The sequence below is a fragment of the Microbacterium sp. LMC-P-041 genome (assembly GCF_030209555.1).
In the GTDB taxonomy this organism is placed as follows: Bacteria; Actinomycetota; Actinomycetes; order Actinomycetales; family Microbacteriaceae; genus Microbacterium.
On record NZ_JARVRV010000008.1, the window covers coordinates 228,022 to 284,155 of the forward strand.

Consider the following 56,134-nt stretch of genomic DNA (forward strand, 5'->3'; position numbering starts at 1 on the left):
CGCAGCAGAGACGCGTGCTCGGGATGCGCCTGGAACCAGTCGGCGACATACCAGCACACGGCGTCGACCTTGCGATCTCCGCGCTCCTCGATCTCGGCGACTGCTCCCTCCACGACGACGCCCGCGTAGCCGTGGCCGCGGAAAGTCGGGATGGTGAAGGCTCGCGTCAGGGCGATCGTGTTCCCGTCGTCGCGATAGTCGAGCACGCTGACGAGCTGCCCGTCGCGCGTCAGCGTGTACCGCGAGGCGTCCTTCTCATCAGTGAGGATGAAGCCGGCAGCGAGGGTCGAAGTGGTCACCTTCTCCACGTTACGCCTCGCTCCCCGGCCGGCGGCCGTTTTGACACGCGCGGACTTCTTCCGACATAATCCCCCCATGACTACCAACGCAAGCCCTTTGTCCGCCCAGGAGGCGAACAGGACTGCCGGGATGATGATGCCCGGTCGCGTTGGCATGTGTTGCCGAATGTGTCGCTGAACGAACAGCCACTCCGTCTGACCTGACTTCTCGCGATCTGCGAGGACTGGTCTCCGAGCACCCACCCCGTGCTCGCTTCCCGGCTCGCCCGGTCATTCATGCAACGCATCAGAGCCTTCTTCCGGCTCACGTCCTGAGGACTACATCATCATGTCGAACATCGCACTTCTCGAGCGTCCCGCCGCCGCCACCGCCGTCCGCACCGTCTCGTCGGAGCCCGCCGCACCGCTCGATGCAGATCTTCCCGCCGTCCGCTCGCCGCGAGGATTCGCCCTCTACGTCGGTCTCGACGAGATCAAGGCGGCCGAAGCCGGCGTCAGCCTCCCGCTCCTGGTCGACGCTCTGCGCCGCACCCTCGCCGAGCTCGCACCGGGTGCCGAGACGCACGCCACCGTCGCCCTGGCCCCGCACGGCTCCGGCGGCCGCGACCTCGACGTCGTCCGTCTCGCACTGCACGAGCCGGGTGCGATCGCACGCACCAAGGCCGCTGCCGAAGAGGAGGCGACCGACGAAGAAGGCGGCGTCGTGGTCGACATCTCGCGCAAGCGCGTGCTGATCGACGGCGAGTCCGCGGCGTTCACCTACAAGGAGTTCGAGCTGCTGCAGTACCTCGTGCTCCGTGAAGGACGGACGATCGAGCGCAGCGAGCTGGTCTCCGCGCTCTGGCAGGCGCAGGACGACGAGACTCCCGGCGAGCGCACGATCGACGTGCACGTGCGGCGTCTGCGCGCGAAGCTCGGCCGCTACGAGGACATCGTCCGCACCGTGCGCGGCATCGGCTACCGCTTCGACCGACACGCCGACGTCGTCATCCGCTACGGCCACGGAACGCCCTCGCCCGACCGCTTCTGATCCGAGTGTCAGCCCCGCCACGTATGGTGGGCGCATGACCCTGACCGCGGATGCCGGAGCCGCCGATGCGGCCTCCCGCGGCGCGCCGCGCGAGACCGTGTATCGGCCGGCCGCACCCGTCGATCTCCGCGCGACGGTGGGCATGCTGCGACGGGGGCCCGGCGACCCGACCATGGTGTTCGACGGCCCGGTGATCTGGCGCACGCTGCGAACGCCGCTCGGTCCTGCCGCACTCGCGCTGCGCGCCCGCGGCGACGAGATCATCGCCACGGCGTGGGGCGAGGGAGCGGAGCACGCGCTCGACAGCGTCCCGGAGCTGTGCGGCGCGAACGACGACCCCACCGGCTTCGATCCCTCCCATCATCCGCTGATCGCCGACGTCGCACGCCGGTCGGTCGGCATCCGCCTGGCTCGCACGGGCGTCGTGTTCGACGCTCTCGCGTGCGCGATCATCGAGCAGAAGGTGACCGGCCTCGAGGCGTTCCGCGCATGGAGACAGCTCGTCACGAAGTTCGGCGAGCGCGCACCCGGTCCCACCCCGAGGCCGATGTACACCGCCCCCACCGCCGCGCAGTGGCGCCGCATCCCGTCGTGGGACTGGCACCGGGTCGCGGTGCAGCCGCCGCAGTCGAAGACCGTCGTGCGCGCCGCCGAGCGCGCTGAGAGCGTCTCGCGCGCACTTCTGGCCGCCCCCACCGGCGAGGAGCGCGATCGCGTGCTGACGAGCTTGCCGGGCGTCGGCATCTGGACCTCGGCCGAGACCCGCATCAGAGCCCTCGGCGATCCTGACGCCGTGAGCGTCGGGGACTACCACCTGGCCCATCAGGTCGGCTATGCCCTCACGGGCCACCGCACGGATGACGACGGGATGCTCGAGCTGCTCGCCCCGTGGGCCGGCCACCGGCAGCGAGTGATCCGCCTCATCTTCGCGAGCAGGGTGAGCGAACCCCGTCGTGGGCCGCGGCTCTCCCCCGAAGATCATCGGAGTCGCTGACCCTGCCGCACGGCGCGGATCGCCCCTAGGCTGAGGCCATGTCCCGCAACGCACTCCGCTTCTCCGTCACGGCAGGGCTGCTCATCGTCGGTGTCGTGATCGGCCTGATCTTCCAGAACGTCTGGCTCGGCATCCTACTCGCCGCGATCGTCTGGCTCGGCTGGTTCATCGGCTACGAGTCCCGGCGCGGCCACAACACCGGCGTCAACGACGAGGACCACGGCGTCGAGCTCTGAGCGTCAGTAGTAGACCGCCAACGGACCGGACGGCCCCTCGACCACCCGCACGGGCGTATCGAACACCCGGGTGAGCACGTCGCCGGTCATGATCTCGGCGGGCGCCCCGAACTCGATGACGGCTCCGTCCTTCATGGCGCAGATGTGGTCGGCGTAGTGCCCCGCGAAGTTGATGTCATGCAGCACGATGACGATCGTGCGCCCCAGCTCCTCTGACGCCCGGCGCAGGTGCTTCATCATCTGCACGGCGTGCTTCATGTCGAGGTTGTTGAGTGGCTCGTCGAGCAGAACGAACTCGGTGTCCTGCGCCAGGACCATGGCGACGTAGGCTCGCTGTCGCTGGCCGCCGGAGAGCTCGTCCAGGTATCGACCTTCGAGGTCCCCGAGATCGAGGAAGTCGATCGCTCTGCTAATGAGCTCCTCGTCGGCGCGCGTCAGCCGGCCCTTCGAATGCGGGAAGCGCCCGAAGCCCACCAGCTGGCGCACGGTGAGACGGGTGACGAAGTGGTTCTCCTGCCGCAGCACCGAGACGATCTTGGCGAGATCCTTCGACTTCGTGGTCGCCACGTCGTATCCGGCGATCTCGATCGCTCCGGCGTCCATGCCGCCGAGCCGGCCGATCATCGTCAGCAGAGTCGACTTTCCCGCGCCGTTCGGACCGATCAGTGCCGTGATGCCGCCGGAGGGGATCCGGAGGTCCACAGGGCCGATCGCGACCTGGTCGCTGTAGTCGCGGCGGACGCCGTCGAGTGTGATCACAGCCTGCCCTTTCTGAGGATGACGACGAGGAACACGGTTCCTCCGACGAGTTCGATGAGGATCGACACCATGCCCTGCGCGTAGAAGACGTTCTTCATGACGAAGTACGCCCCGGCGAGGATCGTGAAGGCGGTGAGCACCGCCACCGGGAAGATGAGCCGGTGGTCGTATGTATCGGCGAACTGGTACGCGAGGGTCGCGACGAGGAAGCCGAGGAACGTCATCGGGCCCACCAGCGCGGTGGAGGTCGCCATCAGCACGGCGACGAGAAAGAGCACGGCATAGAGCTCGCGCTTGTGGTCGAGTCCGAGCGAGCGCGACACGTCGGGTCCGAGCGCGAGGAGATTCAGCCGCCGTGCCCGCAGCCACAGCAGCGCGGACGCGGCGACGCACAGCGGGATCGCGAGCGGCAGGTAGGACGCGTCCGCGTTGGAGACGTTGCCGAACAGGCGAGCCGCCAGCACGTCGAACTCGCTCGGTGTGAGCAGCCGCTGCATGAAGGTCGATATCGCCCCGAGTCCGCCGCCGATGATGATCCCGATCAGGAGCATGATCTGGAGGTTTCCATAGCGCCCCGACAGCAGCCATCCGTAGAGCGCCATCGCGAGCCCCACCATGATGACGACCTGCAGGCCGAACTGCCAGACGCCCTGGATCGCGACGAGCCCTGCGACGCCGAACAGGTAGACCGTAGTCGTCTGCACCACCCGATAGAGCGATTCGAACCCCATGATCGACGGCGTGATGATGCGGTTGTTCGTGACCGTCTGAAAGCTCACGGTCGCAATCGCCTGCGCCACCGCGACCACTGCCATCACGGTCACATTCGTCACGCGGAGCTTCGCGATGCGCCAGAACCCCGGCGATCCGATCGGCATGGGGTTGTCCCAGGCGAGCAGGGCGAAGGCGAAGGCCGCGGAGAGGACGATGAGGACGCCCAGCACCAGGGCGTAGCGACGGCGCGCATGCGCGGACGTGAAGGATCCGGAGGTGCGGGCATCGACCGCGAGTGCGCTAGCCACGACGACGCTGCCTCAGCAGGAGGAGGATGAAGACGATCGCGCCGACGATCCCGAGGATCAGCGAGACCGGGACCTCGAACGGCATGATGATCGTGCGGCCGATGATGTCGCAGACCGTGACGATCGCGATGCCCAGCAGACACACCCACGGCAGGTTGCTGCGCAGGTCGTCTCCTCGGACCATCGAGACGATGTTGGGCACGATCAGTCCGAGGAACGGGAGGTTGCCGACGACGACCGTGACGACTCCGGTGGTGACGGCGATCAGCACGGTCCCGAGCAGGATCACGCGGTTGTAGTCCACGCCGACGTTGGTGGCGATCTCCTCCCCCAGTCCGGCGATCGTGAGGCGGTCCGCCACGATGAAGACGACGACCCCGACGACCGCCACGATCCAGAGCATCTCGTACTGCCCGCGGAGCACCGAGGTGAAGCTGCCGGCGAACCAGACGCCGATCGCCTGGAGCGAGTCGGTGACGAGCGCGAAGTACGTCGACACCGATCCGACGACGGCGCCGAGCATGATCCCGACGATCGGGACGATGAGCGACGACCGGAGGGAGACGCGGCGCAGGAATGCGAAGAAGACCATCGTGCCGATGAAGGCGGCGATGATGGCGCCCGTCATCCTCAACGGGATCGACGGGTTCGGCACCAGCACCATGACGGTCAGCAGACCGAGCCCTGCCCACTCGGTCGTGCCGGTGGTCGTGGGTTCGACGAAGCGGTTCTGGGTGAGGAGCTGCATCACGAGCCCGGCCATCGCCATGGCGGCTCCCGCGAGGACGAGAGCGATCGTGCGCGGCACGCGGGTGATCTGGAACATCTCCGCGCCGTCCGCGGCCCCCGCGATGTCGTATACGCCCGTGAAGAGCGACACGACGAGGAGTGCGACGACGACGAGGATGCCGACGAGCAGCTTCACGTCGAAGAGCCGCCCGACGGAACGGGGCGACTCGATGGATGCGGTGCGGGTGTGGGTGCGGGTCATCATGCGACGCCGGACGGCGGCATCCGCTCGGAGCGGATGCCGCCGGTCGGCCCTACTTCTGCGCGGCCTCGAGCGCGTCGGCGAGGTCCTCGAGGAACGTGGTGTACGTCTGGATGCCCTCGTTCAGGTAGGTGTCCGTGGGCATGTAGACGATCTGCTCGTCGGCAACGGCGGTGACGCCGGCGAGCGCCTCGGAGCTCTCGAGGATCTCGGACGCCTGCACGTAGTCGGGGGTCTCGGCGGCGAAGACCGCATCGCGGTCGAGCACGAGAAGCCAGTCGGGGTTGGAGGAGGCGATCGCCTCGACGGAGATGTCGTCGCCCTGGTGGTCGTCGGAGGCGTCATCGACCTCGAGCGCCGGCGTCAGACCGAGGATGTCGTAGATCGGTCCGAGCGAGCGCCCGACGGTCGGCGCGAGGTACCCGATCTCGCCGCCGGAGGTGTTCACCGCCATGACGGTGTCGGCGTCGTCGTATGCGGCCTTGGCCCGCTCGACGGCCGCGTCGAAATCGTCGACGAGCGCCTGCGCCTCGTCCTGCTTGCCGAAGATCTCGCCGAGGACGGTGGTCTGACGCTTGAGCTCCTCGTCGAAGGGCTCGCCCTCGCGCGGCTCGAGGTCGATGATCGTGGCGTCCGGCACGAGCTCCGCGATCGCCTCGTTGTGCTGGGTGAATCGCTGGCCGCTGATGATGAGGTCGGGTTCGACGGCGACGATCGCCTCGAGGTCGGGCTCGCTGTGCAGGCCGATGTCGACGATCGACTCGTCGTCGAGGTACGACACGGTGTCCGGCATGAGCGCGACAGCGCCGGCCGAGAGCTCGACTCCCCAGTCGGAGAGGGTCTGGAACGTGCGGTTGTCCAGTGCGACGACGGATGCAGGGGGCGTGGCGATCTCGTGCGATCCGCTGTTGTCCTCGACGGTGACCGAGTCCGCTGCGGCTGCGGTCCCCTGCGGCTCGGCGTCGGAGCCGGAGGCGCAGCCGGCGAGGGTGAGGAGGCCGACGAGACCGACGCTCGTAGCGGTGAGGATTCTGGGCATGGACATGGAGAGACTCCTGTTCTGCGGTGATGAGTGCGCGGAAACGGCGCGGGAACGGCGGACTTAGGATGCCCTAACTCCACCTCCAAGATAGGTTAGCCTTACTTTATGAGCGATATGAAATCCCGCTTCTCCATCGAGCGCCGCGGCCTCGATCTGCGCTTCCGCACCGTCACGCTGACCGCCCGGGAATGGCTGGCCCCTGGCTACGTGCGTGTCCGGCTCAGTGGCAGTGACCTCGAGGGCTTCGACTCTCCCGGCTCCGACGACCACATGCGCCTCTTCTTCCCGTCCGGTCCCGTGGAGTCCCTCGAGCAGATGCGGGAGGCGCCGAGTCGCGAGTACACACCTCTCGCCTGGGGCGACGACTGGCTCGACGTCGAGTTCGCGGTGCACGGCGACGCAGGGGTCGGCGCCCCGTGGGCCGCGACCGCTCCGCTGGGTGCATCGATCGGAGTCGGTGGCCCCCGCGGTTCGGCCGTGCTCAGCGGCAGCCCCGGATCCTGGCTTCTCGTCGGAGACGAGACCGCCATCCCGGCGATCCGACGCTTCGCCTCGTCGATACCCGCCGGGGTGCCCGCCCGCATCGTGATCGAGACGGCCTCCGTCGGCCGGGAGATCGAGATCGACACCCCGGTCGACGTGGAATGGCTGCACCGTGGCGACGCCGCCGAAGGCTCCGCCCTCATCGCATTCCTCGACCGCCTGACCGCCGACGATTCGGTCGGCGACGACCCGTTCGTGTTCATCGCCGCCGAGCAGTCGGTCGTGAAGCCCGGGCGCGCGCTGCTCAGCCGGTGGGGCGTCGACTCCGCGAACGCGGTGGTCAAGGGCTATTGGAAGCGGGGCGAAGCGGAGTACCACGCTCCGCACTAGTGCGATCCGGGCGCCGACTGGAAGACTGGACGCATGGCTCTTCTGGATCACCTGGGCATCACCGTCAACGAGCTGGAGCGCGGTCGCGCGCAGTTCCATCCCGTGCTGACGGCCCTCGGCTATCAGAGCGGCGGCGAGGACGACCACTCGATCTCGTGGCACAACGGCGACGAGACCGAGATCATCCTGTACGCCTGGGATGAGGAATCCGGGCCCCATCGTCACGGCCGCGTGGGATGGCAGCACATCGCTTTCTCGGTGTCGACGCGAGACGAGGTCGACCGCCTTCACGCCGTCGCGCGCGATGCGGGATGGTCGGCCGTGCGCGAGCCCAAGGAATATCCGCGATACACGGAGCGCTACTACGCCTCGTTCGTGGAGGATGCCGACGGCATCCGGATCGAGTTCATGCACAACCCGCCGCGCGAGTCCCAGTGACGCGCGCGCTCTGCGGCGGGTGAGCCCGGCTCTCCTGCACACCGAGGCCGGAACACGAGTTCCTCCCACTGTTCGGGATGGCGGTATACAGCGACGCCTGTTCCGATTCCTCGTCTGGAACGATGCGAGGATGACACGGTGCACCTCATGAACGACGCTCAGATCTGGACCATGATCGGGTGCTTCACCGCGCTCATGTTCGGCATGCTCACGGTCGTCTCGACGTTGTTCATCCGCGTGGTGCGCACCGAGATCGGCGGGCTGCGCGGGGAGATCGGCGGGCTGCGCGGGGAGATGAACGCACAGATCGGCGGGCTGCGCGGGGAGATGAACGCACAGATCGCCGGACTCCGGGGCGAGATGAACGCCCGCTTCGATGCCGTGAACACGCGGATCGACGGACTCGACCGCGACATGCAGGCCGTCGTCAAGCGCTCATTCGGCCTCGACCGCGACTGACGACTGACACCGGCAGCCGGCCGCCCGCACCTCAGACCACGGGTGCGGCGACGGCCTCGGCATCCGTGCGGTCGGTGAAGGCCTCTTTCGGAACGAAGACGAGGATCGCGGCGGCGATCAGCGCGGTCACACCGCAGACCACCCACACGGTGATGTACCCGGCGAATGATCCCGCAGTGCCTTCGACCGCCCCGCTCACGCCGTTGAGGAGCGCGATCCCGAAGATGCACGAGGCGATCGCTCCGCCCACGGTCTTGACCGAGTTCGTGAGGCCTGTCGCGACGCCCGTCTGGGTCGCCGGAGCCGCCGATGCCGCAGCCGCGGGAAGGGCGGCCACGAGAGCACCCGAGCCGAGTCCGACGATGACCATGTTGGTCACCACCTGCACGTACGAATCGTGGAACGGGAGGAACAGCAGGAAGCCGATGCCCACGAGCAGTGATGCGCCCATCAGGGTGATCCGCGGAGTCAGCAGACGAGCGATGAGCGGGAATAGCAGGGCTCCCGCGATCATCGCGATCAGGTAGAGCCCGATGATCAGGGACGTCGCGAAACCCGTGGTTCCGAGCCCGTAGCCGTAGACACCGGGGTCGGTGCGGGCGAACGTCGACAGCGGCGCCTGTGCACCCAGCACGCTCACCCCGAACAGGCCGGCGGTGAGGAAGACCGGGCCGAGTGCCGGCGAGCGGAACATGCGCACGTCGATGAGCGGGTCGTCGCAGCGCAGTTCCCAGAGCACGAACGGGATGACGAGCAGAAGGCCGAGGACGACGACGGCCCAGGACCAGGGGTTGACGAGTCCGCCCTCGAGACGGAGCAGGCTGAGACCCCCGGTGAAGCAGATCAGGGCGAGCGAGATCAGCACGACGCCGACAGTGTCGAAGACACCGCCGGTCGGATCGGGAGACTCCTTCACCCCGAACAGGATCACGAAGAAGCACACGACGATGAGCACGGCGGGGATGAGCAGCACCACCGTCAGAGGCAGGACATCGATCAGGGCTCCGCCCACGAGCGCACCGATGATCGCGCCGCCTTCGAGCGCCGCGACGAGGAGTCCCGCGGCCTTCGCCGTGATCGACGAACGCCCCTCCATGCGACGGGAGCGCGACCAGATGAGCGCGATCTCGAGCGGCAGCCAGACGACGTAGAACCCCATCAGCGTCCAGCCGACCAGGAACACGGGGAACGAATCGGTGAAGGGCAGGACGAGCGCCGCCGCGGCGGTGAGCGCCGTCGAGATGAGCAGCATCCGCTTGTGGCCGACCATGTCGCCGAGCTTCGCGAAAGCGGGCACCACCAGAGCCGACAGCATGAGCTGCGTGCCCTCGAGCCAGTTGACATCGGCGTCGTGGATGCCGAGGTGCCGCGCGATGTCCGTGAGCATGGGCGTGTAGTAGCCCTGCAGCACGCCGCTGGTGAACTCGACGAAGGCGAGGAAGCCGACGATGGTGGCGAGGGTTCCCAGAGTTCGGGTGCGCGTCATCGCGGCTCCTCGATGAAAGGACTGGATCGGGCACCGAAGCGCCCGCGGAGGGGTGAGATCACCCTAGCCGCTCGAGGAGCGCCCGATGGAACCGCTCCCCCCGCTCGAGCGCGGCGATCTCGACGTTCTCATCGACGCCGTGGATCGACGCCCGCTGTGCGTTCGACATCTCGAGCGGCGCGAAGCGGTAGACGGCGGGGGCGAAACGGTGGAAGTGGCGGGAGTCCGTCGCCGCCATCATCACGTACGGCACCGCGGGGACTCCCGGGTGAGAGACGGCGAGAGCGTCGGCGAGCAGCGTGAACTGAGCGTTGTCGGTCGCGGACTCGGGCGACGGCTCGCTCGCCTCCTCGACGGATACGGTGATGAGCGGATCCCGGATGCGCCGACGCACCCGCAGCACCGTCTGCTGCGTCGTCTCACCCAGCGCGATGCGCAGGTTGACCGTCGCCGAGGCCTGCGACGGCAGGACGTTCGCGGCAGTGCCGCCCGACTGCATGGTCGGAGCCACCGTTGTGCGCACGAGTGCTGCAGGCTCGCCGCCGAGCGCGGCGAACAGCCGACCGGTGACCAGCGGGGCGGAGCCGAGCAGCCTGAGCAGATGCCCTGCCGGACCGGGAGTCTGAGCTCCGAGCTGCGACAGCATCCGTCCGATCGCTTTCGACGGACGCGGTCGGAACGTGCGGGGGCCGAGCCGATCGACGGCCCTCGCCACGCGCCGGACCGCTGTGAGAGCGGGCGGTGCCGAGGCGTGACCACCCTCACCACGCGCCGAGAGCGTGAGCGTCATGACGCCCTTCTCCCCCACGCCGATCATCGCCGCCCGTCCCGGAACGAAGGGCAGCGGCGCATCCACGACGGCGCCGCCCTCGTCCACCACGAGCCACGGGATGATGCCGCGATCGCGCAGGACGCGGGCGATCTCCTCGGCTGCTCGACCGAAGGTCTCCTCATTGCCCCCGAACGACAGGTAGACGTCCCGTGCGGGGGTGAACCCGTCGGCGAGCAGGTTCTCGACCGCCTCGAGCACGACGATCAGCGGACCCTTGTCATCGAGAGCACCACGACCGTAGACGACTCCGTCGGCGATGACGCCCTCGAACGGGGGATGCGTCCATGCGTCGCTCTCGTCGACGGGGACGACGTCATAATGCGCCATCAGCACGACCGGCCCCGCAGCGCCGGCGTCCCTGCCCGTCCAGTGGAAGAGCAGCCCGAAATCGGTGTGCCGTTCGAGTGCGAGATGCTCGTGGACGAGCGGGTAGAGCTGCGCGATCAGGGCGACGAACGACTCGAACGGCTCGGTTCCGCGCTCCTCGACCTCGGCCGACACGGTCGGCAGCTGGATCATCTGCGAAAGCCGTTCGGCGATTCCCGGTCGAGGTTCCGTCACGTCGGCCATCGTATCGCCGGGGCGATTCCCGCCGGCTCGCCGTACTCCGGTCGACGTCCGTCCTGCTCGGCGCCGGCGCCGCGAGACAATGGAGGGATGAGCCTGTTCGCCCTGGCACCCAAGCGCGGTCCGCGCTGGCATCTCGCCACCCAAGCGGCGCTGGGCATCGCGGTGCCGATAGCGGTCATGACCGTGCTCGGCGAGCCGTCGCTCGGCTACGTCGCGGCCTCGGGCGCATTCACGGTCCTCCTCGCCGGGACGGCACCGGTGATCGATCGGGCGAGGATCCTGCCGTTCGTGGCCGCGGGCCTCATCGTCAGCGCCGCTCTCGGAGTGGTTGTCTCCGCCAACGCCTGGCTCGTGAGCATCGGCGTCGTGGTGGTCGCGGTCGTCAGCGCTGCCCTGGCGTTCGGGTTCCGACTGGGCCCGCCCGGACCGCTCTTCTTCGTGCTGGTCTTCGGTCTGTCGGCGCACGTCGTGGCGAGCTCGCCCCTGGCACCGCTGACCTACCTCGGGGCACTCGCGGCCGGCTGCGTGTTCTCCTATCTGCTCGCGATGGCGCCGCTTCTGCGTCCTCGAGCGCGCTCGATCTCCGCTCGGCCGCTGAGCGAGCTGCTCCCGGGCCCCGCATTCACCCCCGATTCGCGCATGCTCGTGATCCGGGTCGCGATCGTCGCCGTCATCGGCGTCCTGCTGGGACTGGTGATCGACCCCACCCGGACGTACTGGATCGTGGGGTCGGCGGTGGCGGTGATCGGCGTGGCCGCCGCCCGTCGCGCCGCCGTCCAGCGCGGACTCCATCGCATGCTCGGAACCGTGGTCGGGGCCGGCGTGTACGCGCTGCTCGCGCTGCTGCATCCGTCGGGGCTGTGGCTCGCTCTGCTGCTGGGCGCGCTGCAGTTCACGATCGAGCTCGTCGTCGTCAGGCACTACGCTCTCGCGCTCGTCTTCATCACCCCTCTGGTGCTTCTGCTGACGGGCGCAGCGACGGGCGAGATCGGTTCGATGGACGTCGCCGGGGAGAGGATCGTCGACACCCTCGTCGGAGCTGCTCTGGGTGCGATCTCCGGCTTGCTGCATCCGCGCGCGACCACGTCTTCCGTGTGACTCTCTCGACGTCTGCCGTCGCACGCGCCATACTCGCAGCATGACCCGTGCGCCTGAGATCGCCGACTACCACCGCAGGCTCAGCTCGGAGGATCGGCTGATCTGCGACCTCCTCGCGGACGAGATCGACCGAGCACTCCCCGACGCCGCCGCCAAGGTCTGGCACGCGCACCCGGTCTGGTTCCTCGACGGCAATCCGATCGTCGGATACGACCGCTTGAAGGATGCCGTCCGACTGATGTTCTGGAGCGGCCAGTCGTTCGCAGAGCCCGGACTCGTCGCCTCAGGATCCTTCGAGGCCGCCGAGAAGAGATTCACCTCCGCCTCGGAGATCGACACCGACCGGCTCGCCGTCTGGCTGTCGGAGTCGCGGGTCGTGCAATGGGACTACGAGCACATCCGCACGAACCGGGGCCTCGTCAAGCGCACCTCGTTCTGATCGCGGCTCGGGAACACCGCGAGACGGTGCGCGGTTGCACCTCGAGAGCCGAGAGGAGAGCCATGGAACTGACGCTCGTGACCTCCGCGTTCTGCGGAGCGTGCTCGCGCACCCGCTCGGTCGTGGAGGACGCCGTGCGCTACCTTCCCGACGCGACCGTCACCGAGATCGACGTCGCGAGAGAACCGGATGCCGCGGAGGCGCTCGACATCCGCTTCACCCCGACCGTCATCATCCGCGATGATTCGGGCGAAGAAGTGTTCCGCGCCGAAGGTGTGCCGACGGTGCCTCAGGTGCTCACGGCGGCGGTGAAGGCCCTCCCCGCCTGAGCGCGACGTCGCTCTTGCGGATGTCCGACCCCCGGCGCAGAATGAGCCGCAGCGGGACCCACGGCGGCCCCGCCTGACAAGGCTGGGGGCAGTCATGGCCAATCTCAATCCCTATCTCTCGTTCCGCACCGAGGCGCGACAGGCGATGGAGTTCTATCAGGGCGTGCTCGGCGGTGATCTCGAGATCAACGTGTTCGGCGAGTTCCCCGACATGGTCCAGAACCCGGATCAGCACGATCTCGTGATGCATGCGCAGCTCACGACGCCGGACGGCCTGGTGCTCATGGCCTCAGACACCCCCGACGGCATCCCGTTCGAGCCGCCCCAGGGATTCTCGGTCTCACTCAGCGGCAACTCGCAGGAGAAGACGCAACAGGTCTGGGACGCCCTGTCCGACGGTGCGGCGATCACCATGCCGCTCGACACCCCGCCGTGGGGCGGCACGTTCGGAATGCTCGTCGATCGTTTCGGAGTGCCCTGGATGCTGCACGGCGACCCCGAGTGAGTCGCTCAGCGCAGGGCTTCGGCCTCGATGAACGCTCGGAGCTCGTGCTCGTCGTCGGCCATCTCGGTCCTGCGCTGCGGAGCGTCGAGCATCGCGCGCAGCTCTGAGGAGTACTCGAGCTCGACGCCGATCGCCTCGCGGATCGTCTCGGCGAACTTCTGCGGCTTCGCCGTCTCGAGCACCAGCATGGGCACGCCGGGCTCGACGTTCTCGCGAGCGACCTTGACACCGTCGGCGGTGTGCGGGTCGATGATGTCCCCCGTCGCCTCATAGACGGACCTGATCGTCGCGAGCCTGTCGTCGTGCGTCGAGGTGCCGCTGACGATGCCGAACTCCTCGACGAAACGCGCCAGATCGGAGGTGAAATCGAAGAAACCCTGGGTGTCGAGCTCCTGCCAGGCCTTCACGACGCGGCTCGCGTCACGACCCACGAGTTCGAAGATGAAGCGCTCGAGGTTCGACGCCTTCGAGATGTCCATCGACGGGCTCGAGGTGGCGAGCGTCTGCGCGGCGCTCCGCGGCCGGTAGACGCCGGTGCGGAAGAACTCGTCGAGCACGTTGTTCTCGTTGGCGGCGAGCACGAGGCGACGGATGGGCAGCCCCATCTCCTTCGCGAAGAACCCCGAGAGGATGTTGCCGAAGTTTCCGGACGGCACCGTGAACGACACCTCGGTCCATCCCCCGGCGTCCGTCGCACGCAGCCACGCCCAGAAGTAGTAGACGACCTGGGCGGTGATGCGGGCGAGGTTGATCGAGTTGACCGCACCGAGGTGCTGAGCGCGCTTGAAGTCGAGGTCGCCGGCGAGGGACTTGACGAGGTTCTGGCAATCGTCGAACACGCCGTCGACGACGATGTTGTGGATGTTGTCATCGTCGAGCGAGAACATCTGCGCGCGCTGGAACGCGCTCATGCGCCCCTTCGGGGACAGCATGAACACCGAGATGCGGTCCTTGCCGCGAAGAGCGTGCTCGGCAGCCGAGCCGGTGTCTCCCGAGGTCGCGCCGAGGATGTTCAGGACAGAGCCCTTGCGCTCGAGCGCGTACTCGACGACCTGCCCGAGGAACTGCATGGCCATGTCCTTGAAAGCGAGGGTCGGCCCCTCGGAGAGGCCCACCAGGGTGAGATCGTCGCCGATCGACCGCAGAGGCACGACCTCTTCAGGGAACGGCGCGTAGGCGGCCTCCGTCATGCGGGCGAGATCGGCCCGCGGGATGTCCGTGGCGAAGAGACCGAGCACCTCGGTGGCGAGCTGCGGATACGTCAGGGCACGCCAGCGCTCGAGCGTCTCTCCGTCGACCGTGGGCATCGTCTCGGGGACGGCCAGTCCTCCGTCGGGCGCGAGCCCCTCGAGCAGGGTCTCGCAGTACGGCAGCGGCTGCATGCCGCCTCGGGTGGAGATGTACTGCACGGGAGCTCCTCGGTTCGGGATCGGCACGGGGCTTCCATTGTCGCAGGTGGGCGCGGGGTGATTTCACGATCAGGATGCACGTCTCACGACATAGCGCGTTCATCGCGCGGAGGCAATGGTGTTCCGCTGTGAACTCGTATCTCTTAGCGTGGACCCCATCAATAGAACAGGAGCCCTCATGACTGCGAAGACCCATACCGCGCATGACCACAAGCCCGCGGACGGCCAGGCTCCCACGACAGCCTCGACGCCGGCCGAACCCCTCTACGAGCGTGTCGACCTCGATCGCTACGTCGTGCTGCACGACGGCCCCGTCGGATACGTCGAGCACGTGCATCCTGTCTTCGTCTGCTACGTCGGCCACCCTTACCCGCACGCCGGCGAGATCGCTCAGGTGCATGACTTCCACGACGCGGTGAGGACTGTCCTGCACCGCGCCGTCTCGAAGCGGCGCGCTCAGTGAGCCACGAGGTCTGGCCCGGTTCCCCCTACCCGCTCGGCGCGACCTTCGACGGCCAGGGCACGAACTTCGCCCTGTTCAGCGAGGGCGCCGAGAAGGTCGAACTGTGTCTGTTCGACGACGACGGCAGCGAGGAGCGCGTCCAGCTCGAAGAGGTCGACGCGTTCGTCTGGCACGGCTACCTGCCCTCCGTGCAACCAGGACAGCTCTACGGATACCGCGTGCACGGACCGTACGACCCCGCGCAGGGAAAGCGATTCAACCCGAACAAGCTCCTCCTCGACCCGTACGCGAAATCCGTGGCCGGCCGGGTCGACTGGGGGCAGCCCCTGTTCGGCTACGACTTCGGCGACCCCGATTCCCGCAACGATGAAGACTCCGCCGCGACGATGGTCAAGGGCGTCGTCGTGAACCCGTTCTTCGAGTGGGCGGGCGACCGACTGCCCAAGACCCCTTACGCACAGAGCGTGATCTACGAGGCGCACGTCAAGGGACTGACCCAGCTGCACCCGGACATCCCCGAGGAGCTGCGGGGCACGTATGCGGCCATCGGCCACCCGTCGGTCATCGAGCACCTGGTGCACCTCGGCGTCACCGCGATCGAGCTGATGCCGGTGCATCAGTTCGTCTACGACTCGACCCTCGAGGAGAAGGGCCTCACGAACTACTGGGGCTACAACACGCTCGCCTTCTTCGCGCCGCACAACGACTACTCCTCCAGCGGGCAGCACGGCCAGCAGGTGCAGGAGTTCAAGGCCATGGTGCGCGCACTGCACTCGGCGGGGATCGAGGTCATCCTCGACGTGGTCTACAACCACACCGCCGAGGGCAACCACATGGGGCCGATGCTGTCGATGCGGGGCATCGACAACGAGGCGTACTACCGCCTCGAAGAGGACCGTCGCTACTACACCGACTACACGGGCACGGGCAACAGCCTCAACGCCGGCAACCCGCACGCGCTGCAGCTGATCATGGACTCGCTGCGGTACTGGGTCACGGAGATGCATGTCGACGGCTTCCGCTTCGATCTCGCCTCGACTCTCGCGCGCGAGTTCTACGACGTCGACCGTCTCGCGGCCTTCTTCGAGCTGGTGCAGCAGGATCCGATCGTCTCGCAGGTGAAGCTCATCGCCGAGCCGTGGGATGTGGGCCCCGGCGGATACCAGGTCGGCAACTTCCCTCCGCAGTGGACGGAGTGGAACGGCAAGTACCGCGACACCGTGCGCGACTTCTGGCGCGGTGAGCCGCAGGCGCTCGGCGAGTTCGCATCGCGTCTCACCGGTTCCGCCGACCTGTACGAGCACTCCGGTCGGCGTCCCGTGGCGTCGATCAACTTCGTCACCGCTCACGACGGCTTCACGCTGCGCGACCTCGTGTCGTACAACGAGAAGCACAACGAGGCCAACGGCGAGGACAACAACGACGGCGAATCCCACAACCGCTCGAGCAACAACGGCGTCGAGGGGCCCACCGACGACGAGACGATCAACCGCGTCCGCGCCCGACAGCAGCGCAACTTCCTCGCAACACTGCTGCTGTCGCAGGGAGTGCCGATGATCGCGCACGGCGACGAGCTCGGTCGCACCCAGGACGGCAACAACAACGGTTACGCGCAGGACAACGAGCTCACCTGGGTCGATTGGGAGGCGGCGGATCGTCCTCTCGTCGAGTTCACGGCAGCGGTGGCGAGACTGCGCCGCATGCACCCGACGTTCCGCCGCAGCCGGTTCTTCGACGGCCGGCCGGTGCGGTCGGAGGACGGCGAACGAGTGCCGGATGTGGTCTGGCTGCGACCCGACGGCCGCCGGATGGAGCCCGAAGACTGGGATTCCGGATTCGGTCTCGCGATCGGCATGTTCTTGAACGGACAGGGCATCCGCGAGAAGGACCGCCGTGGACAGCCGGTGACGGATCAGAACTTCCTCGTCTACTTCCACAGCGGGACGGAGGCTATCAACGCCGTGCTCCCCGACGAGCGCCACGGGCGTGCGTGGGAGGTCGCCGTCGACACCGCCGGCGACCGTGCCGGAGGCGACGCGATCGACGCCGGCGCTCCGGTGACCCTCGAAGCCAACTCGATGCTGGTGCTGCGCGAAGTCGATCAGACCGAGGTGCCGACGGACGACTCCGTCGAGGCCTCGCTGCGCATCCAGACCGAGCGCGCCGAAGCTCCGTCACCCGCCCCGACCCCGGAGCTGCCTCGATGACCCACCGCCCGCTCTCGACCTATCGTCTGCAGATCCGAGCGGGTTTCACGCTCGACGACGCGGCATCGATCACGGAGTACCTCACCGAGCTGGGTGCCTCGTGGGCGTACCTCTCACCGCTGCTCGCGGCCGTGCCGGGGTCGGACCACGGCTACGACGTCGTCGATCATTCCCGGGTCGACGATGCCCGCGGTGGCCCCGAGGGGCTCGAGCGCTTCTCCGCCGCGGCCCGCTCAGCGGGGCTCGGGGTCCTCGTCGACATCGTCCCGAACCACGTCGGCGTGGCCGTCCCGCGCGCGAACCTCTGGTGGTGGGATCTGCTGCGACTCGGGCGCTCATCGCGCCATGCGCTGGCATTCGACGTCGACCCGCGACTGTCCGACGGACGGGTGCGACTGCCGATCCTCGGGTCGTCGCTCGCGGAGGTGCTGTCAGCCGATGAGATCGTCGTCGACACGACCCCGGCCGACGATGCCCCCGACGGAACGCTGTCGTACTTCGACCACGTGCTTCCCCTGGCACCGGGATCGGGAGAGCTCGCAGACGATCTGCCTGCCCTCCTCGACGCCCAGCACTACGAGCTGCGGTTCTGGGAGGACCAGAACACCGACCTCGACTACCGTCGGTTCTTCGCCGTGTCCGAGCTCGCCGGCATCCGCGTCGAGATCCCGGATGTCTTCGAGGAGTCGCACCGCGAGATCGCCCGGTGGATCACCGACGGTCTGGCCGACGGACTCCGCGTCGACCATCCCGACGGGCTGACGGATCCCGGCGAGTACCTCGAGCGACTCGCCGACATCACCGGCGGCGCGTACACGGTCGTCGAGAAGATCCTCGAACCGGGTGAGCAGCTGCCGTCCTGGTGGCGCACCGACGGCACGACCGGCTACGACGCGATGGGCGAGATCGACCGCGTGCTGATCGACGGCGACGGAGTCGCAGCCCTCGACCTCCTCGACTCGCGGCTGCGGGACGAGACCGGTCTGCCGGCCGCGAAGTCCTGGGCCGACCTGATCCACTCCACGAAGCGGATGATCGCCGACGACCTCCTGCAGTCCGAGGTGCGACGCCTCGTCAGGGCTCTGCCGTTCGGCGTGGTCGGCGCCGAGGACGCGCTCGCCGAGATCGTGGCGAGCTTCCCGGTCTACCGGTCCTACCTCCCGGCGGGACGCGAGCATCTGCAGCACGCGATCGACGACGCCGCACGGCGCCGCCCCGACCTCGCGGGATCGATCGCCGAGCTGACGCCCCTGCTGCTCGACACCTCGCTCGAGGTCTCGCAGCGCTTTCCGCAGGTGACGGGAGCGGTGATGGCCAAGGGCGTGGAGGACACCGCGTTCTACCGCCACACCCGCCTCGGCACCCTCACCGAGGTCGGCGGCGATCCCTCGATCGCCTCCGTCTCGGTCGACGAGTTCCATGACGCCCAGCAGGCGCGGCTCGCGTCGTGGCCGCACTCGCTCACCGCTCTGTCGACCCATGACACCAAGCGATCCGAGGACGTCCGCGCGCGTCTGTCGGTGCTCTCCGAGATTCCGGACCGCTGGGCGCAGGTGCTGACCGAGCTCCGTGCCGTCGCCTCGACAGGACACGGGCCACTCGATTCCCTTCTCTGGCAGGCCGCGGTCGGAGCATGGCCGATCTCGTCGGAGCGCCTGCTCGCCTACGGGCTGAAGGCCGCGCGCGAGGCTGCGGAATCGACCGGATGGCAGCATCCGGATCTCGAGTTCGAGAAGGGCGTCGAAGCGATCGCCGAGGCGGCGAACGGGCGGGCTCGACCGATCCTCGAGGGATTCGTCGGCGAGATCGTCGACTCCGGTCGGGTCAACTCGCTGTCCGCGAAGCTCCTGCAGCTCGCAGCTCCCGGTGCGCCCGACGTCTACCAGGGCACCGAACTGTGGGACCACTCGCTCGTCGACCCCGACAACCGGCGGCCGGTCGATTTCGCAGCGCGTTCGGCGATGCTGGGTCGACTCGATGCCGGCGTCTCTCGCGGCATCCTTCCTCCCATCGACGACTCGGGCCTCGCGAAGATGCTCGTCACGTCGCGCACGTTGCGTCTGCGCCGGGACAACCCCGAGCTCTTCTACCGGTATCGCCCGGGCGGTGTCGCCGGTGAGGCGTCGGATCATGTGGTCGCGATGGACCGGGGCGGTGTGCTGGCGGTGGCGTCGCGTCTGCCCGTCGGACTCGAGCGCCGCGGCGGATGGGGCGACACCGTGCTGCTGCGCCGCGAACTGCCGGCGACGGACGCGATCACCGGTCGCCGCTTCGGCCGCGGTCCGATCCGGCTGGCCGACCTGCTCGACACGTATCCGGTCGCGCTGCTGGTGGACGAGCGATGATCTCGGTCTGGGCTCCGCGCGCCGACAGCGTGCGGCTGCGTCGTCTGACACCCGCGTGCACCACGATCTCGGAGCACGACCTCACGTCGGCTGATGACGGTTCGGGATGGTGGAGCACCGATGTGGCGATGTCCGAGGGCGAGCGCTATGGCTTCCTCCTCGGCGACAGCACCGACCTGCGCCCTGATCCGCGGTCGCTGCGGCAGCCGCGGGGCGTGCACGGGCCCTCGGCTCTCTTCGATCCGGCCCGCTTCGAGTGGACCGACGGGGACTGGCGCGGTGCGCCGCTCGACGGTGGCGTGATCTACGAGCTGCACGTCGGGACATTCACACCGGACGGCACGCTCGACGCGCTCATCGGGCATCTCGATCACCTCGTCGAACTCGGCATCACGCATGTCGAGCTGCTCCCGGTCAACGCGTTCAGCGGCGACTGGAACTGGGGTTACGACGGCGTGCTCTGGTACGCCGTGCATGAGGGGTACGGCGGACCCGCCGCATACCAGCGGTTCGTCGACGCCGCCCACTCACGCGGCATCGCGGTGATCCAGGACGTCGTCTACAACCACCTCGGACCCAGCGGCAACTACCTGCCCGAGTTCGGTCCGTATCTGCGCGAGGGCCGGCACACGGCGTGGGGCGACTCGGTGAACCTCGACGAGCCGGCCGTGCGCGAGTACATCATCGAGAACGCGCTGATGTGGCTCCGTGACTTCCACGTCGACGGGCTGCGGCTCGACGCCGTGCACGCACTGCACGACGAGAGCACCCCGCACCTCCTGCACGAGCTGTCCGAGCGCGTAGATGCGCTCGCTCGCGAGGTCGATCGCCCGCTGAGCCTGATCGCCGAGTCGGATCTGAACGACCCGGTCATGCTCCTCTCCCACGAGGAGGGAGGGAACGGCCTCACCGCGCAGTGGTCAGACGACTGGCATCACGCGGTGCACGTCGCGCTCACCGGCGAGACCGACGGGTACTACGCCGACTTCGCCGCGCCGGACGCGCTGGCGAAGGTCACTCAGACCGGGTTCTTCCACGACGGGACGTACTCGTCGTTCCGCGGGCGCACGCACGGCGCGCCGCTGCCGCCGAGCGTCCCTGCCTGGCGACTGGTCACATTCGCGCAGGACCACGACCAGATCGGCAACCGTGCAGCGGGAGATCGGCTGACCGCTTCGCTCTCCTCCGATCGACTCGCCGTCGCCGCGGTTCTCACTCTGACCGCACCGGGCACCCCCATGCTGTTCATGGGTGAGGAGTGGGCTGCGTCCACCCCGTGGCAGTTCTTCACCTCGCACAAAGAACCGGAGCTCGCGAAAGCCACCGCGGAGGGGCGGATCGCGGAGTTCGCGCGCATGGGGTGGGACCCGGCCGCCGTGCCCGACCCACAGGACCCGGCTACGTTCGAGCGATCGCGGCTGGACTGGAGCGAGCTCGCATCGGCATCGCACGCCCGCATCTTCGATCTGTATCGACGCCTGATCGCCCTGCGGCGCGAGGTGCCCGAGTTGACCGATCCCGAGATGTCGCACAACCACGTCATCGTGTCGAAGACGGAGGGCGCACCGGAGAACCGGGCCTACCGGATCGAACGAGGCGAGGTGTCGGTGCTCGTGAATCTCGCCGAGCAGGAGGTGGAGTTCGATCTCGCCCCCGACTCGCGGATACTGCTGGAGACGGCGCCCGTGCGGACGATCGCGCGGACCATCGTGCTCGCACCCGAGTCCGCGGCGATCGTCGCACCTGCGCGCTGATCGCCTTTCGGCCAGGTCAGAGAGACTTGGCGAAGCACAGGGACAGACCGCTGCCGATGTAGTGGCCGAACAGCGGGATCGGTCCGTAGCCCTCGCGTTCGTAGAAGCGCACGGCATCCGGCTGAGCGGTGCCCGTCTCGAGAACGAGGGACCGGATGCCGAGCAGGAGCGCTTCTCCCTCGAGTGCGCGGAGCAGCGCCACGGCTGCGCCCGTCCCGCGCGCGGAGGGAGCCGCGTACATCCGCTTGATCTCTGCGACGTCGGTTCCGAGCACGGCCGGATCGAGGGGTCGGAGACCGCCGCATACGATGGCGAGCCCGCTCTCCTCTCGTGCGATGAGGAAGACGGGCACGTCGTCCGCGGAGGGGATGACGCCCGGCTCATGGTCGTCGCTGCCGTACCGCGCATCGAGTTCGCTGCGCTGCGCGGCCCTGAGCCGCTCCGCATCCGGATGCGACCATGTCACCCGCTCGACCGTCACTCCCATGTCGCCCTCTCGATCCGATGTCGCCGCCCGATTCACGGTACCGAGCGAAGATGTCGGGGATGTTGCCGCGCGTCACCATAGATTCACGATTCTCTTAATTCACTCTTTTCTGTACAATTGCATCGTGACCCTCGCCGCCTCGCCCACCCATACCGCCGCCGTCGCCCGCCTGGGTCATGCCCTGTCGGACTCGACGCGCGCAGCCATCCTGCTGGCGCTTCGAGCGGCGCCGGCGTACCCGTCCGACATCGCGGACGAGCTCGGGGTCAGCCGACAGCTCCTGTCGAACCATCTCGCGTGCCTTCGAGGATGCGGGCTCGTCGAAAGCGTTCAGGACGGACGCCGCAGCCGCTACGCGCTCGCCGACCCGCATCTCGCGACCGCGCTCGACGAGCTCATGCGCATCACTCTGATCGTCGAACCGGACTGCTGCGACGGCGAAGGATGCAGCTGCTGATGTCGACGAGCACTCTCACCGCCGAACGACGCGCGACTCTGCACCGCCGCATCCGCCTCATCGTGGCGTTCACGATCGTCTACAACGTGATCGAGGCGGCCGTCGCGATCGCCGCAGGGTCAGTCGCATCGTCGGCCGCGCTGATCGGGTTCGGGCTCGACTCGAGCATCGAGGTGCTCTCGGCAGCGGCCGTGGCCTGGCAGTTCACGCGACGCGACCCCGAGCGCTGGGAGACGCCCACCCTCCGTGTCATCGCCGTCGCGTTCTTCGCTCTCGCGGCCTATGTCGTCATGTCGTCGGTGCTGTCGCTGCTCGGCGATGATCGGCCGGAGCACAGCACGGTCGGTCTCGTGCTGACCGCGGTCAGTGTGATCGTGATGCCGCTCGTCTCGTTCGCCGAGCGACGCGCCGGCCTCGAGGTAGGGTCGACCACGGCCGTCGCCGACTCGAAGCAGACGCTGATCTGCAGCTACCTCTCGGCCGCCGTGCTCATCGGACTCGGCGTCAACAGCCTGTTCGGGTGGTGGTGGGCGGATGCCGTCGCCGGCCTCGTCATCGCGGTCTTCGCGGTACGCGAGGGTCTCGAAGCCTGGAAGGGCGACGCCTGTGCCACTTCGATCGGCATGATCCTCGAGGACGAGCACCACGACCACGACCACGAGCACGTGCACGACGACCACCGTCACGACGACGCGCGTCACATGCACTGACGACCACGGAGTTCCAGAAAGAATTCCCGCCCGCGTCACTTTCCGTCGAGTTCGGGGTCTTGCATACGAGACCTGAAGTCGGCCTGGGGGGATACGAGCCGGTTTCGGGTCTGAGCCGCACTCTCCCCTTTGAGCGGCTCGCGGGTGGGGCAACTCCCACGGCCCCACCCGCCCTTCCGGGCTTCACGGGTCAGGCGTCCGCGCAGTCAGATCCAGCCGCGCTCCTCGGCCATCAGCACCGCCTGCTGGCGGGTGCCGACCGACAGCTTCGCGAGCACCGCCGAGATGTGGTTGCGCACCGTGCCGGGCGCGAGCGAGAGGGTCCTGGCGATCTGGGTCGTCGTCTCACCGCGGCGCCCGGCGCGGAGCACGTCCAGCTCCCGATCCGTGAGGGGCGACCGTTCGTCGCTCAGCGCGTCGGCCGCGATCTCAGGATCGACGTAGCGGGCACCCGCGGCGACCCTGCGGATGACATCGGCGACCTGATCCGCTCCTCGTGACTTCGGCAGGAAGCCCGCGACACCCGATGCGAGAGCCCGCCGAAGCACCCCCGGACGCGCGTGACGGGTGACCACCACGCAGCGCGTGACGATGGCTCGGTTCAATCGCTCCGCGACCTCCACACCGTCGAGACCGGGCATCTCGAGATCGAGCAGGCACACGTCGGGCGTCAGAGCGAGCGCAGCAGCGAGCGCCTGCTCACCGTCGGCGCACTCGGCGACCACCTCGATGTCTCCTTCCAGACGCAACAGGGCGGCGAGCGCCGAACGGATCATCCCCTCGTCGTCAGCGAGGAGCACACGGATCATCGGCTCTGCCCATCTGCGGTCGACACATCGGATCGCGGAACCGTCACCGAGACGATGAACTCGTCGGCATCCTCGCGGATCTCCAGGGTTCCTCCCGCCTCCGAGATCCGGCGTCGCATTCCGTCGAGGCCCGACCCGACGGGGTGTGCTGCCGCGCCGGTCACCACATCGTTCGCGACCTCGTAGCGCCACCCGTCGTCGACCCTGCGAAGGTCGAGCCGAGCCCGTCGCCCCGCCCCGTGCCTCAGGACGTTCGTGGTCGTCTCCCTGATGACGGGACCGAGAGCCGATGACGGCGCCTCATCGGCGTCGGGTGCGATGTCGGCCTCGACGGAGAGTCCGGCCGCGGCGAGAAGGTCTCGGGCATTCGCCACCTCGTCACCCAGCGGCACCGAGCGGAAGCGCGTCGCCAGATCTCGGGTCCCCTGCCTGGCTTCGTCGACGCTGACCCTCGCGGCCCGGAGCTGCTCGAGAGCGGCGTCGGGATCGATCCTCATCAGGCGCTCGGCCAGTTCGAGCTGCAACGCGATCACCTGCAGGTGGTGCCCCTGGAGGTCGTGCACGTCGGTCGCCACGCGCAGACGCTCCTGCGTCGCGGCGAGGCGGGCCTCCGACGCCCTCGCACGATCGACGGTGACCAGCACATCCCACCACCACAGCGAGCTCACCGACATCGCCGGGATGAGGATCGCGTACAGCGCAGGGATCCAGCCGGGGAGCGCGATCTCGGTCGCGCCCCGAGCTGCGTCGGCGACGGCGACGAGCACGAGCACCACGGTGGTCAGGACGACCATCCGCAGGCGCACCCCCTTGGGCCAGTTGAGCAGCAGCACCGACTGAGCGATGGGCATGAGCGCGAGCAGCCAGCTGTCGAGCACGAGGCCGCCCGCGATCCCGTAGCCGACCGCGATGAGCAGCGGAAGGGCGATGCGCGTCCACGCGATGCCCGGCTCGGCATCCAGCCGGTGGCGATAGTCCGCGAGCAGCACGATGGTGGAGCCCCACCAGATCAGGCCACCCACGCCGACGACGAACGCCGCCGTCGCATCGCCGGGCACGGCGAGCGCCTGCAGCGTCCAGACCAGCACCAGGAAGAGCTCGAGGAAGGCCACGGCCGACACCGTGTACCACCAGGTCGCGGTGATGCCTCGGGCGAGCTGGCGGGCTCCCGGGGGTGGGTCGTCGGCAGGATCGACAACCGGAGAAGTGCTGCGCATGCCCCCACGATACGGGCGTGACACATGTCATGGAGGCCGCGGGCGAACCACCCGGAAAGCAGTGACGGTTCGGCACTGCCGCAGCACGACGCCAGACGGTGGACTGGATGCATCGCGACGGAGACACCGTCGCTCAGACCGGCAGGAGCCACCCATGAATCTCATCGAGACCTTCCAGGGCTTCGTCGCCCAGGTGCCTGAACTCATTCAGCCGCTCATCGTCGCCCTCGCGGGCGCCATCCCCTTCATCGAGGGCGAGGGAGCCGTGTCGATCGGCATCATCGGCGGCATCAATCCGGTGATCGCGGCCGTCGCGGCGATCGTCGGCAACTTCCTCTGCGTGGCCGTGCTCGTCATCGCGAGCTCCGGTGCACGCACCGCGATCGTGAACCGGTCCCGCAGCCGGCAGGCCGTTGCGGCCGGTGGCGGAGCCGTCGAGGCGGCACCCGCAGACACGATCGACTCCGACCGCGGTGGCGCCCGCCGCGATAAGTTCCAGCGGGCGTTCGAGCGCTACGGCGTGCCGGGGGTCAGCCTGCTCGGTCCGCTGCTGCTGCCGACGCAGTTCACCGCGACGATGCTCGCCGCGGCGGGTGTCGGCAAGGTCCGCATCCTCATCTGGCAGGCTGTCGCGATCATCGGCTGGACGACGATCGTCGCGGTGATCGTCGGCAGCGCCGTCTACGCGATCCGCTGAGACAACGACGTCGAACGCACGGAAGCCCACTCGCCGAACGCGAGTGGGCTTCCGTGCGTGTCGGGGTCAGCGACGTCCGGCGCTCGAACGGCGCCTGGCGGCGATTCCGGTGGCCAGTCCGCCACCGACGATCAGTGCGACCGCCAACGACAGGAATGCCGCGCCCGATTCGCCTCCCGTCAGAGCGAGCTCGCCGGGAGCCGCGACCGGGGTCTGCGTCGGCGCCGGAGTCGGTGCCGGAGTTGCGACCGGCGTCGGGGTCGGGGTCGGAACCGGCGTGGCCGGGGTCGGCGTCGGAGTCGGCGTCGGCGTCACGACGGGCACCGGGTTGGCGATGTTGGTGAGGGTGAGCTCGATACCGGCCGTGGTTTCCGGCGTGACCTCGAAGGTGCCGTCTCCGACGTCGACGACGCCGTCGCCGGTGATCGTCCACTCACCCCAGGTCACACCCTGGATCTCAGGCAGATCGATCTCCTCGATCACGAAGGTCGAACCGAGCGGAGCACGTCCGCTGAGCACCGACTCCCCCACCGGAACCGTCATCGTGGTGGCTGCCGCATCCGAACCCTCGACCGAATAGCGCACGGTGTAGGTCGCATCCCGAGCGGCATCCGCCTGCGCGCCGGTGAGCTCCTTCGTGATGCCGAACGTCGTGTACGAGACACCACTGCCGTCGCCACCACCCGTTTCGACGACCGTGTGGGTCGCCGAGGTCGCGAACGTGTTGACGATCGCGTGGTTGCCGAAGACATCTCCCTCGGACACCGGCGCATCCGCCTGCGTGAAGTACACGAGCTCGTAAGCGAATCCGCCGGTCGGCAGATCGGTGACGGCGAACTCGAATGAGCGCCCGTCGTCGGCGAGATCGATCACGTAGGCCGACGAATCGACCGCGCTCCAGTCGCCGACCACTGCACCGTTCTCGACAGCGCGTCGCGCCAGATGGAACTCCCCGGTGTAGCGGTGCTCGGTCAGTCCGGCATCGAGGGTGTCGGTGATCGTGAAGGCGCCATCGTCGACATAGCCGCTCGGAATCCCGATGACCCATCTCAGCAGCCCGTCGGTCGCGGTCGCGCCGCCGAACTTGTAGGGCTCGTCCTCTTCCGCCGAATCTCCCGGTACGACTCCGCCGTCACCGGGAAGGTCGACGATCTCGATAGTGTCGCCCAGGTCGAACTCGACGGTCTCGCTGGTCGTCGACTGCGAAGCCCGCGCCTCCATCCAGAACGAGCCGCCGACCTCCTCGAGGTCGTCGACCGCTGCGGTCAGAGTGCACACCATGTCCGGCCCCTGGCCGGCAGCGACGACGCAGTTCGCCATGACCAGACCCGTCACGAGGTCTGTGATCGTGAACTCACCGGCCGACTGACGGCTGAACTCCGCGGGCAGGGTCATCCCGAAGGTCTCCCCTGCCTGCGCCCCGGTCGGGACGGCCCACTCGCCCGTGATCCGCACGGTCTGCCATTGCACCAGCGGGCCACCGCCGTTCTCGTTCTCGAGCGAGAGGCTGCCGATCGCCCCCGGATAGGTCACGGACGGAGCCGCCATTGCGGGCGCGGTGGAGCCGAGCAGCCCCGCGATCGCCAAGACCATCCCCACGATGATCGCCACGACGCCGCGCTGTCGCGGCCTCGCTCCCCCGGCTCTCCTGGCCTCATTCATCCTCTTCGTCCGTGCACGCACGACACCACGCTCCCCAGTCATCGTTCTCCCCATCCGATTCGCGTCGCTCCCAATGCGACACATCTAAGAGATCAGGAAAAGGCGGGGGGATTACGCGGCAACCGGTATACAACTCCGATATACCGGGATGCGGTGTTGGCTGCCGCGTACCGCGGACTGTCTCGACGCGTCCCGGCCGTCATCGATTCCGGTGTTCCCCGCCCGTGGCTCGCGGGCTCATGCGACCCGTCTGATGCGCCCAGATGGCGATCTCGACGCGATTGCGGACCCCGAGCTTGGTCATGAGGCTCGCCACGTGCGTCTTCACCGTGCTGAGGGTGATGAACAGCTCGCGCGCGATCTCGCCGTTGCTCAGACCCGCAGACACCTTCGCGAGCACCTGCTCCTCGCGCTCGGTCAGCGACTCGACCGGCGGCGGCGATGGTGCGGCGGCGGCCGATCCGGCGAAGGCCTCGAGCAGGCGCACCGTCACGTTGGGGGCGATCAGGGCATCACCGCTCGCTGCGGCGCGGATCGCCTGGGCGAGCAGCTCCGACCCGGCGTCCTTGAGCAGGAACCCTCTGGCGCCGGCCCGCAATCCCGCGAAGACGTACTCGTCGAGGTCGAAGGTCGTGATGAGGACGACCGCCATGGGATCGGGCACCCCTGGGCCGGCGAGCATCCGGGTCGCCTCGATGCCATCGAGGCCGGGCATCCGGATGTCGAACAGGCACACGTCCGGTCGCAGACTGCGGGCGAGGGCGACCGCTTCGGTGCCGTCGGCCGCCTGACCGACGACTTCGATGTCGGTTTGGGCGCCGAGGATCATGCTCAGTCCGGTGCGCACGAGTTCCTGATCGTCGGCGACGAGCACTCGGATCATCATGGCGCCCACCCGGCGCGGGGCAGCACCGCGTTGACGATCCATCCGCCGCCTGACGCCGGACCCGCCTCGCAGGCACCGCCGAGGAGGGCAGCACGCTCCCTCATGCCGATGATGCCGAAGCCGGGAGTCGGCGACGCGGCCACGTCTCCGTCGTTCGTCACTCTCAGGCGCACACCACCCGCGTCTGCCTCCACGCGGACGTCGACGCGGGTGACCTGTCGCGCGTGACGGAGGGCGTTGGTCACCGATTCCTGCGCGAGACGGAAGACGGCGGCAGCCACGGGTGGCGGGATGCTGTCGTCGTTGCGCGCGACCTCGACGACGACGACCGTTCCGCCCGGCCGCGTTCCGGCGAGCTGCGCGATGTCGTCCAGCTGCGCGCTCGGCGCAAGCTCGGCCGTCTCGCCCTGCCGCAGGACTCGCACCATCGACCTCAGCTCGCTCAGCGTCCTGGCCGCCTCCGCCTCGATCACGCCGAGCGCATCCTGCGCTGCGCGCGAGTCCCGCCCGGCCACCGCGATGCCCGCCTGGGCGCGGATCGCGATCGCCGAGACATGGTGGGCGACCGTGTCGTGCAGGTCGCGAGCCAGGTGCTCGCGCTCCAGCATCCGGATCCGGTCGAGGCTTCGTCGTCTCGATCCCGCCCGGTAGCGAAAGGCGATGCCGAACAGGGCGACCGTCAGCAGCAGCGCGAACCCCCCGACGAGTTCATCGAAGCCTTCCCCGCGGACGAATGTCAGCGCGAGGCTCGCCAGGAGGATGGCCGACCCGATCACGAGGTCGCGACCTGCCCCCCACCGGTACACGGCGTACACGTTCACCATCACGAAGAGACTCGAGTACAGCGCCGAGTCGGGCAGGAGCAGATCGACCGGCACCATCACGATGATGAGCATGAGAAGCGGCTTCGTGCGGCGCCACAGCACGGTCGGCAGCACGACGAGGAGGGCGATCACCGTGAACAGCGGCTGCGTCAGGTCGGTGCGGACGATGCCCTCGACCACGGCCAGGACGGCGACGAGGGCCAGGAGCACCCAATCCCGCCAGACTCGGGACGGCGGAGGGGGCACAGCGCTCGGCGCACTCCACACGGAACGCACGAGCCCGGTCACGCTGTCATGATACAAGCGCACCACGGCGCGACACCCCGCGCGTCCGCCGGCGAGAGCGGCGCCGGATGAGCAGCTCCGCCACGGCACTGTTGATCATGAACGCGGCGGCGACGAGCCATGCCTCACCGAAGGCGTCGACCTCACCGAGGGGGATCGTCCACAGCGCGAAGACGAGCGCCTGGGTTCCTCCCGACACGGCGGTGGCGTAGGCGCGGGTCATCCAGGCCCCGTGCGCCACGAAGTCGCGTCGTGTGATCGCGATCACGCCCCGCACGAGGAACAGGGTCATCGCCACGGCGAAGACGAGACGAACCATCGCGAGCGCGAGTTCATCCGGTGGACCACCGAAGAAGACCGCGAGCCAGGCCGCTGAGAGGGCCGCGACGAATCCTGCGGGAATCAGCACGCGGCCGGCCACGCGGTGCCAGACATGCCGCGTTCGCAGCGCGGGTGAGAACTGGAATGCCCCGAGAACGCAGTAGACGGTCATCGCCACGATGTGCGCGACGATCGCGACCGTCGACGCCAGGAGGAGAGCCCTCACGGGTTCCCCGCTCACCTCCTGAAGACGAAGCACTCCACCGATCACGGGAAGCACGCTGAGCAGCAGAAGGCCGGTGATCGCCGGCCACCCGCTCTTCGATCGCCGACGCCGCTCCTTCTGCTCGGGAGTCGATCCTGCGGCCTTCATCTGCTGCGACATGTCTCGATGCTCGTCTCATCGACCAGTCGGGGGCATCGGCCGTCAGCACGGACTCGGAACCGTACTTTCGGCCGAGCGGATCCGGGCTTCCTGGCCGATGACGAGCATCCCCGGGACGACAAGCATCGAGACATGACCAGTGACACGACCATGACCGCGGCCGTCTACCACCGCTTCGGCGCCCCTGAGGAGGTCCGCCTCGAACAGCGGGCGGTCCCCACGCCCCGGCCCAGCGATGTGCTCATCCGGGTGCACGCGAGCACCGTGAGCGTCGGCGATCATCGCGCCCGCGCTCGGGACATCCCGGCCGGCCTCGGGGTGCTCGCCGCAGTAGGACTCGGCGTGTTCCGTCCCAGTCGGCCGATCCTGGGCATGGATGCCGCGGGCGTCGTCGCGGCTGTCGGCTCGGGCGTCACCGCCTTCGCACCCGGCGACAGGGTGATCGCCTCGACCGGCGGAGCGTTCGGCGGTCATGCCGAGTACGTGCGCCTGTCTGCCGACGGCCCGATCACCAGAGCTCCCGACACGATGAGCTTCGAAGAGGCGGTGACGCTGGTGTTCGGCGGCATCACCGCGCAGTGCTTCTTCGCCCAGGTCGCGATCGGCCCCGGCACCTCCGTGCTCGTCAACGGAGCATCCGGCGCGGTCGGCACTGCCGCGATACAACTCGCGAAGCAGCTCGGAGCAGACGTCACCGCCGTCACGAGCGGCGGCAACGTCCCACTGGTCGCGTCCCTCGGCGCCGATCGGGTCATCGACTACACCCGCGAGGAGTTCGCGGCGGGGGGCGACACGTACGACGTGATCGTCGACTGCGTCGGCAATGCCCCTTTCAGCCGGGTGAAGACACTCATCAACCCCGGCGGTGCACTGCTGCTCGTCATCAGCGATCTGCGGTCGATGCTGACGAGCCGCGGGCACACTCGCCGGTCGGGAAAGCTCGTCACCTGGAACGTCGGCACGCCGGGCGCGGAGGACCTCGCCCACCTCGTGAGCCTCGCGGATTCCGGTCGCTTCCGGGCCGTCATCGACAGGACCTTCGAGCTGGCCGACATCGTCGAGGCGCACCGCCACGTCGACACCGGCCGCAAGCGGGGAAACGTGGTGCTGCGCATCCCCCAGCCCGGAGCGAACCACGCGCATGGGTGATGACCGGCAGCATCTCGCTCGACATCGCGGCTAACCGTCGCGGATGTCGAGGCATCGGCGAGCGCGGTCAGCCGTGCAGGCACGATCTGTCTGCAGTCTCAGCAACCGGGCGATGCACTGTCGGCCGCTCTGATGATCGCGCGACGAGCGGACGCGACGGTGGCGCTCGACGAAGCGCCCGAGCCGGAGGTTCGCGACGAACTGCTCGCCGGAGCGGACGTCGTGCGTGCCGACGCCACGGAAGCCGAAGGACTGACGGGGATCGCCGTGTCGAACCTGGACTCGGCTCACGAGGCGTGCCGGTGGCTGCTCGCTCGCGGACCCCGCATAGCGGCCGTGGAGGTGGCAGGCGAAGGCGACCTCGTCGTCTGGGAGGACGGCAGCGCCTACCGCGCACATGACGACGACGAGACCGTGGTGGACCGCACGGGAGGCGGCGACGGATTCTTCGTGGGACTCGTGCGGGGTATCGCGAACGGGTGGTCGATGGATCGCGTCGCGGATCTCGCTGCACGGGCTGCCGCGTCGACCGTGGCACGGCTGGGCGGTCGGCCGGAACTCGCGCACCTCGTGCGGTGATGCCGCGTGATCGGGAGTCAGAACGGCCAGATGAGCGGGACGTAGAGCACCGCGACGGCGACGTAGATCGCGACGAGTGGGAGACCGAGACGCCAGTAGTCACCGAATCGGTAGCCGGCGGGCTGCATGACCATGAGATTCACGGGTGTCGCGATCGGAGTCAGGAACGCAGCCGCTCCGACGACCGTGAGCGCCATCATGAACGGCTGCACGCTGACGCCCATGCTCGATGCGACCGACACCGCGATCGGCGCGATGACGAGCACGGTCGCCACGTTCGAGATGAACTGCCCGAGGATCACCGACGCGACGCAGATGGTGAGCAGAGCGAGATAGGGCGAGGTGTTGCCGACCAGCTGGAGAACCGCGTCGCCGACGAGATCGGCGGCGCCGGTGGAGACGAACGCCGATGACAGCGGGATCATCCCGGCGATGAGCGTGACAGTGGGCCACGAGATCGCCGAGAAGGTCTGCGTCACGGTGAGCACCCGCGTGACGATGAGGGCACCGGCCGCGAGAAGGCCAGCGATGACGGGCGGGACGACACCCGTGGCGAGGAGCACGACCATCGCCCCGAGGATCACCAGCGCGCGCCGCGCACCCCGGCCGAGCGGCACTGTCCGCTGCATCTGCTGGGGCGAGCTGACCGGAATCACATCGGGTGAGCTCGTATAGCGGTGCAGTGCCTCCCACGGCCCCTGGACGAGCACGGAGTCACCCGCCTGCAGCGTGACCGCGCCGATCGCCCTTCCGCCGACATCGCCCGGACGGCTGCCATGCCGGAGCGCGAGGATCACCAGGTCCTCCTGTCGCGTCGTCATCCCGGGCGAGACGACCCGGCCGATCAGGCTCGACCTCGGCCCGATGAGCACCTCTGCGACGCCCTCGCCGACCGTGAAGAGGCTGCCCGTATCGAGCGCGACGTCATACGTCTCGCGCCAGGCTCGTGCATCGTGACTCGGGTCGGCGGGCTCCTCGAGACGGTCCGGAACGCGCTCGGGCAGGAGCCTGTCTCCGAGCGCGAGCACGAGCACGACCGTCAGGACGACCATCGGGATGCCGACGATCGCGAACTCGAAATACCCGAACGCACGCCCACCGGCCTCCGCAGCCGCCTCGGACACGAGGATGTTGACCGGCGTTCCGGTGAGCGTCAGGAGCGACCCCGCTCCGGCGGCGAATGCGAGCGGGAGGAGCATGCGCGACGGCGCGATGCCTGCCCGTACCGCGACGAGCACCACGATCGGAAGGAGGGCAGCCACGGCACCGTTGATGCTGATCACCGCCGACAGCACGGCGGCCAGCAGACACACGATGAGCAGCAGGCGCGAACGGCTCTTGCCGGCGCGGCGCATGAGCTGCCGTCCCACCCACGACGTGACGCCCGTGGCATCCAGCGCCTCACTGACGATGAACAGAGCGACGATGAACAGGACGATGGGATCGCCGAACCCGGCGAAGGCGTCGCCGAGCGAGAGCACTCCCGTCGCCCACAGAGCGATGGGCACCGCCATCGCGACGATGACCATCGGGATGCGGTTCGACACGAACGCGATCACGGCCGCACCGAGTATGAGGAAGGTGATGATCTCGGGGTTCATCGTGTGTCTCCGGTGTCGGGGTGCGCATGAGAGCGAATGGGAAGGCTGTCGGCGGCGAGCGCGTCGTCCCCTGTTCAGGAGACATCACCATCTTCGCCTGCCCTCAGCCGGATCGCTGCGCAGGCCCTTCGAGATTTCCGTGACCAAACCGTTGCATTCGTTACCTCGCCGTTATAGAATGATCGCACGGTGAATGTTTGCTGTGGCATACACCGCATGTGATTGCAGGACACTCTTGGTGCAAGGGACAAGGGCCGGTCGGGAGCCTCTCCGACCGGCCCTTTACTGTTGCCAGTACGCTGTTCTCCATGACCGATCGCAAGCTCGCCCTCGAGGCCTGGGAGAGCCTGTTCCGTGCACAGCACGAGCTGTTCACGGAGATGAACACCGACTTCGATGACACCGATCTCGGGCAGGCGGAGTATGACGTACTGCTCACGGTGACCCGCTCCCCCGGCATGTCGGCCCGCCTGCGCGACGTCACGGCGAACATGCTGATCAGCCAGCCGAGCGTCTCGCGCCTCGTCGACCGCATGGTCGCCAGCGGACTCGTCTCGAAGTGCCCCGACCCCGACGACGGGCGCGGTGCGCTGATCAGGGCCACCGACGCGGGTGTGCGCCAGTTCCGCAGCGTCGCCACGGTGCATGGCCGGTCGATCGCCGAGCGGATGTCGCGCCTCGACGACGCCGAGCTGAAGACGCTCCGCGATCTGGCGGAGAAGCTCCGCGGTCGCTGACCCCGACGCACGCTCGCAGTCCGCGGTCGCTGACCGAACGAGCTCGGCGCATACGGAGGGTTTCCGCCGTACGGAGGATGTCGCGGCGCTGAGCCTCCTCCGTATCGCAGATCTCCTCCGCATCGCCGGGATCCGGCGGCATCCCGTCCCGACACCCTCCCCTCTTTTCTGGCAGGGTGGAGCGTGAACGCCCGCGCGGCCGCGCCGGCATCCACGACCGCCCCCTCGGGGGGAACCAGGGAGGTCATCCATGGAGATCGCCGGAATCGTCGGCATCCTGATCATCGTCGGGATCGGCATAGCCATCGCTATCGTCGTCCTGCTCATCCTGCTGCTGTTCGCACGCAGCTGGATCAAGGTGGCTCGCGCCGATGAGGCGCTCGTCATCTCGGGGCGCAAGCAGAAGGTGCAGCGGGCCGTCATCTCGGCCGACGGCACGACCAGAGACGAGATGTCGGAGTCGCCCGTCACGGTCATCGTGAACGGCAAGTCCCTCGTCAACCCGATCACCCAGCGCCACGAGATCATCTCGCTGCGCTCGCGTCAGGTGTCGCTCAACGCCGAGGCCCAGTCGCTCGACAGCGTCACCCTCAACGTCGACGGCGTCGCCATCGTGAAGATCGGCTCCGACCCCATCCTCGTGCGCCGCGCCGCCGAGCGTTTCGCCTCGCAGGACAAGGCGATCGAGCAGTTCACCACTGAGCAGCTCGAAGGTGCGCTCCGTGGAATCGTCGCGACGCTGTCTGTCGTCGAGCTCATGCGCGAGCGCAAGAAGTTCTCCGACCAGATCGCCGCCGACGTCTCGCAGGAGCTCGCCGAGCAGGGTCTGATCCTTGACTCGTTCCAGATCAAGGGCATCACCGACAAGGTCGGCTACATCCAGTCGCTCGGTGCTCCCGAGATCCAGGCGAAGCGTCAGTCTGCCGAGATCTCGCAGACCAACGCCGACCGCGCGATCAACCAGAAGAACATCGCCAACCAGGAAGCCAACCTGGTCGAGCAGACGGCTCTCGACACGAACACCGCCAACGCCAACGCCGGCATCGGTCGGGCTCGCGCCGAGGCCGAGCAGGCCGAGAACCTCGCCCGCGAGCAGGCTCAGCAGGCCGTGCTGCAGCAGCAGGCGGAGAACCGCCAGGCCCAGCTCGACGCCGACGTCAAGCGCGTCGCCGACGCACAGCGCTATGAGGCAGAGACCCGGGCACAGGCCGAGCTCTACACGCGTGAGCGTGCGGCGGAGGCGGGCGCGATCGAGCAGGTGAAGCAGGCCGAGGCCCGCACCCGCATCGCCGAGCAGCAGGCGCAGGCCGACAAGGCCAAGGCCGACGGTGAGGCCGCAGCCGCGATCGCCCGAGCCACCGGTGAGGCCGACGCACTGCGTGCGCAGGCCGAGGCCGAGTCCGAGGCCCGCCGACTGCGCGCGAACGCCGAAGCAGACGCCATCCGCGCCGAGGGTGAGGCGCGAGCCGCCGCCGTCGAGGCAGAGGCGAAGGCCATCGCCTCGAACCAGGACGCGTTCCTGTCGCAGCGGGTGCTCGACACCCTGCCGTCGATCATGGCCGAGTTCTCGAAGGGCTACGCCGCGATCGGCAGCGTCTCGATCATCGGCGGCTCCGGCGAGGACGGCGCGTCGAGCGTCGTCGGCGCCGACAGCGCGAAGGCACTCAAGTCGGTGTTCGACAGCGTCAGCGCGGCGACCGGCCTCGACCTCGCGTCGATCATCCAGGGCCAGGCCGTGGGTCGCGGGATCGGCGAAGGCGTGGCTGCGGCATCCGCACCGTCCACGCCGACCCGCCAGTCTGCGCCGACCACCCCGCCGCCGCCGGCACCTCCGGCTCCCGCAGCGGAGTAGTCAGCACACAGCGCACAGCGGATGCCGCGGCCGATTCGGTCGCGGCATCCGTCGTCTCCGCCACCCGTGCTCCATGACTCCGGAGACCAGGCAGACTGAGGGAATGACCGCCGCCGCCTTCGACCTCGCCGCCATCGGCGCCGGGCTCTCGTTCGCGGCCGCGCTGGACGAACTCGGGGCCGCGCTCGACGGGAGCGGATCAGTGGTCGTGAGCGCCCCGCCCGGCACGGGCAAGACCACTCTCGTGCCGCCGCTGCTGGCGTCACGGTCGTCCGGGCGCGTGATCGTCACCCAGCCTCGCCGCGTCGCGGCTCGCGCCGCAGCCCGCCGCCTCGCTCATCTCGACGGCTCGGCGCTCGGCACCCGCGTGGGCTTCACCGTGCGCGGCGAGCGGTCGGCAGGTGCGGCGACCCGCATCGAGTTCGTCACCGCCGGAGTGCTGCTGCGTCGCATGATCGACGACCCCGGCCTCGACGGTGTGGATGCCGTCATCCTCGATGAGGTGCACGAGCGCGCACTCGAGACCGACCTGCTGATCGGCCTGCTCTCGGAGGTCCGCGAGCTGCGCGACGACCTCGTGGTCGTCGCCATGTCGGCGACGCTGGATGCCGCGCGCATCGCCTCCGTCCTCGGCACCGACGACCTGCCCGCGCCGATCGTCGACCACGCTGTGCCGGCGTTCCCTCTCACCGAGCGCTGGGCTCCCAGCCCGACGCCGCGCCTCGATGAGCGCGGTGTGACCTGGGGCTTCCTCGACCACGTCGCACGCACGACGACAGCGGCCGCACTCGAGCTGGTCCGCGAGAACCCTCGGGCCGATGTGCTGGTGTTCGCCCCGGGCGCGCGGGAGGTGTCGGAGATCGCCCGCCGCATCCGCGATGCGAGCGCGGCGTTCGACGTGCGAGAGCTGCACGGTCAGATCCCCGCGGCGGAGCAGGATGCCGTGATCCGCGGGCGTCGACCGGATGAGCCTCCGCGCATCATCGTGACGACCTCGCTCGCGGAGTCGTCGCTCACCGTGCCCGGAGTGCGCCTCGTCGTCGACAGCTGTCTGTCGCGGCATCCGCAACGTGATGCCGCGCGCGGCATGACGGGTCTGGTCACGACTGCCGCGTCGCGCTCGTCATGCGTGCAGCGCGCCGGTCGCGCCACGCGCCAGGGCCCGGGCATCGTCATCCGCTGCGTCGACGAACGCACCTATGCGGCCGCCCCGGCCCGCCCGACACCCGAGATCGCGGTGACCGACCTCGCGGATGCCGCCCTGCTGCTCGCCTGCTGGGGTGCCCCGGGTGCAGAAGGCCTGCGCATGATCGACCCGCCGCCCCGAGACAACCTGGCCGATGCCGTCTCGGTGCTGCGCGGTCTCGGCGCGATCGACGACGAGGGCCGCGCCACGGCCGAGGGTCGAGCTCTCGCCCGGATCCCCGCCGACCCCCGGCTCGCCCGCGCTCTCCGTGACGGCGGCTCGGTCGTCGGCAGCCGTCTCGCCGCAGAGGTCGTCGCCGTGCTCGGCGGCGACCTGCGCATCGCCGAGGCCGACGTCGCACAGGCGCTCATCACCCTGCGCGGCGGACGGACACCGGACGCTCGCCGCTGGCGTGACGACGCGAACCGCCTCGAGCGCATGGTCGCTCCGGCGGGGGACGTGCGATCGAGTCTCGACGGCGTCGGACTCGTGATCGCACTGGCGTTCCCCGACCGGATCGCGCATCGCGTCGAACGCACCGCGGACGGAGCGGTCTTCCTCCTGGCATCCGGAACCCGTGCCGGAGTCACCGGCCCGCTCGCCGCAGTCGAGTGGCTCGCGGTCGCCGACGTCGCGCGGGCCACGGCGCGAGTGGCGGCCGGGTCAGGCGCGATCATCCGATCCGCGGCTGTGCTCACGGAAGCCCAGATGGAACGCGCTGCGAGCCACCTGCTGACCGACCGGGTCGAGGCGGAGTTCACGGGAGGCCGCGTGCAGGCGCGCCGTGAGCGCCGCGTCGGTGCGATCCTGCGTTCGTCCTCGCCCGTGCGCCCCTCTGCTCGAGAGGGGCGGGATGCCGTGCGCCGCGCGGTCCTGCGCGACGGGCTCGGCATGTTCGCCTGGTCGGATGCCGCGACCGCGTTCCGACGCCGATTGGCCCTGCTGCGGCGAGAGCTCGGCGGCCCGTGGCCCGACGTGTCGAATTCCGGGCTGCTCAGCACTCTCGATGACTGGCTCGCTCCCGAGCTCGACACCCTGGCGGGCGGCACCCCCGCAGCGCGAGTGGATCTGTCCTCGGCTCTGCGTCGACTGCTGCCCTGGCCCGAGGCGGCGCGCCTCGACGAGCTCGCACCCGAGCGCCTCGCGGTGCCGAGCGGATCCCGTATCCGCATCACCTACCCCGACCCGGACGACACCTCGGCACCCCCGGTCGTCGCTGTGAAGCTGCAGGAGTGCTTCGGCTGGGCCGAGACTCCTCGACTGGTCGACGGACGCGTGCCGGTGCTGTTCCACCTGCTGTCGCCCGCGGGGCGCCCTCTCGCGGTCACCGACGACCTCGCCTCGTTCTGGTCGGGCCCCTACGCCCAGGTTCGCGCCGAGATGCGAGGGCGCTACCCGAGGCATCCCTGGCCGGAGGACCCGTGGGCGGCCGTGCCCACGAAGCACACCAAGAACCGCGCCGCGCGCTGACCCTGCCTCACGCGGTGCGACGTCGCAGGGTCAGCGATGCGAGGACGAGCGCCCCGACTCCGAAGGCGACGACGACCAGCAGGGGTCCGTACACGTCCCACCCCTCGTCGCCGGCCGTGACGGCGTTGATCGTGTCGATCGCATAGCTCAGCGGCAGCCAGTCCGAGATGGCGTACAGCACGTCGGGCATCTGATCGCGCGGCATGAAGAGCCCGCCGAGGATGATCTGCGGGAAGACGAGCAGCGGCATGAACTGCACCGCCTGGAACTCGGTCTGCGCGAACGCGCTCGCGAGGAGCCCAAGGGCGGTGCCCAGGAGAGCGTCGACGACGGCGACGAGCCCGAGCTGCCAGAGCTCACCGTCGACGTCGAGCCCGCAGACGCCGACCGCGAACGACACGGTGATGATCGCCTGCAGCAGCGCCATCAGCCCGAACGCCAGGGCATAGCCGAGAATGAAGTCGGCTTTGCCGAGCGGAGTGGTCATCAGACGTTCGAGGGTGCCGGAGCGTCGCTCCCGCAGAGTGGTGATCGAGGTGATCAGGAACATCACGATGAACGGGAACAGCGCGAGGATCGCTCCCCCGAACTGATCGAACACACCGTCCTGATCGCTGAAGAGCCACGCGAAGAGTCCGACCAGCAGGCTCGGCGCGATCAGCATCAGCGCGATCGACCGAGGATCGTGCCGCAGCTGTCCGAGCACCCGGGCGGCGGTGGCGAGCATCCGACCGCCGTTCATTCCGAGGCCTCCCGCCGTGCGCGCCGGGTGCTGCCCGCCGCTGGACCCCCGGTCGCTCTGCTGTCCCGCTCGATCAGGGCGAGGAACGCCGCCTCGGGATCCGTCGTGCCCGTGTCGGCGAGCAGTCCGGCTGGGTCCGTGTCGGCGATGATCCGCCCGCTCCGCATCAGCACGAGCCGATCGCATCGCAGCGCCTCGTCCATCACGTGACTCGAGACGATCATGGTGACGCCGCGCGCGGCGAGGCCGCGGAACAGGTCCCACAGTTCGGCGCGCAGCACGGGGTCGAGGCCGACCGTGGGTTCGTCGAGGACGATGAGCTCGGGGGATCCGATCAGTGCCATCCCCAGCGAGATGCGCGTCGCCTGGCCACCGCTGAGCGAGTCGACGAGCTGGGCGGCCTGCGCCCGAAGCCCGACCTCGTCGAGCACCCGGTCGACGTCGCCCTTCGGTGCTTTCAGCACCGCCGCCAAGTACGAGAGGTTCTGCCGGACGGTGAGATCGCCGTACACGGCGGCACCCTGTGTTCCGTACGCCACCCGATGACGCAGCCGCGGCGATCCGCCCGGCTCCCCCAGCACCGTCACCATGCCGGCGGTGATCCGCTGCACACCCACGATCGAGCGCATCAGCGTGGTCTTGCCGCATCCCGAGGGACCCAGCAAGCCGGTGATCTCGCCCCGGGGGATCACCAGGTCGACACCGTCGAAGACCTGCGTCCTTCCCCGTCGCACTCGCAGCCCCGAGATCTCGACCGCCGCGTTATTCATCATGTGATGAATTATGCGCCGTGCGAGTCGCGGGGTCAACGGGTACTCGTGCCCGAAGCCGAGGCGGGATGCAGGCGGCAGAGCGGCGCGTGGCCCGCGCTATTCGAAGAGGTAGCGCTGCACGGTCGGTCCGACCCGCAAGACGATGTCATCGACGGATGCCGAGGCGATCGGTGCGAGCCGCAGCACGTAGCGCGTGAGCAGCAGGCCGGCGATCTGCGAGGCGACGAGTGTGGCGCGCAGCTCGGCATCCGCGATGCCGAGCGTCTTCGCGATCCGGCCGATGAGTTCGCGCGAGAGGAACCCCGCGAGAAGGGGCGTGGTGAGCCGGCTGCCGATCGCCGTCCGAATGAGCATGACCCCGCGGCGACGGATGTCGGGCTGCTCGAAGGCCTCGAGCACGTACCGCACGAGACGCTCGCCGACGGCGTCACGCGGACCCGCGACGATGGCCGGCACGTCGATGTCGGGGCGCAGCGGAATGCCGACCGCCTCAGCGAAGAGGTCTGCCTTCGTGCCGAAGTAGTGGTGCACGAGCGCCGAGTCGACGTCGGCACGAGCCGCGATCGAGCGCACCGTCGTGCCGTCGTATCCGTGCTCGCCGAACTCGTCGACTGCGGCGGCGATGATGCGTTCGCGCGCATCGGACACGCCACGCGGACGCCCGCGCTTCTTGGGCGCACGCTGCTCGGTCATGGCGCCAGCCTACGACCAGATCTGCGCGCTCCCCTCAGTCGAGCAGATGCCGCAGGTACCGCGGCGGGTCCTGCAGGAACGACCGCCAGTGGTTCACCAGCTCGAGGTCGTTCCACTCGGCGGGACGGATGCCCCACTCCCCCACTTCGAGGATGCGAGCTCCCGGCAGCGCGGCGAGCACCGGCGAGTGCGTCGCGCACAGCACCTGACCACCGTCGTCGACGATGCGCTGCAGCACCGCGATGAGGGCGAGGGTGGACTGGAACGAGAGCGCTGCCTCTGGCTCGTCGAGACAGTAGAAGCCGGGTTCATCGAATCGACTGTCGAGCAGAGCGAGGAAGGACTCGCCGTGGCTCATCTCGTGGAACGCCACGTCGCCCCTCGCGGAGGGATTCTCTTCGAGGTAGGTGTAGAACGAGTGCATCGTCTCGGCTCGCAGGAAGAATCCCCAGCGGTTGGCTCCGACTCCGCGCTGCAGCTGCAGCCACTCCGACAGCGGCGACTCGCTGGGGCGCGTGCTGTGCATCGCCTGGCGGGACCCTCCCTCGGGCGAGAGCCCGTAGGCGACGGCGATGCCCTCGACGATCGTCGACTTGCCGCTGCCGTTCTCGCCGACGAGGAAGGTCACCCCGGGAGCGAGATCGATGCCTTCCTCGAGCACCTGGGCGACGGCGGGAATGGTGGTCGGCCACATGCGGCCGGAATCCGGCGCGTCACCATTCGCGCGCACGGCGACGATGGGCTGCTCCCGCCGCCTGCGACTGCCCGGGGTCCAGATCGATTCCATGCGCGCCTCCTCAGAGGAGGCTATCCGCAGCCGCCGACGCGCCCGGCGTGACTCAGCACTCGATGACGTTGACCGCGAGACCACCCTCGCTGGTCTCCTTGTACTTGGTCGACATGTCGATTCCGGTCTGGCGCATCGTCTCGACCACCGCGTCGAGGGAGACGTAGTGGCTGCCGTCGCCGCGCAGCGCCAGACGGGCGGCCGTCACCGCCGTCGACGCGGCGATCGCATTGCGCTCGATGCACGGAATCTGCACGAGGCCGCCGATCGGGTCGCAGGTGAGCCCGAGGTGGTGCTCCATCGCGATCTCGGCGGCGTTCTCGATCTGCCGGTTGGTGCCGCCCATCACGGCGGTGAGCCCTCCGGCAGCCATCGCGCAGGCCGAGCCGACCTCGGCCTGGCAGCCGCCCTCGGCCCCCGAGATCGAGGCGTTGGCCTTGAACAGCGAGCCCAGCGCCGTGGCCGTGAGGAGGAACCGACGGATGCCACGGCGGCGGTTCGCGTCGGCGACGGCGTCGTCGTCCTCGGCCTGCGCCGCCTCGATCGCCCGCGTGCCGTCGAAGCCGAGCAGCGCACTGCCGACGAGTTCTCCGTACGGCGTCACGGCATTGCCCGCACCGAGGCCCGAATCCGCCAGGAACCGCCACCAGTACATCGCGACGGCGGGGAGGATGCCGGCCGCGCCGTTGGTCGGCGCCGTGACGACGCGACCGCCCGCCGCGTTCTCTTCGTTGACCGCGAGCGCGAAGGCACCGAGCCACTCTCCCGGCAGCTCGCGATGACCGTCGGCCTCCGCCTCCTCGAGCTGCGCGCGGATCATGCTCGCCCGCCTCTTGACCTTGAGCATCCCCGGCAGGACGCCGTCCGAGTGCAGTCCGTTCTCGACGCACGCAGCCATGGCGTCCCAGATCGCATCGAGTCCGGCGGCGACCTCTTCTTCCGAGCGCTCAGCGGTCTCGTTGAGTCGCGCGATCTCGGCGATCGACAGTCCGTGCTCGTCGCACAGTGCGAGCAGCGACGCGGCGTCGGCATACGAGTAGGGCAGTGGGGCCGAGGCGAGCTTCGCCTCCTCGCCGTCCCGGCGGATGAACCCGCCGCCGACGGAGTAATAGGTCTCTTCGGCGACGACACCGCCGGCATCGTCCCGGGCGGTGATGGTCATCGCGTTCGGATGACCGGGCAGCCGGGTTCGCGGCTCGAAGACGATGTCGGCCTTCGAGAACGGGATCTCATGGACCCCGTCGACGCGCACCGTGGCGCCGTCGCGAAGGTCGGTCCAGGCGGCGCGCACGTCGGCCGGGTCGCAGCTCTCCGGCGACAGCCCGCGAAGGCCCGCGACGACCGCATCCGGCGTGCCGTGACCGACTCCGGTGGCGCCGAGAGAGCCGTACAGCGTGCATCCGATGCGGGCGACGCGATCGAGAGCTCCGGACGAGCGCAGGCGCTGAGCGAACGCGAGGGCCGCCCGCATCGGCCCGACCGTGTGGGAGCTCGAGGGGCCCACTCCGATGGAGAAGAGATCGAAGGCCGAGACGTACGCTGTCACCTCCTCAGCCTACGTCGTGCGCAGGAAGACGGACGCTCCGGAGGCTGTCGTCAAGGCCCTTCTCGCCTCGCAGCCGCTGACGGATGCTGGGGGTGCACTCGATGCGAAAGGGACGATCATGACGAACAGCACGCCCGAGCAGGACCCGACCTCCGGCCTCGACCCCGAGGCCCAGACCCCCACTCCCACGCCCTCGTCCGGCGATGCCGGCGAGTTCAAGGATCCGGCGAACACCGCCGAGAAGCCGGCGGAGGCGGAGTCCCCCGAAGACGCGGATCCGTCGGAGGTTCCGAGCAACGACGAACTCGAAGAGCCGAGCACCGAGAAGGAGCCCTCGGAAGAGCCCAAGGCTCCGTCGCGAAACGACCCCGAGCCCGACCATGAGGCGGTCGGGATCGGGGTCATCGACGGTCCGGAGACCGACGAGGGCGACTGAGCGACTCCTACCTCGCTCGACCACCCCACCGCTCCCGTCGCGATGCACCCTGCGACGGGAGCGAGTTCGGATGCGGCTATTCGACGAGCTTGCCCTCGGTGTCGACCTCGCGCATGAGCTCGGCGATCTCGGCGGGGATCTCCGGGATCGACTCGCGCGTGACTCCGCCGGTCGGCGACCAGACGAGGTTGACCTGCAGCGTCGGGTCGGTGTCGGGGTAGTCGCTGCGGTTGTGACATCCGCGCGTCTCCCGACGCTCCAGCGCCGCCTCGAGAGTGGCTCGGGCGGCGAGCGCCGATGCCTTGAGGTCGAAGGCATGCGCGAGATCCTGGAATCCGGCGATGTCCGGGTGGATGCCGATGTCCTCCATCCGCCCCTCGATCATGTCGAGTTCGGCGAGGCCGGCACGGAGTCCGTCCTCCGACCGCACGACACCGGCGTGCTGGGTCATGGTGTTGCGGATCGCGCGCTGCAGAGCTCGCACATTCTCGCGACCGTCGGCCGTGAGAAGGTCGTCGATCTCGGCGCGGGCCTGGGCGACCGCGTCCGCCGAGCGGCGCTGAGCGTCGAGCCCCGCGGCATGCGCCATGGCCGCCTGCCCGACGATGCGCCCGTAGACGAGCAGCTCGATGAGCGAATTGCCGCCGAGGCGGTTGGCTCCGTGCAGGCCGCTCGATGCCTCGCCGATCGCGTAGAGCCCGTCGACGTCGGTCTGGTGGTCGTCGGGACGCACCCACACGCCACCCATCGAGTAGTGCGCGGTGGGCGCGATCTCGATCGGATCGGTCGTGATGTCGAGCATCTGCAACTCCATCATCGTCTGGTAGACGCGGGGCAGACGGGTCATGATCGTCTCGCGCGGCAGATGGGAGACGTCGAGCCAGACGCCGCCGTTCTCGGTGCCCCGCCCTTCGGCGATCTCGGTGTACGCGGCGAGCGCGACACGGTCGCGTGTCGAGAGCTCCATGCGCTCAGGATCGTACTTCGACATGAAGCGCTCACCGAGGGCGTTGCGCAGGATCCCGCCCTCGCCGCGGGCCGCCTCCGAGATCAGGGTCCCGGCGGCGTTCTCGGGCTCGATGATCCCGGACGGGTGGAACTGCACGAGCTCCGGGTCCCGCAGGCGGGCGCCCGCATCGACCGCGAGCCGGAACGAGTCTCCGGTGTTCTCGTCCCGTCGTGACGAGGTGCGGCGCCAGATGCGGTTGTGCCCGCCCGCGGCGAGGATCACGGCATCCGCGTGGATGAGGTAGCGCGTGCCGTCCGACTGGTCGAAGCCATAGGCGCCGAAGACGACGTTGTCGCGCACGAGCAGACGCGTGATGTAGACGTGGTCGAGGATCGGCACCTCGAGCTGTTCGGCCTTCGCGACGAGGGTGCGCTGGATCTCGAGACCCGTGTAGTCGCCGGCGAAGGCCGTGCGACGGAAGGTGTGCGCCCCGAAGAACCGCTGCGAAATGCGGCCGTCGTCCTCGCGGGCGAAGTCCATGCCCCAGCGCTCGAGATCCCGGATGCCGCGCTCGGCCCCCTGCGTCACGATCTCGACCGTGTGCGGGTTGGCGAGCAGGTAGCTCTCCTTGATCGTGTCGGCGGCGTGCTGTTGCCAGCTGTCGGCCTCGTCCATGGTGCCCAGCGCGGCGTTGATGCCGCCGGCGGCGAGAGAGGTGTGCGCGTCCTGGCGCGGGCGCTTGCCGACGGCGAGGACGTCGATGCCGTGCTCGGCGACCTCGATCGCCGCCCGCAGCCCGGAGCCGCCGGTGCCGATGACCAGGACCGTGGTGGAGATCTGACGTTCGCGAGTGCTCATGCCTTCCACGCTAAGTACGGTGCCCCGATAACTCCAATGCATTGTTCTACTGGTATCGATACACTGAAAACATGAACCTCGAGCAGCTCCGCGGGTTCGTCGAGGTCGCCCGCCTCGGCCATTTCACCCGCGCCTCCGAGCACCTGCACCTCGCGCAGCCGTCGCTGAGCCGACAGATCTCGACACTCGAACGCGAGCTCGGCGCCGAGCTCTTCCACCGGGCGCGCGGGCACATCGGACTCACCGCCGCCGGAGAGGCCCTGCTCCCCCGCGCTCAGCGCATGCTCGCCGAGTCCGACGCGATCCGCGAGGAGATGGCCGAACTCGCCGGACTCCGCCGTGGCCGCGTGCGACTCGGCGCACCGCCCACCCTCTGCATCAGCCTCGTCGCCGAGGCGATCAGCACCTTCCACGCCGCGCACCCGGGCGTCGACCTGCACCTCACCGAGAGCGGGTCGAGGCTGCTCGTCGATCAGCTGGCCGTGGGCGCCGTCGACATCGCTCTCATCACGGAGTCGGAAGGTCCGCCGCCGTCGGGCTTCAGCCTGACGCGCATGCCGCTGCTGACCGAAGAGCTGGTGGTCGTGTCCGCGGCATCCGAGCCTCCCGTCTCGACCTCCACGGTGATGAGCCTCGCCCACCTCGCCACCCTGCCGCTGATCGCGCTCGACGAGACCTATGAGCTGCGGGCGACGACCGATGCGGCCTTCCGCTCGGCAGGGCTGACCCCGAACTTCGTCCTCGAAGGCGCCGAGATGGACGCGCTGCTCCGCTTCGTCGAACGAGGCGTCGGCGTGGCCGTGGTTCCGGCGATGGTGCTGCTCGATCAGCCGGCGCTGCGGTCGGTCAGGATCTCGCACCCGATGATGAGGCGCACGGTGAGCCTGGCCCACCGTGCGGACGTCACGCCGGCCGTCGCGGTGGCCGCGATGCGTCACGTGATCGTCGGCACGGCCGCTGAGGTCGCCCGCCGAGACCCTGCCATCACGAGCCTGCTCGACTGAGGTCGCTCAGGCGTCTTCGTACTCGTCGGGAGACCACTCGTCGCGCCAGTCGATGATCGGCCGGTCGCCCTCGAATCGGATCGGCAGCCAGACGTAGTCGGCGATCGAGGTGTCGACGTAGGCGAATTCCTCCATCGGCTCGTCGCCGTCCTTCCCCGGTGCGAAATGCTCGATGAACGCCTGTCGCGCGCGGTCGCCGTGCTCGAGATACCGCGGCAGCCACCGATCGGCGACGGCGATATAGAGGTCCTTCTTTCCTGGATGCCGGAACACCGATGAGATCTGGGAGTGGTACGAGGTGCGCGACTCGTCGCCCGGATGCAGGTCGCCGAGCACCTCGAACGGACCGTGATAGCTGCGCGCCACCGCCGACTCGGACGGGTTCGGGTAGTACCCGGTGGTGCCGGAGGTCAGCAGGTAGTGCAGTCCGCCGCGCTGGAAGTGCGCCGGAGCCTCGCGCACGTACGGCGGCTGCGGCTGCGGGAAGTGGGTCGAGTAGTACCCGGTGACATCGGTGTAGTCGCTGGTGAGGTCGGCGCAGATCATCTCGGAATGCACCCGTTCGAAGTAGTAGTACCCCTTGCCGTCGTGCGGATCGACGACCAGATCGAAATCCCCGGCGCTCATGTCGAGCGGACGCAGCCAGGTGCGCTGGATCTCGTACGGACCGAGGATGCTGTCACTGGTGAGCACCGTCGAGCGCTGCACCGATCCCTTCGTCATGACCTTGACCCAGCACACGTACGTGCGGGTCTCGGCGTTGAAGATGATGTGCGGTCGGTCGAGCCCCTGAGTCGGATGCAGCGGTGAGGACTCGTCGTCCTCGTCCGGCGGGATGATGACACCCCGGTCGTCCCAGTTCACGAGGTCGATCGACGAGTAGCACCGCACTCCCCAGTGCCAGATCCCGCTCCCCGGCGTCGAGAACTCCTTGTTCTCGCCGTACCAGTAGTGCACGCCGTCGACGGTGATGACGGATCCGCCGTGGGCGTGGATGCACTCGCCTTTCGTGTCGAGCCACACCTGCCCCGGCCGGATGTGCTGCTGAGTCATGCTGCTCCCTCGGTCTCGAGAACGGGCTCCGGTCTGCGCCAGCCGAAGAACGGCCGTTCGGGGTCGTCCTCCACGGCGCGGAACGTCGTGGTGAACGAGTGGCGCCCGGGGCCGACGGGGATCTCCTCCGCGGATCCCGGAAGAACGAGCACGCCGACGGATGCCGCGGGCACCTCGACGTCGATGGACAGGCGCTCGCCGTCACGCCGCCACGCGATCGACGCCGTGCCGCGAACGCTGTCGTACCGCGCACTCGCGTGCTCGAGACGACCGCCCGGCTGCGGCTCGAAGCGGATCCTCTCCCACCCGGGCGCATCCGCCGCGAGCCCCGCGACCACCCGGTGCAGGAAGTCGGCGACGGCTCCGAGCGCGTAGTGGTTGAACGACGTCATGTCGCCGGGGTTGATGGATCCGTCCGGCAGCATGCTGTCCCAGCGCTCCCAGATCGTCGTCGCGCCCATGCTGACCGGATACAGCCAAGACGGCAGCTCGTCCTGCAGCAGCAGGTGATAGGCGTAGTCCATGCTTCCCGCGCGCACCAGCGCATCGCAGATGATCGGGGTGCCGACGAAACCGGTCGAGATGTGGAAGCCGCCCGCTCCGACGAGCTCCTGCAGCCGGGAGCCGGCCCGCCGCACCTGCTCCTCGTTCTCGAAGAGCTCGAACACCAGCGCGACGGCGATCGACGTCGGAGTGTCGCTGACCACGCGGCCGCTGTCGCTGAGGAACTCATCCTGGAAGGCCCGGGACGCTCGTTCGGCGACACCGCGATAGTGCGCGGCATCCGCCTCCTCGCCGAGCAGAGCAGCAGCGTCGGCCACGATGCGCGCCGTGCGCACGTGATAGGCCGTCGCGACCAGGTACTTGTCGGTGTGGGACTTGCCGGGGTCCTCCGGTGGTGCGGTCGGGTCGAGCCAGTCGCCCAGCTGGAAGCCGGTGTTCCAGAGTCCTGTGTGATCGGTGAGCTCGTCGACCAGGTCGACCCAGGCGCGCATGCTCGGGTACTGGTCGGAGAGGATCCGGATGTCGCCGTCGTTGCGGTACATCTCCCACGGCACGATCACGGCCGCATCGCCCCACGCGGCCGTCGGGAAGTTCGGGAAGCCGCACTCGACCCACGGTACGAAGTTGGGTACGTGCCCCTGATCAGCCTGCTCGACAGCGAGGTCGCGCAGCCATCCGGTGAGAGTGCCGTGGGCCGCGAACAGGCGCAGCGCGGTGGGCGCGAACACCTGGATGTCGCCGGTCCACCCCACGCGCTCGTCACGCTGCGGGCAGTCGGTCGGCAGATCGACGAAGTTGTCGCGCATGCTCCACACGACGTTCGAGTGCAGCCTGTCGAGCCCGTCGTTCGACGACTCGAACCAGCCCGTGCGCTGCATGCCGGTGTGGATCACCACCGCCTCGACGTCTCCGTCGCGGAGCTCGCCCGGCCAGTTCTCGAGCTCGGCGTACTGGAAGCCGTGGATCGTGAAGCGAGGGGTGTAGATCTCCTCACCCGAACCCGCGGCGGTGTAGCTGTCGACCGATGTCGCCGCCCGGAGCGGACGGATGCCGAGTTCGCCGTTCTCGATGACCTCCGCGTGGTGGAGCGTCACGGTGTGACCGGCATCCGCTCGCACCCGGATACGGAGCACCCCCGAGATGTTCTGACCGAAGTCGAGACGGATGCGGCCGCCCGGCTGACGCTCGACCGAGACCGGGCGCAGCGTCTCGGTCTCCTGCACCGGCAGAGCGGTCGGCGGTTCGATCGCCGCCGGGAAATCGGTTCGGGGCAACATGGCCGCCGGACTCCAGCTGGAGGCGTCGAATCCCGGCGCGGACCAGCCGTCCTCCGTCAACCGCGCATCGAAGCTCTCGCCCTCATACAACCCGACCGCGGTGATCGGCGACGGCGCCGTGAGCCACTCGAGGGCCACCTGTCGAGTGACACCGTCCGCCGTGGTGACCTCGAGCTGCGCGAGCAGCGCGACATCCGATCCGTAGATGTCCCACACGCCCCCGTCGAACCCGATGTGGCCGCGGTACCAGCCGTCGGCGAGCCATGCGCCGATCACGTTCTCTCCGACGCGAAGCGCCGCGGTGACGTCGTGCGTCTGATAGCGCAGACGGTGGCCGTAGCTCGTCCACCCCGGTGCGAGCACGTCGTCCCCGATGCGCTCGCCGTTGACCTCGAGCTCGTACACGCCGTGCGCCGTGGAGTGGATCCGGGCCCGCACGATGTCGCCGGGCAGTGCCCCCTCGGCGATGGCAGCCCGCAGCAGATACGCGGGCCGCGGTGCCGTGCGGTCGGCCACGACCGAGGGCGAGGCGAAGTCGACCTGCCAGTCGTCACCGAGCCCGGACTCGATCCGCACCGGTTCGCTCCAGGGGCCGGAATCGAGGGCGCGGATGCGCAGGTCTCCCCCGGCGCGTGGCGCGAGAGGCGCGAACGGCCAGGCGACGCGCTGCGTCGACGTCGTGCGCTCGGCGCGCACCGTTCCGTCGTCGGCGACGAACTCCAGTTCGAAGGCGTCTGCCGCAGCATCCGCCACGAAGGAGATCCGCGGTTCGGCTTCGCCGATGCCGAGGGTCTTGCCTCCGCGCCTGTTCTCCAGCCAGATCTCGATGATGTTCGTCATGTCAGCCCTTCACCGATCCGGCAGTCAGGCCCTTCATGACCTGCTGGTTGAGGAACACGTAGATGAGCAGCGTCCCGAGCACGTTGACCGAGATCGCGGCGAAGGTCGGCCCGTACTGCACCGCTCCGTACTCTCCGGTGAAGTTGAGCAGTCCGACCTGGATCGTGCGCAGGTCGCTGCTGTTGGTGAACGTCAGGGCGATGAGCAGGTCGTTCCAGAGGAAGAAGAACTGCACGAGACCGATCGTGAACAGGGCGTTCTTGACCAGCGGGAGGCCGATCGAGAAGAACGAACGGAAGATGGATGCGCCGTCGAGTGTCGACGCCTCGAAGATCTCCCGAGGCACCGAGCGGAAGAAGGTCGCCATCATGAACACGGTCAACGGCATCCCCAGCGCCACGTAGGTGATGATGAGCGGCCACAGCGTGCCGGTCATGTTCGTGCGGAAGTAGATCGTGAACAGCGGCAGCAGGATCATCTGCGCAGGCACCATGATGCCCGCGAGGAAGAGCAGCAGCACCGTGCCGCGCCCCTTCCAGACCATGACCTCGAGCGCGAAGCCGGCTGCGGTGCCGAAGACCAGGATGATCGCCAGCGACGGGAACACTGCGACGACGCTGTTGAGGATGTACTTGCCGAACTCGCCGGTGGTGAACACCTCGATGTAGTTGACGATGTCCCACGACTGCGGCAGAGCCCAGAACGGCTCGTTGAGGAACTCGTTCTGCGTCTTGAACGACCCGAGCAGCATCCACAGGATCGGATAGACCTCGACGATGAGCAGCACGGCGATGAGCAGCCGGATCGGCAGCCGTCGGAAGAAGTCTCTGGCGCCTCGACGGTTCGGATCGACGTCGCGGCGGGTGGGCAGCGGGGTGCCCGTGACGATGGCGGTTGTCGCACTCACTGGTTCAGTCCTTCGTCAGATCGCGGCGGGTGGAGCGGAAGATGAAGACCGTGAACAGCAGGCACAGGATCGTCAGCATGAGGGCGATCGTGCTCCCGTACCCGTAGTCGCCGTAGGCGAACGAGGTGCGGAACATGTACAGGGTCAGCGGCGTGGTCGCGTTGCCGGGTCCGCCGTTGGTCAGCGCCACGACCGTGTCGAAGACCTTCAGCGTGCCGTTGATGCTGAAGATGATCGATGACAGCAGCACGGGCAGCGACAGCGGCAGGACGATCGTGCGGATGAGCTTCCAGCCGGATGCCCCGTCGATGCGCGCCGATTCGATGAGCTCGTCAGGGATGTCGACGAGTCCGGCGTACAACAGCACGGCATAGAAGCCCATCGACCGCCAGAGGTCCATCGCGATGATCACCCAGAAGGAGGCGTCGGGGGTGCCGAACCAGTCGAGGTTCTGCCCTCCGAGGATCCCGAGGAACGAGTTCACCGGTCCGACGGTCGGCGCGGCCTCGAACAGTCGCTGGAACAGCAGCGCGACCGCCACCGTGGGGAGCACCACGGGGAAGAACACGATCGTGCGGATGATCCCCGATCCCTTGCGCAGCCAGAAGACGTACATCAGAGAGAGCAGATAGCCCACGATCACCTGCAGGGCGGTGAGGATGAGCGCGTACTTCAGGGTGAAGAAGATCGCGTCCCAGGCGGCCGGGTCCTGGAAGAACTTGGTGAAATTGTCGAACCCGTTGAAGGTGAAGCCCGTGATGGGGTTGCCGTCCTGCACCGTGTAGAACAGCGACCACACGATCGGGACGAGCATGACGAGGGAGTAGACGAGCAGCGCGGGTCCGAGCAGGACGAAGATGGCGCGCTTGTCACCGAGGACTTTGTGCATGGTGGATCTCCTGATGCGACGAGGACGGTCTCGGGGCGGGCGGATGCCCGCCCCGAGAGTGGGTCAGCCTTCGTCGTTGGCGGCCTGGACGAGCGTCATGAACTCTTCGCCGGAGAGGCTGCCGTTGGCGAGACCTGCACCGTTGTTCTGGCTGATGCCGGTCGCCTTCGGGGTGAAGAGCGCCTCGAACCAGAGCACGCTCGACGGAGCGTTCGCGATCTCGTCCTGCACGGTCTGCGTCGTCGAGGGCAGATCGGCGGGAGGGTTGTCGACCACGAAGCCCGAGATGACACCGCTCTCGTTCAGCGCCGTGTCGCCGTAGCCCTCAGCGATGCACTTCAGCCACGCGGCCGCTTCATCGTCGTAGTTCTTCTCGGCGAACATCACGGGGATGCCGACGTTGGCCGGGATCTGGTCGATGCTGCCCTCGCCGCCCTCGACTGCGGGGAAGCGCGCGAAGCCGACGTTGTCGACCCCGATCTGGTTCTGCTCCTCGTCGTTGAAGTTCGCCAGCGCCCAGCTGCCCATGTAGTAGAAGGCGGCTTTCCCGCTGAGGAACAGGTTCATCGAGGCGTTGTAGTCGATCGAGCCGACGGCGTCACCGAAGTATCCGGCCTTGCCGAGCTCAGCGACCGCGTCTGCGGCGGCGACGTACTCGGGGTCCGTCAGCTTCGCATCGCCGTCCGCGACCTTCTGGAGTGCGTCGGGGCCGAGCGTGCGGAAGATGTAGTCGCCGACGAGGCGGGTGACGGGCCAGCCGTCCTTGCCCGCGGTGGCGAACGGCTGGACGCCGGCGTCCTTGAGCGTGGCTGCGGCATCGACGAGGTCGTCCCACGTCTCGGGCACCTCGATGTCGTTCTTCTCGAGAAGCTCCTTGTTGTACCAGAACCCCTCGATGTTGAATTCGGTCGGCAGCGCGTACAGGGCACCGTCACCATAGAGCGCCTTGACCGTCGATTCAGCCGCGGGCAGCAGCCGGTCGGAGACGCCCAGGTCGTCGAGTGCCTGGGAGAGGTCGAGAACCTTGCCGCCGTCGATGAACTCCGACATGAGCGCGGGGGTGCCGGCAGCCATCTGCATGTCCGACAGACCGTCCTGACTCGCGAGCAGCTGGAGCTGCTGGTCCCACTGCGTGCCCGAGATGTCATCGGACGTCAGCGGCGCCGCGTCGGCCGCAGCCTTGCACTGGTCGCCGGCGAGGGTCTCGAGCGTGCTGATGATCGTGGTGTTCTCGGTCTGGCCGAGATAGGTGAATTCGCCGGAACCGGCGCCGGACTCGGAGCCCGATCCTCCGGAGCCGCCGGAGCAGGCGGAGAGCGCGAGAGCGCCGACGCCGATGAGCGCGATTGCGGGGGCCAGGCGACGGGCGCGCCTCATTGCTGTGGTCACTGTTCCTCCTTGAAGAGCGACGCCTCTTTTGAAGCGCTTCATTCACACCATGCCATAGAAAAAAAGGCATTGTCAAGAGAGTTACGCATCACAAATGAAGCGCTTCACGAATAGTGATGCTCTAGAGTTGAAGGGCCAGGTCATGGCGACGATGCCGAGGAGGATGACGTGACCGACACTCCCCCGCCCGGGCGCTCGAAGCCCAGCATGGCGGACGTCGCCGCTCACGCGGGAGTCGCCCTCGGCACTGTGTCCAACACCCTCAACAATCCCGAGAAGGTGCGAGAGGCGACCCGTCGCAAGGTGCTGTCATCCATCGCCGAGCTCGGATTCGTCCGCAATGATGCTGCGCGCTCTCTCGCCGCGGGAAACAGCACCTCGGTCGGCCTGGTGCTGGCCGACCTCGGCAACTCCTTCTTCGTCGACATCGCGCGCGGCGCCGAGAGAGCGCTGCGGCGCCACAAGATGGACGTGCTGATCGTCAACTCGGACGTCGACCCCGATCGCGAGGTGCACAACCTCGAGCTGCTCGACCGTTCGCGCGTGGCCGGCATCATCCTCGCCCCTCTCGACACGGCGCTCGCGAAGTCGCCGCACCCCGAGAACCGCACCACTCCGACCGTGCTGGTGAACTTCGAGTCCCCGTCTCTCGCGTACCCGGGGGTCACCGTCGACGAGCGCCACGGCGGGGCGCTCGCCGCATCGCACCTGATCGCGCTCGGGCGCCGACGAGTTCTCTTCGTAGGCGGTCCGCGTTTCCTCACGGCCGTCAACCAGCGCTGGGAGGGCGCCGAGCAGGCGACCGCCGCGCACCCCGACGCGCGCATCGAGATCCTCGAGACGCGAGGCGTGAACATCAGGCACGGACGGGATGCCGGACGGCAGATCCTCGCCCGCGGTGCGGGCGCCTACGACGCGATCGTCGCGGCATCCGATCTCGTGGCCATCGGCCTCATCCAGATCCTCAACGAGGTGCCGGGATTCTCGGTTCCGAACGACATCGCCATCACCGGCTACGACAACAACCACTTCGCGTCCGAGAGTGCGATCCCGATCAGCACGGTGAGTCAGCCGGGCGAGGAGATGGGCGCCGTCGCAGCAGATCTCCTGCTGGAGCGCATCGCCGACCCCGGTGCGGCGGCGCGCAGCGTCACCCTCGAGCCGCGCCTGCTCCCCCGCACGTCCACCCTCGGCGAGATGTGGCGCAGGGACTGACCTGCAGTCATGTCACCGCTCGCTCGCTGCGACGGAGATCACCCGTGCCGAAGGTCTGAAACTCGCATCCGCTCCTTCGCAGCGTGAGTTCTCCTTCGCTGGACGGGCCTTCGCTGGACGGGCGTGAGGGCCGAAAAGTGGAGCCGAAGATGGAGACCGCATGGATGCCGGACAACGCAAAACCCCCGCCGCTTGCGCGACGGGGGTTTCAGCTGATGTGCGCCCGAAGGGACTCGAACCCCTAACCTTCTGATCCGTAGTCAGATGCTCTATCCATTGAGCTACGGGCGCTCCTGGACCGCTCAGCGGGCCGTAGAACAGCCTACAACAGACGAGACGCGAAAGCGAAACGAGCGCTCACTCGTCACTGTCGGGCGTGTTCTGCTTGTTCTTCCGCTTCGCTTTCGCACGCTGCAGAGACGACAGCGCCTGCAGGTCGACGAGTCGCAGCGCCTGCATCCGCGCCTCGCGCATCCGGTCGTAATCGGGGTCCTGATCGGGTCGCATGCCCTCCACGCGCAGCCGACGATCGAGGTTGTGCCGCACGTCAGCCCAGGCTCCTTCGCGCGCCTCTTCGACGATGACCCGCAGGGCGGCCTCGTCCTCCATCATGTCGCGCAGCTTGGTCGCGACCCCGTGCGACTGCTTGGCCCTCCGACGCAGGTTGCGCACGTCGCGGTCCCGGTAGTCATGGGTTCCCGAGGGGTCGGAATGGCGACCGCGAGCGCGTTTGCGCAGCTCGGTCAGGTTGCGCTCGACCTCTTCGGACTCCTCGGCCATCGCCCGCAGCGCTTCCCGCGCATCGGCGACGTACTTGTCCGTGTCGAAGACGCCGTTCTCGGCGATCGTGCCGATGAGGATGTGATTCTTCACGGCGAGGCGCGCCGCAGCGGTCGCGATCGCAACGCCTTCGGCGATGGCATCCGCTGTTCGTCCCACCCCTACCTCCTCCCTTCGAGCGTACCGGTATCGCTCGGGGATGCAGTGGGCCAGAATGGATCGGAATCGGGTCTCTCCGACCCACTCCACGACCGGCTGCTCTCCCGATCGCCGCCAGGAGGGATGCGATGAAGCGTCTCACGCTCACCGGAAGCACGACGGTCATCACGGGCGCTGCGAGCGGGATGGGTGCCGACATCGCCCGGCTGCTCGCTCGCCGACGCGTGCATCTGGCGCTCATCGACCACAACGCCGACGGCCTCGCAGCCATCGCCGCCGAGCTCACGGGCGCCATCGTCACCACCCATGTGGTCGATCTCCGCGACGACGACGCCGTCTTCGCCACGGCCGCGGAGATCACCGCGGCGCACCCCAGGGTGAATGCTCTGATCACGTGCGCGGGCTCGTCGATGCTCGGCGACCTCGACCAGCTGACCAT

53 protein-coding genes, 1 tRNA gene and 1 pseudogene (2 of these 55 running past the window's edge) are annotated in these 56,134 nt (G+C 68.5%); 26 read left to right on the forward strand and 29 right to left on the reverse strand.

Translation table 11 applies throughout. The annotated features are described in order from the left end of the window. Window positions 1–299, reverse strand: the 5' portion of a protein-coding gene (locus QRN21_RS15745) for a GNAT family N-acetyltransferase (RefSeq protein ID WP_053099389.1). Its footprint begins 10 nt before the window's first position; the window shows 299 of its 309 coding nt (coding positions 1–299); the start codon lies at window positions 297–299; its stop codon lies beyond the left edge, outside the window. A gap of 328 nt (window positions 300–627) precedes the next feature. On the opposite strand from QRN21_RS15745, the gene QRN21_RS15750 reads away from it, so the two are divergent. Genes QRN21_RS15750 through QRN21_RS15760 form a run of 3 tightly spaced genes read left to right on the forward strand, consistent with a single transcriptional unit; the run spans window position 628 to window position 2,559 of the window. Continuing rightward, window positions 628–1,329, forward strand: coding sequence for a winged helix-turn-helix domain-containing protein (locus tag QRN21_RS15750; protein ID WP_053098834.1), 702 nt, complete (start codon window positions 628–630; stop codon window positions 1,327–1,329). A 34-nt stretch (window positions 1,330–1,363) separates the two neighbouring features. Next, complete coding sequence (locus tag QRN21_RS15755) at window positions 1,364–2,323, forward strand: DNA-3-methyladenine glycosylase family protein (RefSeq protein ID WP_285365123.1); 960 nt, start codon at window positions 1,364–1,366, stop codon at window positions 2,321–2,323. 38 nt (window positions 2,324–2,361) lie between these two features. Further along, window positions 2,362–2,559 (forward strand): hypothetical protein, encoded by a 198-nt coding sequence (locus QRN21_RS15760; protein ID WP_053098832.1) that lies wholly within the window; start codon window positions 2,362–2,364, stop codon window positions 2,557–2,559. A gap of 3 nt (window positions 2,560–2,562) precedes the next feature. Here QRN21_RS15760 and QRN21_RS15765 read toward each other — a convergent pair whose 3' ends face one another. Genes QRN21_RS15765 through QRN21_RS15780 form a run of 4 tightly spaced genes read right to left on the reverse strand, consistent with a single transcriptional unit; the run spans window position 2,563 to window position 6,376 of the window. After that, complete coding sequence (locus QRN21_RS15765; RefSeq protein ID WP_285365125.1) at window positions 2,563–3,318, reverse strand: iron ABC transporter ATP-binding protein; 756 nt, start codon at window positions 3,316–3,318, stop codon at window positions 2,563–2,565. Further along, the gene (locus tag QRN21_RS15770) at window positions 3,315–4,340 is read right to left on the reverse strand and encodes an iron chelate uptake ABC transporter family permease subunit (RefSeq protein WP_056277058.1); all 1,026 of its coding nucleotides are present in this window, start codon (window positions 4,338–4,340) and stop codon (window positions 3,315–3,317) included. The genes QRN21_RS15765 and QRN21_RS15770 overlap by 4 nt, the downstream gene beginning before the upstream one ends. Next, a complete protein-coding gene (locus QRN21_RS15775; RefSeq protein WP_056277730.1) occupies window positions 4,333–5,331 on the reverse strand; it encodes an iron chelate uptake ABC transporter family permease subunit in 999 nt (332 codons plus the stop codon). The genes QRN21_RS15770 and QRN21_RS15775 overlap by 8 nt, the downstream gene beginning before the upstream one ends. A gap of 52 nt (window positions 5,332–5,383) precedes the next feature. Beyond that, window positions 5,384–6,376 carry a siderophore ABC transporter substrate-binding protein gene (locus tag QRN21_RS15780; RefSeq protein WP_285365127.1) on the reverse strand — a complete coding sequence of 331 codons (993 nt, stop codon included), beginning with the start codon at window positions 6,374–6,376 and terminating at the stop codon, window positions 5,384–5,386. A 102-nt stretch (window positions 6,377–6,478) separates the two neighbouring features. Between QRN21_RS15780 and QRN21_RS15785 the strand changes: the two genes are divergently transcribed. From QRN21_RS15785 to QRN21_RS15795, 3 genes are all read left to right on the forward strand, one after another. Then, on the forward strand, window positions 6,479–7,246 hold the full coding sequence (locus QRN21_RS15785) for a siderophore-interacting protein (RefSeq protein ID WP_285365128.1): 768 nt from the start codon (window positions 6,479–6,481) through the stop codon (window positions 7,244–7,246). A gap of 33 nt (window positions 7,247–7,279) precedes the next feature. Beyond that, window positions 7,280–7,684, forward strand: coding sequence for a VOC family protein (locus tag QRN21_RS15790; protein ID WP_072590779.1), 405 nt, complete (start codon window positions 7,280–7,282; stop codon window positions 7,682–7,684). 147 nt (window positions 7,685–7,831) lie between these two features. Continuing rightward, window positions 7,832–8,143 carry a hypothetical protein gene (locus tag QRN21_RS15795; RefSeq protein WP_285365131.1) on the forward strand — a complete coding sequence of 104 codons (312 nt, stop codon included), beginning with the start codon at window positions 7,832–7,834 and terminating at the stop codon, window positions 8,141–8,143. Window positions 8,144–8,174: 31 nt separating this feature from the next. On the opposite strand, the gene QRN21_RS15800 is transcribed toward QRN21_RS15795, so the two are convergent. Continuing rightward, the gene (locus QRN21_RS15800; protein WP_285365133.1) at window positions 8,175–9,629 is read right to left on the reverse strand and encodes an MFS transporter; all 1,455 of its coding nucleotides are present in this window, start codon (window positions 9,627–9,629) and stop codon (window positions 8,175–8,177) included. 58 nt (window positions 9,630–9,687) lie between these two features. Beyond that, entirely contained in the window at window positions 9,688–11,031 is a 1,344-nt protein-coding gene (locus QRN21_RS15805; RefSeq protein WP_285365134.1) for a M20/M25/M40 family metallo-hydrolase, read from the reverse strand. An 87-nt stretch (window positions 11,032–11,118) separates the two neighbouring features. Here QRN21_RS15805 and QRN21_RS15810 point away from each other — a divergent pair, with 87 nt between their 5' ends. The 4 genes from QRN21_RS15810 to QRN21_RS15825 all read left to right on the forward strand — a co-directional run bounded on the left by QRN21_RS15810 (window position 11,119) and on the right by QRN21_RS15825 (window position 13,402). Continuing rightward, window positions 11,119–12,129 carry an FUSC family protein gene (locus QRN21_RS15810; protein WP_285365135.1) on the forward strand — a complete coding sequence of 337 codons (1,011 nt, stop codon included), beginning with the start codon at window positions 11,119–11,121 and terminating at the stop codon, window positions 12,127–12,129. 40 nt (window positions 12,130–12,169) lie between these two features. Further along, on the forward strand, window positions 12,170–12,568 hold the full coding sequence (locus QRN21_RS15815) for a DUF1801 domain-containing protein (protein ID WP_053098823.1): 399 nt from the start codon (window positions 12,170–12,172) through the stop codon (window positions 12,566–12,568). 62 nt (window positions 12,569–12,630) lie between these two features. Beyond that, complete coding sequence (locus tag QRN21_RS15820) at window positions 12,631–12,897, forward strand: thioredoxin domain-containing protein (protein WP_285365137.1); 267 nt, start codon at window positions 12,631–12,633, stop codon at window positions 12,895–12,897. 94 nt (window positions 12,898–12,991) lie between these two features. Further along, a complete protein-coding gene (locus QRN21_RS15825; protein WP_053098821.1) occupies window positions 12,992–13,402 on the forward strand; it encodes a VOC family protein in 411 nt (136 codons plus the stop codon). Window positions 13,403–13,407: 5 nt separating this feature from the next. Here the strand turns inward: QRN21_RS15825 and thrC are convergent, their stop codons facing one another. Continuing rightward, complete coding sequence (gene thrC, locus QRN21_RS15830) at window positions 13,408–14,811, reverse strand: threonine synthase (protein WP_056277724.1); 1,404 nt, start codon at window positions 14,809–14,811, stop codon at window positions 13,408–13,410. Between the two features lie 178 nt (window positions 14,812–14,989). Here thrC and QRN21_RS15835 point away from each other — a divergent pair, with 178 nt between their 5' ends. From QRN21_RS15835 to treZ, 4 genes are read left to right on the forward strand one after another with little or no spacing between them, the layout of a single operon-like run. Next, the gene (locus tag QRN21_RS15835) at window positions 14,990–15,274 is read left to right on the forward strand and encodes a hypothetical protein (RefSeq protein WP_285365140.1); all 285 of its coding nucleotides are present in this window, start codon (window positions 14,990–14,992) and stop codon (window positions 15,272–15,274) included. Continuing rightward, the gene (glgX, locus tag QRN21_RS15840; protein ID WP_285365142.1) at window positions 15,271–17,481 is read left to right on the forward strand and encodes a glycogen debranching protein GlgX; all 2,211 of its coding nucleotides are present in this window, start codon (window positions 15,271–15,273) and stop codon (window positions 17,479–17,481) included. The genes QRN21_RS15835 and glgX overlap by 4 nt, the downstream gene beginning before the upstream one ends. Next, on the forward strand, window positions 17,478–19,826 hold the full coding sequence (gene treY, locus QRN21_RS15845; protein WP_285365145.1) for a malto-oligosyltrehalose synthase: 2,349 nt from the start codon (window positions 17,478–17,480) through the stop codon (window positions 19,824–19,826). The genes glgX and treY overlap by 4 nt, the downstream gene beginning before the upstream one ends. Further along, entirely contained in the window at window positions 19,823–21,580 is a 1,758-nt protein-coding gene (gene treZ, locus QRN21_RS15850) for a malto-oligosyltrehalose trehalohydrolase (protein ID WP_285365148.1), read from the forward strand. Before treY ends, treZ begins: the two co-directional genes overlap by 4 nt. 16 nt (window positions 21,581–21,596) lie before the next feature. Here treZ and QRN21_RS15855 read toward each other — a convergent pair whose 3' ends face one another. Then, window positions 21,597–22,067, reverse strand: a complete 471-nt coding sequence (locus QRN21_RS15855; protein ID WP_285365150.1) for a GNAT family N-acetyltransferase — start codon at window positions 22,065–22,067, stop codon at window positions 21,597–21,599. Window positions 22,068–22,188: 121 nt separating this feature from the next. Between QRN21_RS15855 and QRN21_RS15860 the strand changes: the two genes are divergently transcribed. After that, window positions 22,189–22,524, forward strand: a complete 336-nt coding sequence (locus tag QRN21_RS15860; RefSeq protein ID WP_053099385.1) for an ArsR/SmtB family transcription factor — start codon at window positions 22,189–22,191, stop codon at window positions 22,522–22,524. Continuing rightward, window positions 22,524–23,234, forward strand: coding sequence for a cation efflux transmembrane domain-containing protein (locus QRN21_RS15865; RefSeq protein WP_285365153.1), 711 nt, complete (start codon window positions 22,524–22,526; stop codon window positions 23,232–23,234). The genes QRN21_RS15860 and QRN21_RS15865 overlap by 1 nt, the downstream gene beginning before the upstream one ends. A gap of 206 nt (window positions 23,235–23,440) precedes the next feature. On the opposite strand, the gene QRN21_RS15870 is transcribed toward QRN21_RS15865, so the two are convergent. Together QRN21_RS15870 and QRN21_RS15875 are read right to left on the reverse strand one after the other, a co-directional pair. After that, window positions 23,441–24,043, reverse strand: a complete 603-nt coding sequence (locus QRN21_RS15870; protein ID WP_053098815.1) for a response regulator transcription factor — start codon at window positions 24,041–24,043, stop codon at window positions 23,441–23,443. Continuing rightward, window positions 24,040–25,260: a sensor histidine kinase gene (locus QRN21_RS15875; protein ID WP_285365156.1), complete on the reverse strand. Its 1,221-nt coding sequence runs from the start codon at window positions 25,258–25,260 to the stop codon at window positions 24,040–24,042. Before QRN21_RS15875 ends, QRN21_RS15870 begins: the two co-directional genes overlap by 4 nt. A 154-nt stretch (window positions 25,261–25,414) precedes the next feature. On the opposite strand from QRN21_RS15875, the gene QRN21_RS15880 reads away from it, so the two are divergent. After that, entirely contained in the window at window positions 25,415–25,957 is a 543-nt protein-coding gene (locus tag QRN21_RS15880) for a small multidrug efflux protein (protein WP_285365158.1), read from the forward strand. A gap of 66 nt (window positions 25,958–26,023) precedes the next feature. Here the strand turns inward: QRN21_RS15880 and QRN21_RS15885 are convergent, their stop codons facing one another. From QRN21_RS15885 to QRN21_RS15900, 4 genes are all read right to left on the reverse strand, one after another. Further along, complete coding sequence (locus QRN21_RS15885) at window positions 26,024–27,550, reverse strand: Ig-like domain-containing protein (RefSeq protein ID WP_285365159.1); 1,527 nt, start codon at window positions 27,548–27,550, stop codon at window positions 26,024–26,026. A 268-nt stretch (window positions 27,551–27,818) separates the two neighbouring features. After that, on the reverse strand, window positions 27,819–28,505 hold the full coding sequence (locus QRN21_RS15890) for a response regulator (RefSeq protein ID WP_056277718.1): 687 nt from the start codon (window positions 28,503–28,505) through the stop codon (window positions 27,819–27,821). Continuing rightward, entirely contained in the window at window positions 28,502–29,617 is a 1,116-nt protein-coding gene (locus QRN21_RS15895; RefSeq protein ID WP_285365160.1) for a sensor histidine kinase, read from the reverse strand. The genes QRN21_RS15890 and QRN21_RS15895 overlap by 4 nt, the downstream gene beginning before the upstream one ends. 4 nt (window positions 29,618–29,621) lie before the next feature. After that, window positions 29,622–30,320: a DUF2306 domain-containing protein gene (locus tag QRN21_RS15900; protein WP_285365162.1), complete on the reverse strand. Its 699-nt coding sequence runs from the start codon at window positions 30,318–30,320 to the stop codon at window positions 29,622–29,624. A gap of 132 nt (window positions 30,321–30,452) precedes the next feature. Here QRN21_RS15900 and QRN21_RS15905 point away from each other — a divergent pair, with 132 nt between their 5' ends. Together QRN21_RS15905 and QRN21_RS15910 are read left to right on the forward strand one after the other, a co-directional pair. Next, window positions 30,453–31,469, forward strand: coding sequence for an NAD(P)-dependent alcohol dehydrogenase (locus QRN21_RS15905; RefSeq protein WP_285365163.1), 1,017 nt, complete (start codon window positions 30,453–30,455; stop codon window positions 31,467–31,469). 63 nt (window positions 31,470–31,532) lie between these two features. After that, a pseudogene (locus QRN21_RS15910) lies at window positions 31,533–32,048 on the forward strand (PfkB family carbohydrate kinase); the annotation flags it as partial. A gap of 17 nt (window positions 32,049–32,065) precedes the next feature. Here QRN21_RS15910 and QRN21_RS15915 read toward each other — a convergent pair. Continuing rightward, window positions 32,066–33,649: an SLC13 family permease gene (locus QRN21_RS15915; protein WP_187249963.1), complete on the reverse strand. Its 1,584-nt coding sequence runs from the start codon at window positions 33,647–33,649 to the stop codon at window positions 32,066–32,068. Between the two features lie 308 nt (window positions 33,650–33,957). On the opposite strand from QRN21_RS15915, the gene QRN21_RS15920 reads away from it, so the two are divergent. From QRN21_RS15920 to hrpB, 3 genes are all read left to right on the forward strand, one after another. Beyond that, window positions 33,958–34,386 (forward strand): MarR family winged helix-turn-helix transcriptional regulator, encoded by a 429-nt coding sequence (locus QRN21_RS15920; protein WP_187249962.1) that lies wholly within the window; start codon window positions 33,958–33,960, stop codon window positions 34,384–34,386. A gap of 250 nt (window positions 34,387–34,636) precedes the next feature. After that, a complete protein-coding gene (locus QRN21_RS15925) occupies window positions 34,637–36,238 on the forward strand; it encodes an SPFH domain-containing protein (RefSeq protein ID WP_053098808.1) in 1,602 nt (533 codons plus the stop codon). Window positions 36,239–36,341: 103 nt separating this feature from the next. After that, window positions 36,342–38,894 (forward strand): ATP-dependent helicase HrpB, encoded by a 2,553-nt coding sequence (gene hrpB / locus QRN21_RS15930; RefSeq protein ID WP_285365168.1) that lies wholly within the window; start codon window positions 36,342–36,344, stop codon window positions 38,892–38,894. 7 nt (window positions 38,895–38,901) lie between these two features. Here the strand turns inward: hrpB and QRN21_RS15935 are convergent, their stop codons facing one another. From QRN21_RS15935 to QRN21_RS15955, 5 genes are all read right to left on the reverse strand, one after another. Further along, window positions 38,902–39,636, reverse strand: a complete 735-nt coding sequence (locus QRN21_RS15935; protein ID WP_053098806.1) for an ABC transporter permease — start codon at window positions 39,634–39,636, stop codon at window positions 38,902–38,904. After that, complete coding sequence (locus QRN21_RS15940) at window positions 39,633–40,409, reverse strand: ABC transporter ATP-binding protein (RefSeq protein ID WP_285365171.1); 777 nt, start codon at window positions 40,407–40,409, stop codon at window positions 39,633–39,635. The genes QRN21_RS15935 and QRN21_RS15940 overlap by 4 nt, the downstream gene beginning before the upstream one ends. A 96-nt stretch (window positions 40,410–40,505) precedes the next feature. After that, on the reverse strand, window positions 40,506–41,102 hold the full coding sequence (locus tag QRN21_RS15945; protein WP_285365173.1) for a TetR/AcrR family transcriptional regulator: 597 nt from the start codon (window positions 41,100–41,102) through the stop codon (window positions 40,506–40,508). Window positions 41,103–41,136: 34 nt separating this feature from the next. Then, entirely contained in the window at window positions 41,137–41,889 is a 753-nt protein-coding gene (locus QRN21_RS15950; protein ID WP_056276942.1) for an AAA family ATPase, read from the reverse strand. 52 nt (window positions 41,890–41,941) lie between these two features. Next, complete coding sequence (locus QRN21_RS15955; protein WP_285365175.1) at window positions 41,942–43,435, reverse strand: L-serine ammonia-lyase, iron-sulfur-dependent, subunit alpha; 1,494 nt, start codon at window positions 43,433–43,435, stop codon at window positions 41,942–41,944. Window positions 43,436–43,451: 16 nt separating this feature from the next. On the opposite strand from QRN21_RS15955, the gene QRN21_RS15960 reads away from it, so the two are divergent. Beyond that, window positions 43,452–43,871 carry a prolipoprotein diacylglyceryl transferase gene (locus QRN21_RS15960; RefSeq protein ID WP_285365183.1) on the forward strand — a complete coding sequence of 140 codons (420 nt, stop codon included), beginning with the start codon at window positions 43,452–43,454 and terminating at the stop codon, window positions 43,869–43,871. 76 nt (window positions 43,872–43,947) lie between these two features. Here the strand turns inward: QRN21_RS15960 and QRN21_RS15965 are convergent, their stop codons facing one another. Beyond that, window positions 43,948–45,678 carry an L-aspartate oxidase gene (locus tag QRN21_RS15965; protein ID WP_285365186.1) on the reverse strand — a complete coding sequence of 577 codons (1,731 nt, stop codon included), beginning with the start codon at window positions 45,676–45,678 and terminating at the stop codon, window positions 43,948–43,950. A gap of 71 nt (window positions 45,679–45,749) precedes the next feature. Here QRN21_RS15965 and QRN21_RS15970 point away from each other — a divergent pair, with 71 nt between their 5' ends. Continuing rightward, entirely contained in the window at window positions 45,750–46,682 is a 933-nt protein-coding gene (locus QRN21_RS15970; protein WP_056276933.1) for a LysR family transcriptional regulator, read from the forward strand. Window positions 46,683–46,688: 6 nt separating this feature from the next. Here the strand turns inward: QRN21_RS15970 and QRN21_RS15975 are convergent, their stop codons facing one another. The 5 genes from QRN21_RS15975 to QRN21_RS15995 form a co-directional block, all read right to left on the reverse strand. Further along, on the reverse strand, window positions 46,689–47,735 hold the full coding sequence (locus QRN21_RS15975) for a family 43 glycosylhydrolase (protein ID WP_285365188.1): 1,047 nt from the start codon (window positions 47,733–47,735) through the stop codon (window positions 46,689–46,691). Then, window positions 47,732–50,356 carry a family 78 glycoside hydrolase catalytic domain gene (locus QRN21_RS15980; RefSeq protein ID WP_285365190.1) on the reverse strand — a complete coding sequence of 875 codons (2,625 nt, stop codon included), beginning with the start codon at window positions 50,354–50,356 and terminating at the stop codon, window positions 47,732–47,734. Before QRN21_RS15980 ends, QRN21_RS15975 begins: the two co-directional genes overlap by 4 nt. A gap of 1 nt (window position 50,357) precedes the next feature. Beyond that, on the reverse strand, window positions 50,358–51,263 hold the full coding sequence (locus QRN21_RS15985) for a carbohydrate ABC transporter permease (RefSeq protein WP_230101259.1): 906 nt from the start codon (window positions 51,261–51,263) through the stop codon (window positions 50,358–50,360). Between the two features lie 4 nt (window positions 51,264–51,267). Beyond that, the gene (locus QRN21_RS15990; RefSeq protein ID WP_053098799.1) at window positions 51,268–52,152 is read right to left on the reverse strand and encodes a carbohydrate ABC transporter permease; all 885 of its coding nucleotides are present in this window, start codon (window positions 52,150–52,152) and stop codon (window positions 51,268–51,270) included. A 63-nt stretch (window positions 52,153–52,215) separates the two neighbouring features. Then, window positions 52,216–53,541 carry an ABC transporter substrate-binding protein gene (locus QRN21_RS15995; protein ID WP_285365195.1) on the reverse strand — a complete coding sequence of 442 codons (1,326 nt, stop codon included), beginning with the start codon at window positions 53,539–53,541 and terminating at the stop codon, window positions 52,216–52,218. Between the two features lie 168 nt (window positions 53,542–53,709). Here QRN21_RS15995 and QRN21_RS16000 point away from each other — a divergent pair, with 168 nt between their 5' ends. After that, window positions 53,710–54,756 (forward strand): LacI family DNA-binding transcriptional regulator, encoded by a 1,047-nt coding sequence (locus QRN21_RS16000; RefSeq protein ID WP_285365198.1) that lies wholly within the window; start codon window positions 53,710–53,712, stop codon window positions 54,754–54,756. A 218-nt stretch (window positions 54,757–54,974) separates the two neighbouring features. Here the strand turns inward: QRN21_RS16000 and QRN21_RS16005 are convergent. Then, window positions 54,975–55,047, reverse strand: a tRNA-Arg gene (locus QRN21_RS16005). A 66-nt stretch (window positions 55,048–55,113) separates the two neighbouring features. Beyond that, window positions 55,114–55,695, reverse strand: coding sequence for an asparagine synthase (locus tag QRN21_RS16010; RefSeq protein WP_072590748.1), 582 nt, complete (start codon window positions 55,693–55,695; stop codon window positions 55,114–55,116). 128 nt (window positions 55,696–55,823) lie between these two features. Between QRN21_RS16010 and QRN21_RS16015 the strand changes: the two genes are divergently transcribed. Then, on the forward strand, window positions 55,824–56,134 hold the 5' end (the start) of the coding sequence (locus QRN21_RS16015) for an SDR family NAD(P)-dependent oxidoreductase (protein WP_285365202.1). It continues 529 nt past the right edge of the window; only the first 311 of its 840 coding nucleotides appear in the window; its start codon is at window positions 55,824–55,826; the stop codon falls past the right edge of the window.

Excerpts from the sequence above, each read along its gene's own strand:
- QRN21_RS15990 (WP_053098799.1), bottom strand. The coding sequence starts at position 52,152 with ATGCACAAAGTCCTCGGTGACAAGCGCGCCATCTTCGTCCTGCTCGGA.
- QRN21_RS15950 (WP_056276942.1), bottom strand. The coding sequence starts at position 41,889 with ATGGAATCGATCTGGACCCCGGGCAGTCGCAGGCGGCGGGAGCAGCCC.
- treZ (WP_285365148.1), top strand. The coding sequence starts at position 19,823 with ATGATCTCGGTCTGGGCTCCGCGCGCCGACAGCGTGCGGCTGCGTCGT.
- QRN21_RS15885 (WP_285365159.1), bottom strand. The coding sequence starts at position 27,550 with ATGGTCTTGGCGATCGCGGGGCTGCTCGGCTCCACCGCGCCCGCAATG.
- QRN21_RS15870 (WP_053098815.1), bottom strand. The coding sequence starts at position 24,043 with ATGATCCGTGTGCTCCTCGCTGACGACGAGGGGATGATCCGTTCGGCG.
- QRN21_RS15820 (WP_285365137.1), top strand. The coding sequence starts at position 12,631 with ATGGAACTGACGCTCGTGACCTCCGCGTTCTGCGGAGCGTGCTCGCGC.
- QRN21_RS15775 (WP_056277730.1), bottom strand. The coding sequence starts at position 5,331 with ATGACCCGCACCCACACCCGCACCGCATCCATCGAGTCGCCCCGTTCC.
- QRN21_RS15755 (WP_285365123.1), top strand. The coding sequence starts at position 1,364 with ATGACCCTGACCGCGGATGCCGGAGCCGCCGATGCGGCCTCCCGCGGC.
- QRN21_RS15965 (WP_285365186.1), bottom strand. The coding sequence starts at position 45,678 with ATGAGCACTCGCGAACGTCAGATCTCCACCACGGTCCTGGTCATCGGC.
- QRN21_RS15865 (WP_285365153.1), top strand. The coding sequence starts at position 22,524 with ATGTCGACGAGCACTCTCACCGCCGAACGACGCGCGACTCTGCACCGC.
- QRN21_RS15815 (WP_053098823.1), top strand. The coding sequence starts at position 12,170 with ATGACCCGTGCGCCTGAGATCGCCGACTACCACCGCAGGCTCAGCTCG.
- QRN21_RS15855 (WP_285365150.1), bottom strand. The coding sequence starts at position 22,067 with ATGGGAGTGACGGTCGAGCGGGTGACATGGTCGCATCCGGATGCGGAG.
- QRN21_RS15970 (WP_056276933.1), top strand. The coding sequence starts at position 45,750 with ATGAACCTCGAGCAGCTCCGCGGGTTCGTCGAGGTCGCCCGCCTCGGC.
- QRN21_RS15915 (WP_187249963.1), bottom strand. The coding sequence starts at position 33,649 with ATGAACCCCGAGATCATCACCTTCCTCATACTCGGTGCGGCCGTGATC.
- QRN21_RS15750 (WP_053098834.1), top strand. The coding sequence starts at position 628 with ATGTCGAACATCGCACTTCTCGAGCGTCCCGCCGCCGCCACCGCCGTC.
- QRN21_RS15890 (WP_056277718.1), bottom strand. The coding sequence starts at position 28,505 with ATGATGATCCGAGTGCTCGTCGCCGACGATCAGGAACTCGTGCGCACC.
- QRN21_RS15800 (WP_285365133.1), bottom strand. The coding sequence starts at position 9,629 with ATGACGCGCACCCGAACTCTGGGAACCCTCGCCACCATCGTCGGCTTC.
- QRN21_RS15810 (WP_285365135.1), top strand. The coding sequence starts at position 11,119 with ATGAGCCTGTTCGCCCTGGCACCCAAGCGCGGTCCGCGCTGGCATCTC.
- treY (WP_285365145.1), top strand. The coding sequence starts at position 17,478 with ATGACCCACCGCCCGCTCTCGACCTATCGTCTGCAGATCCGAGCGGGT.
- hrpB (WP_285365168.1), top strand. The coding sequence starts at position 36,342 with ATGACCGCCGCCGCCTTCGACCTCGCCGCCATCGGCGCCGGGCTCTCG.
- QRN21_RS15790 (WP_072590779.1), top strand. The coding sequence starts at position 7,280 with ATGGCTCTTCTGGATCACCTGGGCATCACCGTCAACGAGCTGGAGCGC.
- QRN21_RS15920 (WP_187249962.1), top strand. The coding sequence starts at position 33,958 with ATGACCGATCGCAAGCTCGCCCTCGAGGCCTGGGAGAGCCTGTTCCGT.
- QRN21_RS15940 (WP_285365171.1), bottom strand. The coding sequence starts at position 40,409 with ATGATGAATAACGCGGCGGTCGAGATCTCGGGGCTGCGAGTGCGACGG.
- QRN21_RS15785 (WP_285365128.1), top strand. The coding sequence starts at position 6,479 with ATGAGCGATATGAAATCCCGCTTCTCCATCGAGCGCCGCGGCCTCGAT.
- QRN21_RS15760 (WP_053098832.1), top strand. The coding sequence starts at position 2,362 with ATGTCCCGCAACGCACTCCGCTTCTCCGTCACGGCAGGGCTGCTCATC.
- QRN21_RS15835 (WP_285365140.1), top strand. The coding sequence starts at position 14,990 with ATGACTGCGAAGACCCATACCGCGCATGACCACAAGCCCGCGGACGGC.
- QRN21_RS15925 (WP_053098808.1), top strand. The coding sequence starts at position 34,637 with ATGGAGATCGCCGGAATCGTCGGCATCCTGATCATCGTCGGGATCGGC.
- QRN21_RS15935 (WP_053098806.1), bottom strand. The coding sequence starts at position 39,636 with ATGAACGGCGGTCGGATGCTCGCCACCGCCGCCCGGGTGCTCGGACAG.
- QRN21_RS15795 (WP_285365131.1), top strand. The coding sequence starts at position 7,832 with ATGAACGACGCTCAGATCTGGACCATGATCGGGTGCTTCACCGCGCTC.
- QRN21_RS15945 (WP_285365173.1), bottom strand. The coding sequence starts at position 41,102 with ATGACCGAGCAGCGTGCGCCCAAGAAGCGCGGGCGTCCGCGTGGCGTG.
- QRN21_RS15805 (WP_285365134.1), bottom strand. The coding sequence starts at position 11,031 with ATGGCCGACGTGACGGAACCTCGACCGGGAATCGCCGAACGGCTTTCG.
- QRN21_RS15980 (WP_285365190.1), bottom strand. The coding sequence starts at position 50,356 with ATGACGAACATCATCGAGATCTGGCTGGAGAACAGGCGCGGAGGCAAG.
- QRN21_RS15880 (WP_285365158.1), top strand. The coding sequence starts at position 25,415 with ATGAATCTCATCGAGACCTTCCAGGGCTTCGTCGCCCAGGTGCCTGAA.
- QRN21_RS15780 (WP_285365127.1), bottom strand. The coding sequence starts at position 6,376 with ATGTCCATGCCCAGAATCCTCACCGCTACGAGCGTCGGTCTCGTCGGC.
- QRN21_RS15825 (WP_053098821.1), top strand. The coding sequence starts at position 12,992 with ATGGCCAATCTCAATCCCTATCTCTCGTTCCGCACCGAGGCGCGACAG.
- QRN21_RS15905 (WP_285365163.1), top strand. The coding sequence starts at position 30,453 with ATGACCAGTGACACGACCATGACCGCGGCCGTCTACCACCGCTTCGGC.
- QRN21_RS15875 (WP_285365156.1), bottom strand. The coding sequence starts at position 25,260 with ATGCGCAGCACTTCTCCGGTTGTCGATCCTGCCGACGACCCACCCCCG.
- QRN21_RS15900 (WP_285365162.1), bottom strand. The coding sequence starts at position 30,320 with ATGTCGCAGCAGATGAAGGCCGCAGGATCGACTCCCGAGCAGAAGGAG.
- QRN21_RS15975 (WP_285365188.1), bottom strand. The coding sequence starts at position 47,735 with ATGACTCAGCAGCACATCCGGCCGGGGCAGGTGTGGCTCGACACGAAA.